The organism is Actinomadura rubrisoli (assembly GCF_004349215.1).
In the GTDB taxonomy this organism is placed as follows: Bacteria; Actinomycetota; Actinomycetes; order Streptosporangiales; family Streptosporangiaceae; genus Spirillospora; species Spirillospora rubrisoli.
Genome location: NZ_SMKU01000034.1, coordinates 1 through 43,511, shown reverse-complemented (window position 1 = coordinate 43,511; position 43,511 = coordinate 1). Strand labels below are relative to the sequence as shown.

At 71.6% G+C, this 43,511-nt stretch carries 44 protein-coding genes, 1 tRNA gene and 1 pseudogene; 19 read left to right on the top strand and 27 right to left on the bottom strand.

Annotation, left to right across the window (positions count from 1 at the left end; all coding sequences use genetic code 11):
• Positions 1–232: hypothetical protein (locus E1298_RS10135; protein ID WP_207944544.1), on the top strand; the 232-nt coding region annotated here is incomplete at its 5' end.
• Positions 233–435: 203 nt separating this feature from the next.
• Here the strand turns inward: E1298_RS10135 and E1298_RS10130 are convergent.
• Entirely contained in the window at positions 436–627 is a 192-nt protein-coding gene (locus E1298_RS10130; protein WP_131891609.1) for a hypothetical protein, read from the bottom strand.
• Between E1298_RS10130 and E1298_RS50265 the strand changes: the two are divergent.
• Both E1298_RS50265 and E1298_RS10125 read left to right on the top strand, forming a co-directional pair.
• Positions 608–832 (top strand): annotated as a pseudogene (locus E1298_RS50265) (ISKra4 family transposase); the annotation flags it as partial. The gene E1298_RS10130 and the pseudogene E1298_RS50265 overlap by 20 nt on opposite strands.
• A gap of 204 nt (positions 833–1,036) precedes the next feature.
• Entirely contained in the window at positions 1,037–2,032 is a 996-nt protein-coding gene (locus E1298_RS10125; RefSeq protein ID WP_207944543.1) for a pentapeptide repeat-containing protein, read from the top strand.
• 132 nt (positions 2,033–2,164) lie between these two features.
• Here the strand turns inward: E1298_RS10125 and E1298_RS10120 are convergent, their stop codons facing one another.
• The 4 genes from E1298_RS10120 to E1298_RS47985 all read right to left on the bottom strand — a co-directional run bounded on the left by E1298_RS10120 (position 2,165) and on the right by E1298_RS47985 (position 9,348).
• A complete protein-coding gene (locus tag E1298_RS10120; protein ID WP_131891603.1) occupies positions 2,165–2,377 on the bottom strand; it encodes a hypothetical protein in 213 nt (70 codons plus the stop codon).
• A 150-nt stretch (positions 2,378–2,527) separates the two neighbouring features.
• Complete coding sequence (locus E1298_RS10115) at positions 2,528–3,655, bottom strand: VOC family protein (RefSeq protein ID WP_131891600.1); 1,128 nt, start codon at positions 3,653–3,655, stop codon at positions 2,528–2,530.
• Positions 3,656–4,314: 659 nt separating this feature from the next.
• The gene (locus E1298_RS10110; protein ID WP_131891597.1) at positions 4,315–4,638 is read right to left on the bottom strand and encodes a hypothetical protein; all 324 of its coding nucleotides are present in this window, start codon (positions 4,636–4,638) and stop codon (positions 4,315–4,317) included.
• A gap of 672 nt (positions 4,639–5,310) precedes the next feature.
• Positions 5,311–9,348, bottom strand: coding sequence for a hypothetical protein (locus tag E1298_RS47985; RefSeq protein WP_165975390.1), 4,038 nt, complete (start codon positions 9,346–9,348; stop codon positions 5,311–5,313).
• On the opposite strand from E1298_RS47985, the gene E1298_RS47980 reads away from it, so the two are divergent.
• Positions 9,343–9,480, top strand: a complete 138-nt coding sequence (locus E1298_RS47980) for a hypothetical protein (protein ID WP_165975395.1) — start codon at positions 9,343–9,345, stop codon at positions 9,478–9,480. The two genes, E1298_RS47985 and E1298_RS47980, sit on opposite strands and share 6 nt — an antisense overlap.
• Positions 9,481–10,035: 555 nt before the next feature.
• Here E1298_RS47980 and E1298_RS10100 read toward each other — a convergent pair.
• The 3 genes from E1298_RS10100 to E1298_RS10090 form a co-directional block, all read right to left on the bottom strand.
• Complete coding sequence (locus tag E1298_RS10100; protein WP_131891595.1) at positions 10,036–10,221, bottom strand: hypothetical protein; 186 nt, start codon at positions 10,219–10,221, stop codon at positions 10,036–10,038.
• Positions 10,222–10,507: 286 nt separating this feature from the next.
• Positions 10,508–11,026 (bottom strand): hypothetical protein, encoded by a 519-nt coding sequence (locus tag E1298_RS10095; RefSeq protein ID WP_131891592.1) that lies wholly within the window; start codon positions 11,024–11,026, stop codon positions 10,508–10,510.
• A gap of 107 nt (positions 11,027–11,133) precedes the next feature.
• On the bottom strand, positions 11,134–11,427 hold the full coding sequence (locus E1298_RS10090) for an HNH endonuclease (RefSeq protein ID WP_131891589.1): 294 nt from the start codon (positions 11,425–11,427) through the stop codon (positions 11,134–11,136).
• A gap of 87 nt (positions 11,428–11,514) precedes the next feature.
• On the opposite strand from E1298_RS10090, the gene E1298_RS10085 reads away from it, so the two are divergent.
• Positions 11,515–12,372, top strand: a complete 858-nt coding sequence (locus tag E1298_RS10085; RefSeq protein ID WP_131891587.1) for a hypothetical protein — start codon at positions 11,515–11,517, stop codon at positions 12,370–12,372.
• A gap of 207 nt (positions 12,373–12,579) precedes the next feature.
• Positions 12,580–12,963 (top strand): hypothetical protein, encoded by a 384-nt coding sequence (locus E1298_RS10080; RefSeq protein WP_131891584.1) that lies wholly within the window; start codon positions 12,580–12,582, stop codon positions 12,961–12,963.
• A 4-nt stretch (positions 12,964–12,967) separates the two neighbouring features.
• Here E1298_RS10080 and E1298_RS47975 read toward each other — a convergent pair whose 3' ends face one another.
• The 9 genes from E1298_RS47975 to E1298_RS10045 form a co-directional block, all read right to left on the bottom strand.
• The gene (locus E1298_RS47975) at positions 12,968–13,105 is read right to left on the bottom strand and encodes a hypothetical protein (protein ID WP_165975394.1); all 138 of its coding nucleotides are present in this window, start codon (positions 13,103–13,105) and stop codon (positions 12,968–12,970) included.
• A 2-nt stretch (positions 13,106–13,107) separates the two neighbouring features.
• Positions 13,108–13,281 (bottom strand): hypothetical protein, encoded by a 174-nt coding sequence (locus E1298_RS47970; protein WP_165975393.1) that lies wholly within the window; start codon positions 13,279–13,281, stop codon positions 13,108–13,110.
• 113 nt (positions 13,282–13,394) lie between these two features.
• Positions 13,395–13,469: transfer RNA gene (locus E1298_RS10075), tRNA-Met, on the bottom strand.
• Between the two features lie 45 nt (positions 13,470–13,514).
• Positions 13,515–13,784: a hypothetical protein gene (locus tag E1298_RS10070; protein ID WP_131891581.1), complete on the bottom strand. Its 270-nt coding sequence runs from the start codon at positions 13,782–13,784 to the stop codon at positions 13,515–13,517.
• Between the two features lie 17 nt (positions 13,785–13,801).
• Entirely contained in the window at positions 13,802–14,941 is a 1,140-nt protein-coding gene (locus E1298_RS10065; protein ID WP_131891578.1) for a phosphatase domain-containing protein, read from the bottom strand.
• Positions 14,934–15,311: a DUF6221 family protein gene (locus tag E1298_RS10060; RefSeq protein WP_131891575.1), complete on the bottom strand. Its 378-nt coding sequence runs from the start codon at positions 15,309–15,311 to the stop codon at positions 14,934–14,936. The genes E1298_RS10065 and E1298_RS10060 overlap by 8 nt, the downstream gene beginning before the upstream one ends.
• Positions 15,312–15,355: 44 nt before the next feature.
• A complete protein-coding gene (locus E1298_RS10055; protein WP_131891572.1) occupies positions 15,356–15,838 on the bottom strand; it encodes a hypothetical protein in 483 nt (160 codons plus the stop codon).
• 334 nt (positions 15,839–16,172) lie between these two features.
• Positions 16,173–16,556: a hypothetical protein gene (locus E1298_RS10050; protein WP_131891569.1), complete on the bottom strand. Its 384-nt coding sequence runs from the start codon at positions 16,554–16,556 to the stop codon at positions 16,173–16,175.
• Positions 16,541–16,969, bottom strand: a complete 429-nt coding sequence (locus tag E1298_RS10045) for a hypothetical protein (protein ID WP_131891566.1) — start codon at positions 16,967–16,969, stop codon at positions 16,541–16,543. The genes E1298_RS10050 and E1298_RS10045 overlap by 16 nt, the downstream gene beginning before the upstream one ends.
• Positions 16,970–17,025: 56 nt before the next feature.
• Here E1298_RS10045 and E1298_RS10040 point away from each other — a divergent pair, with 56 nt between their 5' ends.
• Positions 17,026–17,247, top strand: a complete 222-nt coding sequence (locus tag E1298_RS10040; RefSeq protein WP_131891563.1) for a hypothetical protein — start codon at positions 17,026–17,028, stop codon at positions 17,245–17,247.
• A 393-nt stretch (positions 17,248–17,640) separates the two neighbouring features.
• On the opposite strand, the gene E1298_RS51545 is transcribed toward E1298_RS10040, so the two are convergent.
• Both E1298_RS51545 and E1298_RS10030 read right to left on the bottom strand, forming a co-directional pair.
• Positions 17,641–17,745 carry a VOC family protein gene (locus tag E1298_RS51545; protein WP_341770610.1) on the bottom strand — a complete coding sequence of 35 codons (105 nt, stop codon included), beginning with the start codon at positions 17,743–17,745 and terminating at the stop codon, positions 17,641–17,643.
• 403 nt (positions 17,746–18,148) lie between these two features.
• Entirely contained in the window at positions 18,149–19,291 is a 1,143-nt protein-coding gene (locus tag E1298_RS10030; RefSeq protein WP_131891560.1) for an acyl-CoA dehydrogenase family protein, read from the bottom strand.
• Between the two features lie 72 nt (positions 19,292–19,363).
• Between E1298_RS10030 and E1298_RS10025 the strand changes: the two genes are divergently transcribed.
• The gene (locus E1298_RS10025) at positions 19,364–19,963 is read left to right on the top strand and encodes a TetR/AcrR family transcriptional regulator (protein ID WP_131891558.1); all 600 of its coding nucleotides are present in this window, start codon (positions 19,364–19,366) and stop codon (positions 19,961–19,963) included.
• On the opposite strand, the gene E1298_RS10020 is transcribed toward E1298_RS10025, so the two are convergent.
• Genes E1298_RS10020 through E1298_RS10005 form a run of 4 tightly spaced genes read right to left on the bottom strand, consistent with a single transcriptional unit; the run spans position 19,920 to position 23,712 of the window.
• Positions 19,920–20,528, bottom strand: coding sequence for a GTP-binding protein (locus E1298_RS10020; RefSeq protein ID WP_131891555.1), 609 nt, complete (start codon positions 20,526–20,528; stop codon positions 19,920–19,922). The two genes, E1298_RS10025 and E1298_RS10020, sit on opposite strands and share 44 nt — an antisense overlap.
• The gene (locus E1298_RS10015) at positions 20,509–20,883 is read right to left on the bottom strand and encodes a DUF742 domain-containing protein (RefSeq protein ID WP_131891552.1); all 375 of its coding nucleotides are present in this window, start codon (positions 20,881–20,883) and stop codon (positions 20,509–20,511) included. The genes E1298_RS10020 and E1298_RS10015 overlap by 20 nt, the downstream gene beginning before the upstream one ends.
• Positions 20,884–20,890: 7 nt before the next feature.
• Positions 20,891–21,322 (bottom strand): roadblock/LC7 domain-containing protein, encoded by a 432-nt coding sequence (locus E1298_RS10010; protein ID WP_207944542.1) that lies wholly within the window; start codon positions 21,320–21,322, stop codon positions 20,891–20,893.
• On the bottom strand, positions 21,319–23,712 hold the full coding sequence (locus E1298_RS10005; protein WP_165975392.1) for a sensor histidine kinase: 2,394 nt from the start codon (positions 23,710–23,712) through the stop codon (positions 21,319–21,321). Before E1298_RS10005 ends, E1298_RS10010 begins: the two co-directional genes overlap by 4 nt.
• 368 nt (positions 23,713–24,080) lie before the next feature.
• Between E1298_RS10005 and E1298_RS10000 the strand changes: the two genes are divergently transcribed.
• Positions 24,081–25,592 carry a M20/M25/M40 family metallo-hydrolase gene (locus E1298_RS10000; RefSeq protein WP_131891543.1) on the top strand — a complete coding sequence of 504 codons (1,512 nt, stop codon included), beginning with the start codon at positions 24,081–24,083 and terminating at the stop codon, positions 25,590–25,592.
• A 60-nt stretch (positions 25,593–25,652) separates the two neighbouring features.
• On the opposite strand, the gene E1298_RS09995 is transcribed toward E1298_RS10000, so the two are convergent.
• Together E1298_RS09995 and E1298_RS09990 are read right to left on the bottom strand one after the other, a co-directional pair.
• On the bottom strand, positions 25,653–26,462 hold the full coding sequence (locus E1298_RS09995) for an SAM-dependent methyltransferase (RefSeq protein ID WP_131891540.1): 810 nt from the start codon (positions 26,460–26,462) through the stop codon (positions 25,653–25,655).
• A gap of 3 nt (positions 26,463–26,465) precedes the next feature.
• Complete coding sequence (locus E1298_RS09990; protein WP_165975391.1) at positions 26,466–27,788, bottom strand: PP2C family protein-serine/threonine phosphatase; 1,323 nt, start codon at positions 27,786–27,788, stop codon at positions 26,466–26,468.
• A gap of 130 nt (positions 27,789–27,918) precedes the next feature.
• On the opposite strand from E1298_RS09990, the gene polA reads away from it, so the two are divergent.
• A complete protein-coding gene (polA, locus tag E1298_RS09985; protein ID WP_207944541.1) occupies positions 27,919–30,552 on the top strand; it encodes a DNA polymerase I in 2,634 nt (877 codons plus the stop codon).
• 27 nt (positions 30,553–30,579) lie between these two features.
• On the opposite strand, the gene E1298_RS09980 is transcribed toward polA, so the two are convergent.
• The gene (locus E1298_RS09980; protein ID WP_131891532.1) at positions 30,580–31,269 is read right to left on the bottom strand and encodes a sulfotransferase family protein; all 690 of its coding nucleotides are present in this window, start codon (positions 31,267–31,269) and stop codon (positions 30,580–30,582) included.
• Between the two features lie 166 nt (positions 31,270–31,435).
• Between E1298_RS09980 and E1298_RS09975 the strand changes: the two genes are divergently transcribed.
• From E1298_RS09975 to E1298_RS09940, 8 genes are all read left to right on the top strand, one after another.
• Positions 31,436–32,980, top strand: coding sequence for a class I adenylate-forming enzyme family protein (locus E1298_RS09975; protein WP_243725493.1), 1,545 nt, complete (start codon positions 31,436–31,438; stop codon positions 32,978–32,980).
• A gap of 91 nt (positions 32,981–33,071) precedes the next feature.
• Complete coding sequence (locus tag E1298_RS09970; protein WP_207944540.1) at positions 33,072–34,700, top strand: NAD(P)-binding domain-containing protein; 1,629 nt, start codon at positions 33,072–33,074, stop codon at positions 34,698–34,700.
• A 5-nt stretch (positions 34,701–34,705) separates the two neighbouring features.
• Entirely contained in the window at positions 34,706–35,770 is a 1,065-nt protein-coding gene (locus E1298_RS09965) for an alpha-hydroxy acid oxidase (protein ID WP_131891529.1), read from the top strand.
• Positions 35,764–37,260: a cytochrome P450 gene (locus E1298_RS09960; protein WP_207944539.1), complete on the top strand. Its 1,497-nt coding sequence runs from the start codon at positions 35,764–35,766 to the stop codon at positions 37,258–37,260. The genes E1298_RS09965 and E1298_RS09960 overlap by 7 nt, the downstream gene beginning before the upstream one ends.
• Positions 37,223–38,584: a cation:proton antiporter gene (locus tag E1298_RS09955; RefSeq protein WP_131891526.1), complete on the top strand. Its 1,362-nt coding sequence runs from the start codon at positions 37,223–37,225 to the stop codon at positions 38,582–38,584. Before E1298_RS09960 ends, E1298_RS09955 begins: the two co-directional genes overlap by 38 nt.
• Before the next feature lie 72 nt (positions 38,585–38,656).
• Positions 38,657–39,340, top strand: coding sequence for a response regulator transcription factor (locus E1298_RS09950; protein ID WP_207944538.1), 684 nt, complete (start codon positions 38,657–38,659; stop codon positions 39,338–39,340).
• The gene (locus tag E1298_RS09945; protein WP_207944537.1) at positions 39,337–40,596 is read left to right on the top strand and encodes a sensor histidine kinase; all 1,260 of its coding nucleotides are present in this window, start codon (positions 39,337–39,339) and stop codon (positions 40,594–40,596) included. Before E1298_RS09950 ends, E1298_RS09945 begins: the two co-directional genes overlap by 4 nt.
• Before the next feature lie 96 nt (positions 40,597–40,692).
• Entirely contained in the window at positions 40,693–41,988 is a 1,296-nt protein-coding gene (locus E1298_RS09940) for a phosphodiester glycosidase family protein (RefSeq protein WP_131891523.1), read from the top strand.
• 30 nt (positions 41,989–42,018) lie between these two features.
• On the opposite strand, the gene E1298_RS09935 is transcribed toward E1298_RS09940, so the two are convergent.
• Positions 42,019–43,302: an MFS transporter gene (locus E1298_RS09935; RefSeq protein ID WP_131891520.1), complete on the bottom strand. Its 1,284-nt coding sequence runs from the start codon at positions 43,300–43,302 to the stop codon at positions 42,019–42,021.
• Positions 43,303–43,328: 26 nt separating this feature from the next.
• Between E1298_RS09935 and E1298_RS49385 the strand changes: the two genes are divergently transcribed.
• Positions 43,329–43,511, top strand: a 183-nt coding sequence (locus tag E1298_RS49385) for a hypothetical protein (protein WP_207944536.1), incomplete at its 3' end; no start/stop codon positions are given.

The window sequence follows — 43,511 nt, the reverse complement described above, 5'->3', positions numbered from 1 at the left end:
TGAGGCGGCCAAACGGGAGGGGCTGCGGTCCAAGCTCAAGCGGCTGGTCGAGCGCGGCTGGGTGCGTGAGGACGGGCCGGGGCTGTTCGCGGTGACCGATCAGGTGGCGCGCGAGATGGGCGGGCAGGGCGCGGGATGGGTGGAAGGGCGAAACCCGGGAAGGGGGCGGCATCGCCTCGTCACCGCGCGGGTGATTGTGGCCGGCCTCTTCTCCCGGCAGGTTCATAAGTAACCAACCAAAATCGAACCGCGCCGGGAAGAAGAGCCCTGCGATGGCACCGTATGACACAGCCGTCGCCGCTGACTGCTTTGCGGTCGCGGCCAGCATATTCAACTGTCTCGTCGGACAGCTCACCGATCCGGCGACCGCGTCACTCACTCATGACCCTCCTGGAGGAGATGCTCACCGAACACGGACGTGAGCTGCAACGCCAGCTACTTCAGGCGCACCTGGATCTGCGGGCGCTGCGCGAGCAGCAGGTCGTGCTGGAGGCCCGCCGCGATCGCGTCGGAGCAGGTCGTGCTGGAGCGGATCACGTCGGGGTGATCGGTGCCGACGGCGTGGTCCGGCGGTGGGTGGAGCCCGGGCACCAGCGCAGGCTGGTGGCCGATCGCCACCGGAGTCATCGAAGGAACAGTTCGTCGTATTGTCGGCGACCGCCTCGAAATCACCGGCGCGAGATGGGACCTGGCGGGCGCCGAGGCTATCCTCAAGCTCCGCGCCCTGATCGCCTCCGCAGATCTTCCTGCCTTCTGGGACTACCACCTCGCCCAGGAACGCCGCCGCGTTCACCACAACCGCTACCAGGACGGTTACGCCCTTACCGCCTGACAGCCACGATCTCCAGCCGGAGTTCGACCCGTTCACTTTCGGCGGCCGGAGCAATCCACCGATCGTTCAGGCATGCCTTGCCGATGCCCATGTCCTTCCCTAAGGTCACGTAAACGTGGGCGGGCGCGATCGGATTGAGCGACGTCGGGCGAATCGGATATCGCCAGTTCTGCAGAGTCGGCCGTTCCGGCTCACCTTGCTGTGGTGCTCGTCATCCTGCCGGGACTGCTGGTCGACCATGATCTTGCCGGTGCCAGGGTGGATCCCAAGGACCGGCTCAGCGCGGTGAACAACGTACGCGGCACGTTGCTCCAAGCGGTCGTCGGGATGGTCGTGCTATTCGGCGCCTATTCCACCTGGCGGCAGTTCCAGATCAACCGGGAAGGACTCGCCGCCACACGTGAAGGGCAGGTCACCGACCGGTTCAGCCGAGCGGTCGACCAACTGGGCAGTGACAAGCTGGACGTGCGCATCCGTGGCCTCTACGCCTTGTGGCGCATCGCCGATCATTCGCCGGGCGACCAAGAGGCCGTTATCTCGATCCTGACGGCGTTCATCCGGACGCACTTGCCCTGGCCCCCTCAGGACGATCAGCCGAGCCAGGACGCGCTGATCGATACCGTGCGTCCCGTCGAGACCAGAACCGCCGACGCGCAGGTGGCGCTGACCGGCCTCGGCGTGCTCAATCAGAATGCCCGACGCCCGGACTGGCTCAACCTCAGCCTCACCGACCTGCGGCGCGCCGACTGTGACGGACTGTGGCTCCACGCGATCAACTTCGACCATTCGTGTCTGGAGTCCGCCAGTTTCTACGAGGGCAATCTCAGCAGGGCATCGCTGGTCTCAGCGAACCTTCGCCGTGCCGTGCTCACGAGGGCGATCCTGCGGCAGTTCCGCTGCGTATCGTCCGACCTGCGGGAAGCGAATCTGGTCGAGGCCGACCTGACCGACGCCGACCTCAGTGCCTGCGACCTTCGCGGCGCCATCCTTCGTAAAGCACGGACCCACGGCACAACCTTGGTCGAGGCGGATCTACGTTCGGCAGACCTGCGAGGAACGGACCTGAGCACCGCCAACCTGGACCGAGCCCGCCTCGAAGGCGCCATGGCCAGCGACCTCACCCGCTGGCCACCCGGTTTCGAGATCCAGGCGCATCGCATCGTCGATCAACAAGACCCGGGCCGGAACCCCCACGCCTGACCTCACCTTCCGCCCTACTGCCCGGTGCCCCGCCTCACCCGTGATCAGGTCAACCGGTCCCTGAGAACGAGCCGCACCCGAGCCGGATGGCCTCATCAAGCCGGGGCTTGCGGATCGTTTCGGTCGGGATCTTCAGCGTACCGGTGCTGCAGGGGCCGTCGTCGACGCCGCATGTCTCACGGTGAGCGTGGCGGCGACCTCGCGGATCTTGGCCTGGCGTTCGCGCCAGGCGGCCGTGACCCGCTTGATCAGCTCAGGCAGCGGGCGTTCGGGGAGCTTCGCGTCAGGCATGCGCCACTGGGAGCCCAGCAGCCAGGTGGTCAGGTCGATGTGGGAGACGTCCATTGCAGGTGCGCGGCCGTACCTGCCAGCGTTCGAACGCGGCGGTGTCGGCGTGCACGGTCGTCTCCCCGGCGGCGCCTCCGGCGATGAAGTCCCACACCCTGGGCGGCCAGGTGCGTGGCTTGGCCGCGGCCTCGAAGTCGGGCGGTGAGGTCAGCTGGCCGGTGTGCTTGGCTGGTCGGTCGCCGTGCGGGGAGCGGGGCGGGAGGCGGCGGCCTCCTGGGCTTCGAGCAGGGCGCGGAAGGTGGCGCTGCCGAACCCGGTCGTGCCGGGGCCGCGCTGGATGAGCTCGTAGAACAGTGCGTCGCCGCGGTGCGGTGAGCGGGTGAAGATTTGGTAGAGCAGGCCGCTGTGGTCGTGGTCGACCAGCACGCCGGACTCGTGCAGGTTCGAAAGTTGGTCGCCGATCACCGGATGCGCGGCCAGACGTTCGGGCAGCGCGTCGTAGTAGGCGCCGGGCGGGTCCAGGAACCGCACGCCGCCGACGGTGAAGCGCCTGATGGCGGCGAGGAGGTCGTTGGTGGACCAGGCCACGTGCTGGATGCCGCCGCGGCCGTGCCGGGCGATGAAGGCTTCGATCTGGCCGCCACCGTGCGGTTGCAGGAATCGGTCGGTCTCGAGCATGACGTGGGTGACGCCGGCGGAGTCGCGCAGCACATGACTGTTGGCGGCGGTGGCGCCGGCGACGATCTGGTTGCTGCCGATGATCTCCATCTCGAACGTGCGCCGGTACTGGGAGACCACGGCCTCCAGCTCGCCTGCGGGCAGGCACCAGGTCAGGTGGTCGATGCCGCGTGGACGCGCAGCGCGGTCGGGTGCCGCCTCGTAAACGGTGTCGGTGTCCCAGCAGAACCCGGGCGGCATGCCGTCGAAGGAGGTGCCGGTGGGCTGGATGAGGGTGTGGTGGACCGAGCCGGCGCCGGCGATCCGCGCGAGCTGCACGTCCTGGAGGGTGGTCGCCGGTGCCGGGCCGGGCAGCACCCGCATTCCCGTCAGGTTCGCCCGGGCCAGGGTCGCGCCCAGGTCCTGCTGGTACAGCGCGATGTCGGCGACGCCGTCGCCGTGCCGGGCCAGGTAGTCCGCCACCGGCCCGCCGGCGCGGGCCGGGGTGGTGATGACGACCTGCGCGTCATGGCTGCGCAGCAGCACTGAGCGCTGCATCCGGTCGTAGGCGACCGCGACGCGTTCGAACAGCAGCCCGCGGACGTAGTACTTCACCACCGCGGGCCCGTCGTCGACGTACAACTCCAGATAGGCGATGCCTTTGTAAGGCTCGGACATAGCGAACGCCCCCTTTTTTTCTGTCTTGGGAACCGGACGGTGTCCGGTTCGGGAAGGTTACCGGCGGGTCACACGATAGGGGCGAACTCGTCAATTCGAATGTCAGTCGAAAGTCGACTTTCTGATTGAGCCGGCCTCCGCGCGATGGGTGAGGGCGCGGAATGTGGCGAGAAAGGTTCAATCTCGTGCTTTTGCTGACAGTTTTCCTGACAGAGCATTGTTTATGCTCGGCGAGCCGGTTGAGTGTGGGGAGGGAGTTTTTATGCTGAGGTACGCCGCGTGTGCCACCGCGGTCGTCGCTGTCCTGGTAGTGGGCGCCTGCCATGACGATGGCGGCGACCCGTTCGGCGAGGGAGTCGTCACAACGCCGTTCATCGACAGTCCGGTCCCGCCATCGCAGCCGCCCGTTCCGCCGAGCAGTCGGCCTTCTCCTCCCGACTGGGACGCAGACTCCACCTCCATTCCGCCGGAAGCCGCGAGGGCGGGTGACAAGTAGTCCGCGCGGGCATGCGGTGGCCGGTAAGCCGGTCGCGACAGTCCGGCTCCGAGGAGCCGGTTCGCGGATCCGTCCAGGAGCCCAGCAGCCCGTAGTCGATCTGCGCCTCGGGCCCCGGCTCCGGATCGGCCCGCAGTACCGTCGCCTCTCCCGCAACACCTTCTCAGCCAGGTTCGCCGCGACATACCGCTTGAGCCGCGACATACCGCTTGAGCGAGGCCACTGAGCCGGTCACGCCGTGCTCGTCACGCAGCCGCTGATGGATCGTCGCCTTGGTCGCCCCGGCCCGCAGCACCTGGGCGATGTACTCGCGGTGCTTGTCGAAGGCCGGCCAGGTCACCTGCCGCAGCCGGGTATCGGTCAGATGCGGGAACCACTCCCTGACCAGCGGCGCCCAGTCCGCCTCGGTCATCGGCGACGTCGCATCGGGCACGAACCCCGCCGCGATCGCCGGCTCGACGTAGCGCAGGATCGTCTTCCGGTCCACCTCGAGCGAACCGGCGACATCGTGTCGAGACCGTCCGGCCTACCAGTGCACCAGCCGGCGACGGGGAAGCCTCCAGGCGGGAGACACGGCGCACGACATGGAGGTGTTCCATGTACCGGCACGTCGTTATCGCAGGGACCGGGCCCGTCGACCCGCGACCTGCGGCACCGGCCTTGCCGACTTGCAACGGCCGTTCCCGCCTGCCCGTCGGCACGGCTGTCCAGGTCGACCGGATCGTGCAACGCGATGGCGTCGTCAATCTCGCCGGACGGACCTTCATCGTCTATCCCGACCTGGTCGGACAGCGCATTTGTGCTGCACCTGGAGGATCACCTCATGCGCGCCATCGCCGACGAGCGCCTGGCCAGGACCTGGCCTCTGCCGATCAGCCCAGACCAGCGAGCGACCCGGCGAGGTGCCCGCTCGGCCAGCAGCCCCTGCCCGCTCCACCAGCGAACTCGCCGCTGCAAGCACAAAGACGCGTCCCCGATGGCGGCGTCATCAGGGTCGCACGATCAACCTCCCTGGTCATCGGCGGACCAGCACCCCGGTGGCGAATATCCCGCCACCCGGTGCCTGCCCTCAATGCTTCGGCTTCTTCGGCTCTCCAGTCGCCACCGGCCGCTGAGATGGCCGGGTCGGTCGCGGCTGGCGCAGGCGCACCGGCTGCGACTACGGCCCGTCTCCGCCGTCCTTGCGGAACGGGCCCAGGTAGAGCCGCTCGAACTGGGCCTGGCTGACGCCTTTCGCCTTCGCCTTCGCCGCCACCTTGTCCTCACCGCCGAAGCTCTGCACGGCCTCCTGCCGAGTCGGCAGCAGGCCGGGCCCTGCAGAAACCGGCCGCAGGGTCTGGATCTGACCACCGCCTGCCCCGCCGCCGGGAACCACGCCGCTGGTCTTGGGCCCGGGCTTGGCGCCCGTCGCCGCGCTGGACGTCGAGCCTTGCGGGCCGCCGAGCTTGGACAGGCCTCCTTGGGCGTTGACCTGGCGTGCCAGCGACCGATCCTGCTGCGATCGGCCGGTCTCGCCGCCGCTCATGAGCATGCGCGAGCCGGTCTCGCCGGGGGACTCGGACTTGCCCGCAGGCAGCGCCTTGGCGTTGCCGTCGGCACCGGATGATCCGGTGCCGAGGGCGCCGTCTGGACCTCCGCCGCCCCGGCCCCTTGGGCCACCGGAGCCGCCGGTGTCGAGCCCGGCGGCGAAGCCGCCCGGACCGGCGGGCCCCTCGGGGCCGCCGCCCGGGCCGCCACCCGGACCGCCGCCGCCCGCAGGCAACCGGCCCTGGGGGCCGCGGCCGGACAGGCGCGCGAGGCCGTTGGTGCCACCGGCGTTGGCCGATCCGCCCTTCGGCGAGCCGCCGGGCCGGCCACCGGTGCCGCCGCCGGGCTTCGGCTTGGCGCCGCCGAACTTGTTCATCAGGCCGCTGCTCGCCGCCATCCCGGCACCGGCGCCCAGCCCACCGGCCACGGCCGGCAGGAGACCCCCGCCGTCGCTCTTGGGCGGCGTGGTCGTGTCGAGGAACTTGTCGACGAGCTCGGTCACCGCCTCATCGAGGGCCTGCAGGACCGACCGGCGCACACGCAGCAGAGCGAACGTGACACCGATGATCATCACCGTTGAGAAGACCGTCATGACGATCACGGCGGTCGACCCGAGCACCGGGTCGGCGAAGATGCTCGCGACACCGTTGATCTGATTGCCCTTGACCAGGTTCGAGATCGGCCCTTCGATGACTTGTGGCAGGGAGACCAGGAATTCCGAGATGAACTGGTAGAGGAACAGGGTGACGAAGATCTCCAGGATGAGCGCCACCGAATAGATGATCACCTTGGAGATCCCTGCCATCGCCCCGAGCGTCGCGAACGGCACCGCCGTGATGACACCGAAGGTCCGCTTGGTCGAGGCGACGAGCATGCCCACGCCGTAGAACAGGCCGACGGCGACGATCGACAACAGCAGGACCACGGCGTTGAACCAGTACATGAACGACGCCGGCCCCGAGCCGACCTGGCTCACCGAGTCGTGGTTCTCACGGGTGAAGCCCGAAGTCGCCTTGTTCGAGGAGTACATGGTCAGCGAGTCGGTGTCGAACCCGGTGTTCAGATAGTTGTAGGCGGCCAGCGGTGACAGGTTGCACGCGACCGGATCGCCGTTGGCATCGACGACCGCGTACCCGCAGTTCACCGTGGTACCGGCGCGCGAGGCGAACCTCTTCTGCGCCGCGCCCGGCGCGCTGGAGTCCAGGCCGACGCCGTCCTTGCCCGCACCCGTGGAGATCAGCGGGTGCTCGACCGGGGCGACAGGGTCACCGCCTTCGCCGAATCCGTCGGACTCGCCGTAGTCGCCGTCCTTGGTGAACCACTTCTTCTTCGTGTCCTGGTCCACCTGGTCGTCGGGGATCTGGGTGATGTTGCCCTTGATGCCCGACTCGAAGTCCGAAGCGCTCACCGACTGGCTCGCGATGTACCGGCCGAGCATTCCCATGGCGGTGAACACGGCGTTTGCGTCCCGATCGCCGTCCTCGGCTTTGAGCGAGGCCGTCCTCCACGCGTCCTCGGCGTTGCTCGACTTCGCGCCGACAGAGATGTTGCGGAACGCTCCGTTCTTTCCGCCGTGGGCCTGCACGTTGATCGCCAGCGCGGACGTCCGCGCCGAGAGCACCGACTCCGGCAGCGCATGGCCCTCCTGGGCATTCCACGAGATCGACGCTTGCTCGGGGACCGCCAGCCGGTTGCCGGTCATCCACTGGTTGAAGTCGATGTAGGTCGACAGCACCACTCGGGTCGGGCCCGAGTGCTGCCCGAGCATGGAGTCGTCGAACTGATTGAGGACCGCGGTGTACATGCTGCCGATGAGCGGCAGCCCGACACCGATGAAGACGACCCGCACGATGAGCTTCTTGATCGCCGAGCCGCGGTCCATCTTCTTGACGAAGACCAGGCCGATGAGCAGGAATCCGATGAACAGCGGCACACCGACGCTCCACGACAGGTCGACCAGAGGGCCGTACCACTGCGCGATGAAGCCCGACAGGCCCGACAGCCCGGTGTCGGGCGCTTGGCCGCCGCCGATCATCCCGTCGGCGAACTCCTTGTAGGCAGGCGACACCGAGGCCACGCCCTGGTGGAACCAGAAGAACGGGTTGAGCAGCTTGAGGATCTGGATGACAAGCCAGAAGACCCACGACACGCCCATCGCCAGGGCGTAGGCGAACCAGATGATCGAGCCGCCGACGGCGTGGAGCATGCCGCCGCCGATGCCCGAGGACATGCTGTCGAAGCCGAGGTCGTTGTTCGCCGCGCCGAAATGGGCATAATCCATCAGGCCTTTGTAGATGTCGAGATCCTGGCCATCGCCGTCCTTGGCCTGGAAGGTGTCGTAGCCCAGTGTCTGGGACGAGCCCGAAGCCTCGGAGAACAGCCACTTCAGGCTCCAGCTGAACTTCGGATCGGCGTACCCGAGCAAGGACCCCGCCTTGCCGGGCCACCTCGTCACCTCGTGCCATTCACCCGTCATCCGCTTATCGGCGTTGGCCTGCCCGTTGTCCGGGGAGCTCTCGTTGCTGAAGTACGAGCTCGCGTTCGACGCCAGCTGGTAGAGGCTGTAGTCGTCGGGGTCGTCATCGGCGCGAGCGGCCGGGGCGAGCACCGACAGCAGCACAGGGACCGCGAGCGCGACGAGCAGCAACGCCACGACGCCGCGGACCCATGCCCGTGACGCCACGCCGGTTCCCGCGCGTGCCATCGATCCGGTCATGGAGTTCATTCCTCGCTCCTGTTCCCGCTCCGCTGGCGCTTGGTCATCCCCGTCTTGTCCGGTGTCTGCGCCGTCGCGGCGGCCTGGGATTTCCGGCTGGATCTCCTCATCTTCTGAGAACGACGCGTGCGGCCATTCGAACGGTCTTCCCCATGAGTCCCGATGCTCGTCATGTTCGCGCCAGGGACCGGTTTCGCCCGCATGATCGGATCGAACTTGGCCGCCCTCTCCGCCTTCGCCGCCGCCAATCGCATCTGGCGGCGCTGCTTTTCCCGATGGGGGTTGATCCCCAGTGCGAGATCGAGGTGGAAGACCACGTTCGACACACCGCGGCGCAGGTAGCTGAGGTTCTCGCCCTTGCGCGTGATGAGCCGGGCCAGGTCCGGCGGGATCCGCTGGTGGAGCAGATCCTGGTACTTCGCCACGGTCCGATCGCGCATCGATCCGAAGATCGTGTAGTCGGCCGCGTCGAACTTGTTGAACGCGACATCGTCGAGCATCTTGTCGACGTCGTTGTAGCTGAGGGCGACCCGGCCGCCGCGCCGGTAGAGCTGCTCGAACCACCGACGTGCCGCGCCGGTCCCACACCCACGCGTCGCCGATGTAGCGTTTGGCGGCGCCCGCCATGGCCGCCGTGAGCGCCGGGTGCGGGCGGATGCGGATGCTGGGCTCCCAGTCGGGGGGTGCGTTGCGAGTCCGGACGATCGCGTCGTACAAGCCCCCGCACGCCGCGCCCGTGTCGCGGCCCTTCACCAGGCTCAGCGTGATCCGGTCGTCCTCGTCCAGGTCTTCTTGGGCCTCGGCGAGCGCGTCGTCCAGGTCCGGCTCCAGGCTGCCGGTCGGGCCGGCCGGAGCGATCGCCACGGCCAACGGCCGCCACTTGCGGACTCGCGCCTCGATCCACGGGGCGATCCACGCCGTGCCCGGCTCATAGGCGACGATCTCGCCGTGCAAGAGGCCGTCCTCGCGCATCCCGACCGCCGCGATCGATGCGGCCTGCCGGTCCGGGGCGACCTCGATCGCAAACGCGATCGGGTCGAGCGCGCGAGACTCGGCGTCCTCGACGTCCTCGTAGGCGGGCTGTGAGATGGCCTGCCAGCCGCCGCCGACCGCGGGGTAGTTCCCGACGCCGAGGATCTCCCGGTCGAAGCCCTTCATCGACATGGAGTCGTGCAGGTGCTGGATCATCTCCAGCGAGACACGGACGTACAGGCCGGGGTTGCTCTTCGCCCAGGTGGCGGAGTCGTCGCGGTCGTCGTGCTCGGCGCAACCAGTCTCGCAGTCGGAGGTGTGCACGTCCACCGACCACTCGAAGTAGGCCAGCTTGCGGGCTGTCTCCCCGCCCGCGATCGCCCGGTTGCGGACCCTGGTGATCTGCTCGCACGGGGCGATGTCTGTGTCCGGCGCACTCCCCCCGTACCAGAGCGGGGGGTTGTCGCGAGCCAGCATCGTGGGCATGAGCGCGTCCACGGGGGCATCGCCGAGGTGCTGGCTCTCGTCGCGGAACGTGATGGTGATCGTGACCATGCGTGGTGCATCACGATGTGTGAAGCGAAGTGGATCATGGGGGACGACGCCACGGGGAGTGACATCACAGTGGGTTACCAGACTCGCGAACCATGATCGTTGCCGTGGGTGGCATCACGCTGTGTGATGGGGGAGCTGGCGTGGTGGGACGTACCAGCGCAGGGCGGCGTCACGGGAGGCAGGCGGGCGCAGCAGCTCGCACCGCGCTAGGACCACGGCCTGACCTGGGTCGATGGTGACGACGTGGGCACCGTGGGCCTCGTACTCGGCCAGGGCTTCGGGCGAGGGGGCCGAGTGCACCACCCACACCTCATGCCCCCGGGACTGTGGAAGTCCCTCCCTGATCGCGGCGCGCCTGGCTCGATGGGCGACCTGCTGCACGGGGCGGGGGTGCCGGTGGGTGTCGCCTGCCCCGCCGTGAGCGCGGCGGCGAGGAGGTCCCAGTCGATGACCACGGCGCCCGGTGTGGCGCGCTCGCGCACGTAGGTGGTCTTGCCCGAGGCAGGGGGGCCGGTCACAACGTAGAGGGTCATGTTGGGGTTCTGCGGGGAATCCGTAACCCTCCTCGAAGCTGAGCAGCGCGACCTCAACTGCTGTCTTTGTGCGTTGGAGGACCCTCGACCCACCGAACGGTTCGGAGGGGGGCCCAGCGTTTACGGTAAGTCATGAGCAGTAGGGAGACGATGCAGAAGCTGCCGATGAACCCACCCACGATAGTGACGACGATGACCCAGAAAGGCACGTTGAAGGACGCATCAACTACCTCAATCATAAGTGCCGCTAGGCCAAGAGACGGCCCCAGCGCCATCGCGGGCCCGATCAGCCAGCAGAAGAGGTATGTTCGCACGATCTCGCCGATGCGCAGGTAGGACTGACCGTGTATGAGGTAATGCGTGGTCCACCCGACAGCGTCAGCCGTCATCTCCTTCTCGGTCACGTAGTAGCGCTCTAGTGGTAGGAGAGGAAGGAGGACCACCCACCAGCGCGTGGCAAAGCATCGCCCGCTGGGGTCGGTTCGTGTGAATCCCTTTAGCTCGTACCCGATGCCGTTAAAGGTGGAAAGGCTGCCGACCTCGCCCTGAACGGGCCACACATCGTCGCTCATTGGACCTTCTTCGCGATGACACCTCGGGACATGCATTCTCTGGCCACTGTCGCGGGACCGGTCCCGGTTGCGCCACGTAAGGGGACGAGAGCTGAACGCGGGCGCCCTCACCAGTCCCGTGAGCCCTGGACGGGCGACTGATACGGGCGGTCACCCTTGGACTCGTTGCAGCAGCGCCCGCAGTCCCGGCAGCGGCTATTCGCGCCGTGGGCGGGCGCCAAGTCCGCCGGGTCGTTCGGGTCGCCACCCATGGCCTTCCAGCGCTCGAGGAGGACCTTGTGGTCGGCGTAGCGGGCACCGCCGTGGCCGCAGATCCAGCAGATCCCGGCGCCCTCGGCGAGGGCCTGCTCGCGGGCGCGCCTCCAGGGGCGTCCCTTGCGGCCGGCAGTGCGGGCCGTCATGGAGTTGGGCGTCCGGATGAGGCCGCGATGGTCGACTCCGGGCTGACTCTGCGGCACGGGGCTACGGGGCAATGTCAGGATGGCCGCATGGACGACCTCGGCAAGCACTGGCTCTGGCTGGAGCCCGACCGCCGCCAAGGCGGGACGGCTATGACTGGCCCCGCCAACGATGAAGAGGACCGCAGGCTTCTGGACTCGGCGAAATGGGATATGCGCACGGCCCTCTGGTTCGCTGAGCGGGAGGGGAACCTTTCAGTTCTTCCCGGGTGTCCGCACCGGGAGGTGATCGGCTCTCACCTTTCCCTGCTGAAAGGCGAGGACGAAGGTCAGTTGGATCGCGCCGTCACCGCGCTTGCAGGCCACCCGGAGCCGATCTGCGTGGACCATTCCTATGTGGAGTACAACCTTTTGTCCCTGTGTGTGGCGTTGACCAGGTTCGTAGAGAATGGACCCAGCGCCGACACCCGTGCTCAGCTCTGGTTAGCCGAGTCTCGGATACGCCCACCACGACCGCGCGAACTCATCATGCGAAGGCCGACTTCAGGAGACGTTGTTCGTCAGGCCGTCGCAGCAGTGGTGGAAGTCGGCCCCTACCTCGGTGCCGCTGCAGTCGGGGGAGTCATCGGCAACCGCGCCGACGCCAGTGTGGTCGCTGCCACGACCCGGATACTCCGCGCCGTGCGCGAGCGGTGGCGGCAGCGCACCGGATCGGTAGAGAGCGCACCACTCAGCCAGGACGAAGCCGTGGACGCTGCCAGGGCAGTAGCCCTCACTCAAGGCTTCACGCTTGATCACTGCCACGTCGCCGTCGCCGAGTACAACTCTTCCTCCGGAGACTGGATCATTCTTTTGGACCGAGTTCCGCGTGACGGGAGGGTCCTGCGTGTACGCGTCCCCTCGGGAGATCCAGCCCAAGCAACCATTCTCATCGTGCCCCGTCCATGACGAGCACTCCACTCACACCGTCGCAGTAGGGCCCTGGTGCGGATAGCGAGGTGGCGGGCGGTGACGACGAAGTCGTGGCGGCCATACCAGCGGATCAGGTGCACGAAGGGACGTCCCTTGCGTCCGGCAGTGCAGGCGGTCACGGGCTGAGCGCCGAGCGTCCGGATGAGGCCGTCATGGTCACCTCCGGGCCGGGCTGGTGCGAGGATGCGGGGCCATGCCGACTTCGAAAAGTGCGGGCCCCAGACGATCAAGGCGTATCAGGCGACGGTGACCCTGCACGCCGAGCGCGTGGCAATCAGTCGGCGCGGCCTGGGACGCGTGGCGAGCGACGCCCACACCGTGATCCCGCTGGCCGAGATCGTCCAGGTGCAGTGGAAGGACCCCACGATGCTTGCCAACGGCTGCGTCTTCATGGCCACGGCCGAGGACGTCAAGACCGTGACGGCCCTGGGGACGTCCAAGGAGAAGGCCATCGGCGGGAACCCGCACGTCGTGCTGTTCACCAGCTATCAGCGCAAGCAGTACGCCGAGTTGAGGATGGCGCTCGCCGGGCTGCTGCCGGAGGTACCCACGGCACCGATCGGTTGATCGATCAGCCGCCGGTCGGACGCTGCATGACCACCGAGTCGCCGTTCTTGCGCGGCGGGCCGAGCGCGACGAAGCCGTGCCGCTCGTACCAGCGGACGAGCTCGCCCGGCTCGGTGCCCTCGTCGCCGGTGATCGGCTCCACGGTCAGCCGGAGCGGGACGCCCCAGCCGTGGCGATCACGTCGCGCAGGGCCGCCTCGGCCAGCCCGCGCCCGCGCAGGGTGGGCCGGGTACGGATCAGGTCGAGGGTCACCGGCTCGTCCGGGCCCGTCCAGACGAGATGGAGTTCGACGCCGGGGTGCGCTTCCTGCGCTCGCACGACGTCTTCCCGGAACCGGCCATAACACGGCACATGATCAGGATGCCGGATGCGTCTCGGGGAGCTTCCTTTGACCTGGCGTTATGTCCGCAAGCGCCGCACAGGGCGGGATGTGGCGGAGGCGGGATTTGAACCACGCGACCTCTGGGATATGAGCCCAGCGAGCTACTGAACTGCTCCACTCCGCGTCGACCGGCTAGAGATCACCGATCCTGAGAACAGCGTGGGACACGCTAGGTCAAGACGTCAAGCCGGGACAGTGTATCCGCGAAGGTGACCCGTGCTCCTGGACGGCCTGGATTGCGGGAGCTGCGGCGCTCGTGCTCGACCTCCAGCAGCTCGTCCTCGCGTACGTAGCGGCCGGTGAGCCCGTGGACTTCGTACACGCGAAGGCGCCGCGCGGCGATCCAGCGATCGAGGGTGCGGCGGGTCGCCTTCGCCAGGCGCGCGGCCTGGTCGAGGTCGAGCAGCTCCGACAACTCGTCGGCCGGGTCGAGTCTCACGTGTCTAGTGTGCGCGGTCAGAAGTCGCCCTCGGCGACCTGCAGGACGGTCAGGCCGAGGTCCTCACGCCACATCCGCACGACGGAGGCGCGGTCGTCCAGGACGGCGGTGACCGGGCCGACCGGCGCGACAAACCGCTCGTACAGCGCACGCTTCACCACGTGGTCGGGGCGGTTGTCGCCAGCGGGGCGCATCAGCAGCGCCTCGCCCGCGACGCCGACGTGCGCGGCGATCCACACTCCGGTCGCCGCGCGGCACTCATCCGAGCGGCCCGACAGATAGACGATCCGGTGCCCGGCGGTATCGAGCGCCCTGACGATGGTGACGATCGGTGCGTGCGGGACGTCCTCGCCGACACGTCCCCAGTCGTAGGGCGATCGGACGTCCTCGGTGCCCTGTCGGAGCGCGACGGTGCCGTCCAGGTCCACCAGGAACAGCCCGCGGCCCGCAGTCCGCTGCCCTGGCAGGTGCGCCGCGCGGACGGCGTGCAGCCACTCCTCCACACGAGGGCGGTCCGGCTCGTCCGGCAGCGGCGTGCGCGCGGCGGCGAAGTCGACCTCGGCCTCGGCCATGACATGCCGGGCCTCCTCCAGATCCCCTCCGGCGACACGCTCTCCGAAGTCGAGGTACCACTGCGGATCTGGCAGGCGGACGTCGAGCTCGCCCGTGCGGTAGAGCTGGAGGCCCTGGTGGACGAGGCGGGCGAGGTGCCTGGCATGCTTGGCCGTCCGCTTGCGGGTGTCTGCGGAGAACGAGCCGTCGCTGCGGCTCTCCAGGCGCTTGAACTGCTGGGTGGCGTAGCCCAGGTAGGCGTCGTGCACGCGATGGGCCGACAGGAACGCGGCCCGGATGCCGATGAGCTGGTCACCGAGGACGGTGCGCTTCTCGTACAGGGCGCCGGGCAGCCACATCAGCTCGGTGACGGTCGGGTTCGCCTGGAGGCAGAGGGCCGCGTACTTGCCCGCCTCATGGATTGTGACGTCCGGCTCGGTGGTGACGGTGGTCGCGTCGCGGCCGGCGGGCGGTGTGAGGCCGTGGAATGCGATCGTCGGTGCCGCGTACACCCCGAGCCGGTCGGTGTCGGAATCGGGACCGGCGAGGCCGTAGGCGGTCGAGCCCACTATCCCCGACAGCAGGACGCTCGCGGGTTCAACCATGACGCTCCTGGGCGAGGTAGGGCCGGGCCATCTCCCGGAGAGTCTGCTCCGCGAAGTGCACGAGGCGGGGGATGCCGGACAGCAGCTCCTCCTCGCAGCGTACGAGGATGTGTCGCTTGGCCTGTATGTCGCGCAGTACCTCGGCCGGACGGCAACGCGCCATGAACGCCAGTTCTGCCGGTCCGGACGCGTGCGGGTAGTGCGGGTACTCGTCCTGCTCGGCCGGGCCGGACCCATCGTCGTACATCTCGCCCTTGCGGACAGAGCCGACTTCGCGGAGGCACGCCTTCGCTCGCGCCTCGTCCTGGTCCAGACCGCGAGTGATGAGCGCGATCAGGTCGGCCGTGCTCAGGTCCGTTGGATCCGCCATGCGTCTCATCTTGACGGACCCCGGCTGGCGATACGTGCGGCAGATCAGACCTCTACCTCGAACTCGATAACCCGTGCGGGCCTGCCGATGACGCGCAACGGGACGAGCGCAGATGGGTTCAGTGTGCCATTGACCGCTGCAAAGGTGGCTCGGAGGTCGGCTGGGGCAGGACGGGCGATCAGGTCGAAGCCAGCGTCCAGCACCGCGCGGACTCCCGGCGCGGCGCAAGCAAAGTGCAGCTTGCTCGACTCGGTGGGGTGAAAAATGTGCAGCTCGACCGTTTCGGTGGTGTATGCGGATTGTAGGAACTCCTGGACGTTTCCCTCACCAAGGACCATGGCGGTGTCTAGATCGAATTCCATTGAGGGGAGCAGAAGCGACGCTCGCAGGAATCCTGGATGCGCGTCGAGGTACAGCGATGCGCCGTTGTCCAGTACCGCCCCACCCAAGGCTTGCGGGTCCGCACACAAGTCTGAGGCTAGGCTGACCAGGACAGATGCTCGACCGGCAAGTCCCATGTAGATCACTGAGGCGTCCTCGGCTAGCGTGTGGTGATCTACCAGGCACATCACGGGTCCAGCGCCAGGAGGCTGGCTCGCCCTGCATGTTCGGCATATCGGTCCGTAAAACTTGCGGTTGTGATCGGGGGCATTTGGTTGCCACCGACGGTTAACCCTGGCCGCTGGCACGGCTGCGGCTCGTTGGGATCAAACACTGCGAACGATATCTGACCGGGTTTCTCCGACCGCTTCCGCCACTTCATGTTCATGAGGCTATCGGCGCCCGCCGGGAACCGCTGCCGATATCAACGATTTGAAGGACAGTCCAGTAGCGATCACTTCGATCATGCGATTGGTGCGTTCACGACGCCTCGGCCTCCTCGACCGCCAGCTCGACCTCGCCCAGCTCGTTGTACTCGTCGTCTAGGAGGCGCCCGCACTTAGCGCACTCGGTGTACTCGTCGTCGCGGGTGCGCAGAGCACGTTGGTCGCAGCGCGGGCACGGGGCGGCCGGGCGGCGGCGCACCACCGGGTCGCTGCGCGTCGCCCCCCGCAGGCAGCGCTCCCACGCGACGACGGCCCGGCCGAACGCGGCGCTGCCGGGGTGGTAGAGGATCTGGTCGAGCTGGGAGAGCAGCCAGCCGATGCAGCGGGCGCGGGCCTCGACGGCGCCGCGGTGCGGGCGGGTCGGCAGCACGCGGAAAGCGCGCCAGTCGTCCTCCACCGCCGTCAGGGCCCAGTACAACTCGTCGAGGGTGTCACCGATCGGGGACGGCGAGGCCGAGCCGGCCCGCCGGCCCGAGGTGCGCTCCCCGGACGCGGCGCCGCGGTGCCCGTCCCCCAGGAGTCCAGCAGCGTGGCCAGGTCGTCGATCTCGGCCAGGGCGCGGCGGATCGCGGCACGGTCGCGGTCGCACCAGACCGGCTCGCCGGGCACCGGCTCGATCGCTACCGGGGCCGGTGGCTGCGGACGGGCACGGTCGAGCGCTGCGAGCAGCTCCACGTCCTCAGCGTCGAGCGCCTGGGCGCGGGCACCCTCCCAACGCTCGATGGCGGCCTCGTAGGCGCGGTTCGTCTCTTCGACCTCGCGAACGGCCTTGCGGTGACGGGCGTTGCAGCGTCCAGGGCAGGGTGGCTTCTCGGTGCTTACGCTGATCAACGTCGGATTCGCACACACATTCGACCTATCGCCGCAGGTCGGGGTAGAAACACCAGATGCCTGCGATCGCGCCCGTCGTCTTCTCGGCCACCGCCGGGGGAGCGGTCTACCTGCTGGAGTGGCAGCAGCTCGCCGAGGGCTCTTGGGGCGCGCTGGTCGCCTACATGGAGTGGAACGGGCTGAAGTGGCAGGGGCGTCGCCGCCAGGTGATGGCCGAGAACATCACGCCCATCGAGGGCCAGGACTACAGCAGGGTGCCGCGGAAGCTGAAGGGGTGATTGAAATCAGTGCTCCAACTGCATGGCTTAGACCTTGCTGCGCTGGACTCGGCGGAAGATGCGTGCAAGATCAAGGCTGCTCCTTGGCTGAAGCTTCAGGAGCGCATGCCACAGCGGAGCATCCGGGGGTAGACGCAGAGTAATAGAGTCAATCATCTTTGAGACGTCAGCAGGGGCGATATCGGCAGGGTGGTTACCTGCGTTCCGCCATTGCTCGTGAATCACACGAGCGATCTTCAGAATGGCTGCGCGACGGGTCATGGCTATTCCTCCGGAGACTGGATTGCGGCTGGCCCATCCTGGCATGCAACCAGCCCTCGCGCTCCTCACTGGCCAGGTGGGGCCTCACGAGAGGTCGAATCACGCGTCGTCCCGAAGGTCGGCTGTCGCCTGTCAGTGATGGGGAGTCCTCGACCAGGTCGAACCCAGCGCGTCGGTGAAGAACTCGATGGCTCGGTCGTAGTCGTCTACGACGATCGTGATCAGGTCGAGTTGCACCGTCGTGAGCGTACCGAGCCTGCCGACGGTGACGGGCCCTCATCGCAAGCTTGGGTGATCGTGTGCGGTCAGTATTGATCCGGATAGTTGGCGTTCGCGGGGGCGGGGACGGGTCCGCCGGTGGGCCGACGAGGTCGCCGTCCTCGTCGGTGAACCAGACCAGGAGCGCTGGCCGCCCGAGTGGCCGGTTGATGAGCCATTCGAGCGCGCGGAGCTGGTTGGCGGCGCGTTCGATCTCCTGGATGGCGGTCACCGCCGACCCCCTCGTGGGGACGGTTGGGAGCCGTCTGGGAGAGCGGAGGGAGACGATCAAGCGAACGAAGGCGTATCGGACGCGGGTGAGACCGTGCCCAAAACGGGGATGGCCCTGTGGGGGCTAAGAAACCCCAGGTAGACGGAACGGTCAGCGGGCCAGGTGGCGGGAGATGACCAGCCGCTGGATCTGGTTCGTGCCCTCGAAGATCTGCATGACCTTCGCTTCGCGCATGAAGCGCTCCACCGGGAAGTCGCGGGTGTAGCCGGCGCCGCCGAGCACCTGCACGGCGTCGGTGGTGACCTTCATGGCGTTGTCGGTGGCGATCAGCTTGGCGATGGACGCCTCGCGGCCGTAGGGCCGTCCGGCGTCCCTGAGGCGGGCGGCCGACAGGTAGGTGGCCCGCGCCGACTCGACCGCAGCGGCCATGTCGGCCAGGACGAACGCCAGCCCCTGGTGGTCGATGATGGCCTTGCCGAACGCCTCGCGCTCCTTGGCGTAGGCGACGGCGGTGTCGAGCGCCCCCTGGGCGAGGCCGGTGGCCACCGCGGAGATGCCGAGACGCCCCGCGTCGAGGCCCGCCAGGGCGATCGACAGGCCCTGCCCCTCCTGCCCGATGAGATGGCCGGCCGGGATCCGCGCGCCCTCGAAGCGGACGGTCGCGGTCGTGGAGCCCATCAGGCCCATCTTGTCCTCGGGCTCGTCGAACTCCAAGCCGGGCGTGCCCGCCGGGACGTGGAAGCACGAGATGCCGCGCGAGCCCTCGTCGGACGTGCGGGCCATCACGGTGTAGAAGTCGGCCTTGCCGCCGTGGGTCGTCCACGCCTTGGCGCCGTTCAGGACGTAGGAGTCGCCGTCGCGGACGGCCTTGGCGCGCATCGCCGCCGGGTCGGAGCCCGCGTGCGCCTCCGACAGGCAGTACGCGCCCAGCCGCTCGCCCGACAGCAGGTCCGGGAGCCACTCCGCGCGCTGCTCCTGCGTGCCGTAGGCGAACAGCGGGAAGCAGGACAGGGCGTGCACGCTGACCCCGACGCCCACGCTCGCCCACACCGCGCCGATCTCCTCCAGCGCCTGGAGGTAGATCTCGTACGGCTGCTCGCCGCCGCCGTACCGCTCGGGGTACGGCAGCGTCAGGAGCCCCGCCCGCCCCAGGGTGGCGAAGACCTCGCGGGGGAACGTGCCGGTGCGCTCGGCCTCGGCCACGCGCGGCGCCAGCTCCTTGGCCGCGATCTCGCGCGTGAGGGCGATCAGGTCCTCGGACTCCGGGGTGGGCAGGTGGCGCGTGGCGGGCATGCGGGGCTCCTTTCGCCGCTTCGACAGTACCAGAGCGAGTACCAGCGAACCGGCTTTGGTACTGTCGGCGGCATGACCTCGACGGACGGGACGCGACCGGCGCGCACGCGGGTCGAGCGGCGGCGCGAGGACCTCGTCGAGCGGCTCATCGAGGTGTTCCTGGACCGCGGGTTCGCCGAGCTGAGCGTGGCGGAGCTGGCGGCCGTGCTGCGCTGCTCGAAGAGCACGCTCTACACCGTCGCCGCGAGCCGCGAGCAGATCATCGTCACGGTCGTCCGCGCGTTCTTCCGCCGCGCGACCTCCCGGGTCGAGGCGGCGCTGGACGGCAGCGCCGACCCCCGCGAGCGCGTCGGCGCGTACCTGCGCGCGATCTCCGGCGCGCTCGCGCCCGCCTCGCCCGCGTTCTTCGCCGACCTCGACGCGTTCGCCCCGGCCCGCGAGATCTACAAGCGCAACACCCGGTTCGCCGTCGAGCGCGTGCGCGGGCTCGTGCGCGAGGCGTCCCCCGGCGCGGACGCCGCGTTCGTCGGCGCCGTCGCGGGCCAGGTGATGGAGTCGATCCACCGGGGCGAGATCAAGGCGCAGACGGGCCTGGACGACTCGGCCGCCTACGCCGCGCTCGCGTCCCTCATCGTGGCGCGGATGACCGCAGGGCGTGCTCGACCAGCGTGACGAGGGCGTGCTTGGTGGTCTCCGGGCGGCGCACGTCGCACAGCATGACCGGCACGTCCGGATCGACGTCCAGCGCGCCCCGGATCTCCTCCTCGGTGTAGCGGCGCGCGCCGTCGAAGCAGTTCGCCGCGACCACGAACGGGATCTCCCGCTGCTCGAAGAAGTCGATGGACGCGAAGCTCGTGGTCAGCCGCCGGGTGTCGACCAGGACGATCGCGCCCACGGCCCCGTAGGCGATCTGGTCCCACATGAACCAGAACCGCTCCTGGCCGGGCGTCCCGAACAGGTACAGCCGGACGCCGCCGGAGAAGGTGAGCCGGCCGAAGTCCATGGCCACGGTCGTGGTGGTCTTGCCCTCCACGCCGCTCAGGTCGTCCACGCCGGTGGAGGCGTCGGTCAGCGTCTCCTCGGTGCGCAGCGGGCGGACCTCGCTGACCGCGCCGACGAAGGTCGTCTTGCCGACGCCGAAGCCGCCGGCCACAAGGATCTTCAACGTGTGCTGGGGGACGTCGTCCGCGTCGTGCGGCGGGACGGCGCCGAAGGCGTCAGAGACGGCGGAGTTCATCGAGCACTCTCATCAGTATCCGTGGGTCGGGACGTTCGGGGTCCTCGGACTGCCGCATCTCCTCGATCAGGCCGTACTGGTGCAGGTCGGCCAGCAGGATCTGGACGACCTGGAACGGCAGATCGGTCTCCGAGGCCAGGTCCGCGGGGGTGGACGGCCGCCGGCACAGCTCCAGCAGCCGCCGGTGCTCGCGCGACAGCCACACCCGGTCGCCGGGCGGCCGCCCGGTGGCGACCAGGATGGTGACGAGGTCGATGGCCGTCCCGCGGGGCCGGGTGCGGCCGCGGGTCACCGCGTACGGCCGCACGATCGGCCCGGCCTCGCGGCCGACCCAGCGCTCCTTGGGCGCGTCCACGGCGGGGTCAGGCCCGCGCGGGCGGGTCCGACGGCTCGCCGGACGAGCGGGGGCCCGCGCCGAGCTGGCGCCGGACCCGCTTGATCAGCATCGTGGTCTCGTAGGCGACGAGGCCGGCGTTGCCGCCCGCGTCGCTCAGCACCGCGAGGCAGCTCCCGTCGCCGGCCGGCATGACGAAGAACAGCAGGCCGTCCAGCTCGACGACGGTCTGCCGCACCTGCTTGGCCTTGAAGTGGTCCCGCGCGCCGTTGGCCAGGCTGTGGAAGCCGGACGACAGCGCCGCGAGGAACTCGGCCTCCTTGCGGGTCACGCCGCCCGAGGCGCCCATGACCAGGCCGTCGCGGGACAGCAGGACCGCCTGGCGGACCTCCCCGACCCGCTTCACCAGGTCGTCGAGCAGCCAGTCCAGCTCGCCCGTGGCATGCGCCTGCTGCGTCATGATTCCCCCCATTCGTCGCGTGCGGCGGGATCGCCGGTCTCGTCGCCCTCGTCCCGGCCGCGGAGCCAGCCCGACTGGAGCGAGGCCATCAGGTCGCGGCTGAGCTCCGGGCTGGGCTCCTCGAACTCGGCCTCCGGCTCCTTGGCTTGCCCGCGCTCGGAGCGCTTGCGCAGCTGAGGCGCCAGATGCCGTTGCCGCACCCGTCGGGGGAGCTTACCGGTGACCTCGCTCGACTCCTCCTCGGACGGCTCCGAATCGCTGACGGGCGGCCGGGTGTGGCCATCGGAACGTTCGGGCCGGCCGGGGGGCGGCCCGCCTGCTTCGGGGGACGGCTCGGCCGCCGCGTGGTCGGGCGGGCCGGCCAGCGCGGGCAGGGCGACGCGGCCGGGCGGCAGCGCCGCCGCGGGCTCCGGCACCCTGGCCTCGGCGCCGCCGCGCGACGGCCGCCACTGCTCGTCCAGGACGACCAGCGTGTGCGGGACGAGGACGATCGCGGTCGTCCCCCCGTACGCCGAGGGCTGCAGCGAGACCTTGACGCCGTGCCGGGCGGCCAGCCGCGCGACGACGAACAGCCCGAGCCGCTCGGTGTCGACCAGGTCGAACTCCAGGTCGGCGGCGAGCCGCCGGTTCAGCTCGGCCAGCTCGTCGGGGTGCAGCCCGACGCCGCGGTCCACCACCTCGACCGCCAGGCCGTTGGCGACGGTCTCGACCTTCACGGTGACCTCGGTGGTCGGCGGGGAGAACGACGCGGCGTTCTCGATGAGCTCGGCCAGCAGGTGGATGACGTCGGCGACGACGGCGCCGGTGACCGCGGCCGACGAGGAGCCGGTCACCTCGATCCGCCGGTAGTCCTCCACCTCGGCGATGGCGGCGCGGATCACGTCCTCGGCGGCGACGGGATGGTCCCAGGCGCGGACGGTCGGCGACCCGGACAGGATGACCAGGCCCTCGGCGTGCCGCCGCATGCGGGTGGTGAGGTGGTCGAGCCGGAACAGGTCGTCCAGCTCCTCGGGGCTCTGCGCCCGCCGCTCCATCGCGTCCAGCAGCCTGAGCTGCCGGTGCAGCAGCGACTGGCTCCGCCACGACAGGTTGATGAAGACGCGGTTGATGCTCGCGCGCAGCTCGGCCTCGCCGACCGCGGTGCTGACCGCCGTCCGCTGGACGGCGTGGAAGGCGTCGCTGACCAGCGCGATCTCCCGCGTCCTGCCGGTCTCGGGCGGGGGCGCCTCGGCGTCGACGTCCACCTTCTCGCCGCGCCGCAGCCGCGCCACGACCCGGGGCAGCCGCTCGTGCGCCAGGACCTGCGCCGTCCGCTGCAAAGTGCGCAGCTCCGCGGTGAGCCGGCGCGCGAACACCACCGACAGCACCACCGAGGCGATGAAGCCGAGCAGGCCGAGCCCGCCCACCAGGTAGAAGCCGGCCAGGATCCTCTGGCCCGCCGGCTTCACGTCCTTGCGGTCCACCACGTCGGCGGCCTGGGTGTCGGCGCGCAGCCACAGCGGGGACACGTCCGTGATCGCGGCCCGCCACCGGCGCGGCTCCGGGGTGTACCCGGTGGTGACGACCATCACCTCCAGCGCCGTGTAGACGACGAAGGCGGGCGTGTTCGCGAATTCGTCCAGGATCTTGCCGACCTCGCCGTCCGCCCCGGCCCGGCCGAGCTCGAACATCTGCGCGCGGCTGCCCGCCCACGAGGAGAAGGCGGAGCGGTCCTCGACGCTCATCCGGCCGGCTCGCTGGCCCGACAGCAGCGCGTTCTCCCGCAGCATGAACTCGCGGCCCCAGCGGTCGTACAGGACGGCGTTGGTGCGCTGGTAGACGGTGACCTCGTCGACGCTCACCAGCGTGGTCAGCACCCGGAGCGTGGTGTCGGCGATCGTGCTGTACCCGTTGATGGCCCCGAGCCGCGTGGTCCCCCCGGTGGTGACCTGCGACCGCAGCGGCGCCAGCCCGTCGTAGGTGTCGCTGAGCTGCCGCACGCGCAGCTGGACCGCCCCGGTCATCGCGTCCTTGGTGTCGCCCGCGAAGGCCTTCTTGCGGAACGCCGCCACCGCCGCGTCCGTCCTGGCCGCCTGGGCCTGGAAGCGCTGCTCGTTCGCCGACCGCGTGGCCCCGCTCGCCGACAGGACGGCCACCGCCGCGGTGCGCTCCTCCTGGACCGCCTCGGTGACGGCCGAGGCGGGCCGGCCGACGTTGTCGTAGACGGTCGAGAAGTCGAACCGCTGGAGCGCGCTGGCCAGCGTGACGGCGGTCGGCACCCCCCACTGGATCATCAGCGAGATCAGCGGGATCGACAGCAGCAGCGCGATCCGGCGCGTGATGGACCGGGTCCGCGGACGCGACGGTGAACGTGGCGGGGCTGGGGCGGGGACCTGGTCGTCTCGCGTCACTGGCTCACTCCGTGTGGTCATCCGTAAACCGCCATTAAACGGTGAGGAAGCATACTTAGTTTGATTTAGCGAACGCCAGCGTTCTTCCGTTAAACGATTGAGCGTCTTCTGGCGGCCCTCCGAGCATGATCCGCGTGTTGGCGGTGTCCCGGTACGCCCGCTGTGATAAGGCACTACGGGTACTCGGGCCGGATCGGGTCACCCGCCCACGGGTTGCCCGGGTGATTTGTACGGTGATTCACCTGGATGACCGATTTTCTTGGGACGGCCGTTATCGGCCGAGGTGAAGGGTGACTCCTGTCTTGTGGCGATAAATGACGCATGTCAGGATTCGGGAGCTTTGTCCCCCCATCATCGGAGACCGAGTCATGCGCAAAGCCGCGCTAGCGTCGCTCCTCGGCCTGTCGCTCGCCGCCACCACCCTGACGGCGGCCGGCGCGCAGGCGGCCCCGGCCCCATCGAGGCTGGCCGCCCTCGTCACGCTCAAGGCCGTCCGCCACCACCAGGAGAACCTGCAGAAGATCGCCGATGCCAACGGTGGCAACCGGGCCGCCGGGCTCCCGGGCAACACCATCACCGTCAAGTACATCGCGGACCAGCTCAAGCGGGCCGGGTACGCGCCGAGGGTCCAGAAGTTCCCGTTCGACTTCTGGCAGGAGACCGCGGAGCCGGTGTTCGCCGAGACCGCGCCGACCCCGCGGACGTTCGCGCCGCGCACCGACTTCGGGACGCTCCAGTACTCCGGGTCGGGCGATGTCACCGCCGCCGCGACGGCCGTCGACCCCGGCTCGGCCGGGACGGGCAGCGGGTGCGAGGCCGCCGACTTCGCCGGCTTCCCGAAGGGAGGCATCGCGCTGATCCAGCGCGGCGGCTGCCTCTACGCCGACAAGGCCGGCAACGCCGTCGCCGCGGGCGCGTCGGCCGTGGTGATCTATCAGCGGCCCGACGTGGAGGGCCCGGTCGCGGGGACGCTGACCAAGCCGTTCGCGATTCCGGTGGTCGGACCCACCAACGCCATCGGCGTGGACCTCGTCCGGCAGGCCCAGAAGGGCGGCCTGACCCTGCGTGTCAAGACCGCCACGCTGAACCAGAAGAAGGAGACGGCCAACGTCGTCGCCGACACCCCGCGCGGCCGCGCCGACAACGTGGTGGTGATCGGCGCGCACAACGACAGCGTCACCGCCGGTCCCGGCATCAACGACGACGGCTCGGGCACCGCGACGCTGCTGGCGATGGCGCAGCAGATCGGCAAGCTCGGCGGCAAGGTCCGCAACCAGGTGCGGTTCGCGTTCTGGGGCGCCGAGGAGGAGGGCCTGCTGGGCTCGCAGTACTACGTCGACCACCTGCCGAAGGCCGACCTCGACAAGATCGCGCTGAACCTCAACTTCGACATGCTCGCCTCGCCGAACTTCGTCCGGTTCGTCTACGACGGGGACAACAGCACCGGCGGCAACAACGTCGAGGCGCCCGACGGGTCCGGGGCGATCGAGAAGGAGTTCAACGACTACTTCACCGGACGCGGGCTGGCGACCGACCCGACCAACTTCGATGGGCGGTCGGACTACAACGCCTTCATCACCGCGGGCATCCCCGCCGGCGGCATCTTCGCCGGCGCCGAGGGGGTCAAGACCGCGGCGCAGGCCGCCCGGTACGGCGGCACCGCGGGCAAGCCGTACGACCCGTGCTACCACCAGGCGTGCGACCGCTACGACAACGTGAGCCTCACCGGCTTCGACGAGATGATCGACGGGACCGCCGCGGCCACCGAGGCATTCGCCTACAGCACGCTGACGGTCAACGGCAACGAGTTCGCCCGGAAGCGCGCGCAGAACAAGGGCGCCGCCAAGCCCGGACAGTACGGCCTTTACACGACGAGCTGACCGCTCGCCGGAGGGGCGCGCCCGGACGGGCGCGCCCCTTTCCGCATTGACCGGCGGGCCTCAGGGCTTGCGGCCCACGCCGGCCAGGAACCAGAACCGCGACGGGTCCTCGGGCACGTCGTCGGGGGAGTCGGGGCGCCACAGCGGGCCGCGGACGAGGCCGGGCTCGACGACCTCGAACCCGGTGAAGAACCGCATGATCTCCTCCTCGCCGCGGAGCGTGGCCTGCGCCCCCTGCGAGACCGCGCGGTGGTAGACCTTCGCGACGGCCTCGGCGGTCTGCGTCCGGTGCGTCCCGTGGCTGATGACCAGGTGGCTGCCCGGCCGCAGCCGCTCGGTGAGCGCGGCGAGGATCGCGCCCGGGTCCAGCGTGTCCGGGACGAAGTGCAGGACGGCGACCAGCAGCAGCCCGACCGGCTCCTTGAAGTCGATCATCTCGCGGGTGACGGGATGGTCCAGGATCGCCGCCGGATCGGTCAGGTCGGCCTGGACCACGCCCGCGTTCGCGTTGCCGGCCAGGATCGCGCCGCTGTGCGCGACCGCGACCGGGTCGTGGTCGACGTAGACGACGCGGGCCCGCGGGTCCACCCCCTGGACGATCTCGTGGACGTTGCCCTGGGTCGGGATGCCCGAGCCGATGTCCAGGAACTGGCGGACGCCGGCCTCGGCCGCCAGGTACCGCGTGGCCCGGGCCAGGAACGCCCGGTTGGCGGCGGCGAGGACGCGCGCCTGCGGCTCGATGGCCTCCACGGTCCGGGCGACGTCCCGGTCGGCGGAGAAGTTGTGGGCGCCCCCGAGCAGGTAGTCGTAGACGCGCGCCACGCTCGCCTGGCTCGGGTCGATGCCGGATGTCCAGTCGGTGTTGACCACGGGCTACCTCTTCCTCGGTGGTTTCCTGGGGCGGACGAGCATCACCGTGACGTCGTCCTCGTTCGGCCCGGTGACGAGCTTGTCGATGATCGCGGCGCACGCCTCGTCGAGCCCGGCGGCGGAGTCGGCGAGCGCGGCCCGCAGCGCGGTGAGGCCGGCCTCCAGGTCCCGGCTGCGGGACTCGATCAGGCCGTCGGTGTACAGGACGAGCGTCGTCCCGTCCGGGACGGCGATCCGCACGTCCTCGTAGACGGTGTCGCCGAGGCCGAGCGGCAGCCCGGGCGGGGTGTCGACGACCTCGCAGCCGCCGCCGGGGCGCAGCAGGATCGGCGGGGGATGGCCCGCCCGGCCGATGACGCCCGTCCGGGTCCCGGTGTCCAGGACGGCGCACGCGCAGGTGGCGAACTGCACGGGGCCGAGGCCGGGCGCGATGCGGTCCAGCCAGCCGAGGATCCGCGCCGGGCCCATGCCGAGCATCGCCAGCGTCCGCGCGGCGGCGCGCAGCTGCACCATCGCCGCGGCCGCCGCCGAGCCGTGCCCCATGGCGTCGCCGATGACGAGCGCGACCCGCCCGGCGCCCAGCGGGATGATGTCGCACCAGTCGCCGCCGACGAGGTTGGTGTGCCCGGCGGGCACCGACCGGTGCGCGACCTCGATGCCGGGGACGGTGGCGGGCGAGGCCGGCAGCAGCCCGGCCTGCAGGGCCCGCGCGGCCGCGCGCTCGCGCTCGTACCGGCGGGCGTTGTCCAGGCAGCCGGCGGCGAGCGCGGTCAGCTCCTCGGCGACGCGGATCTGCGCGGCGGTGAACGGCCCGGAGGCGGAGTCGCGGGCGAACGCCACGAACCCCAGGACGGACCCGCCGGTCCGCAGCGGGACGAGGAGGAAGTCGGCCAGCGTGTCCAGCCGGTCCCGGGCGCTCGGGTGGGCGGCGGCGCGCTGGTCGGGCGGCAGCTCGGCGAACCGCTGGACGGCCCCCTCGCGGACGCACGCGGCGTAGACGGTGTCGGGCGGGAAGACCAGGACCTCGCCCGAGGGGAAGCAGTCCTCCAGGTTGAAGTCCGAGGCGCCGACCGCGATCCGCCGCGCCTCGACCGACCTGGACCGGGACGGACGGACGAGCTCGTCGCCGACGATGAGGTGCTCGGCCACGTACACGCCGACCGTGTCGGCGAGGCCGGTCAGCACCACCTCGACCAGGTGCCGGGCGACCTCCTCCAGGTCCAGGGTGCTCGCCATCCGGGCGCCGGCCGTGGTCAGCAGGCTCAGCCGCGCGATCACGTCCCGGCCGGTGCCGCACCGTCCCTCGGCCCCGACATCAGCGTCCACGCCTCGTGCCTCCCGCTGGAAGGTCAGGTGAACCGCAAGCGTAGCGATCGTCCGGGTCTGCTCTGATTTGTACGTGTTGACGGCCCCTTCGCGGTCCGTCCGAAAGCCGCCGGATGGCAGGATGGGACCCATGACCGACCGGCCCCGGCTGCTGCTCCTGGACGGCCACTCGCTGGCCTACCGGGCGTTCTACGCGCTGCCGGTCGAGAACTTCAGCACCACGGGCGGCCAGCCCACCAACGTGCTGTACGGATTCGCCGGCATGCTGGCCAACGCGCTGCGCGACGAGCGGCCCACGCACGTCGCCGTCGCCTTCGACGTGTCGCGGCGGACGTTCCGCACCGAGGCGTTCCCCGAGTACAAGGCGGGCCGCGCGCGGTCGCCGGCGGAGTTCGGGAGCCAGCTCGCGATCCTGGACGAGCTGCTCGCGGCGATGAGCGTGCCGGCGGTCCGGGTGCCCGGGTACGAGGCCGACGACGTCATCGCGACCCTCGCCACGCAGGCGGAGGGCGACGGCTTCCAGGTGCTGATCATCACGGGCGACCGGGACGCGCTCCAGCTCGTCGGCGAGAACGTCACCGTCCTGTACTTCTACCGGACGGCCTCGGAGATGATCCGCTACACGCCCGCGCTCGTCCAGGAGAAGTACGGCCTGACCCCGCGCCAGTACCCGGACTTCGCGGCGCTGCGCGGCGACCCGTCCGACAACCTGCCGGGCATCCCGGGCATCGGGGAGAAGACGGCCGCGAAGTGGGTGCGCGAGTTCGGCTCGCTGGCCGCGCTGGTGGAGCGGGCCGGGGAGGTGAAGGGCAAGGCGGGCGAGCGGCTGCGCGCCGCGCTGGACACGGTGACGCTGAACCGGCGGCTGACCGAGCTCGTCCGCGACCTGGAGCTCCCGGTCACGCTGGGCGACCTGCGGCGCCGCCCCTACGACCTGGCCGCCTTCACCGCGCTGCTGGACGAGCTGGAGTTCCGCAACGCCAGCCTCCGGCAGCGGCTCTTCGCCGCCGACCCGGGCGGCGGGCGGCCCCCGGACGCGGACGCCCCCGCGCGGCTGAAGGGCCGCGAGCCGGCCCCGGACGAGCTGGCCGGCTGGCTCGCCGCGAGTGCGACCGGCCTCGTCGGGCTGGCCGCCGACTGGACCTGGGAGCGCGGGACGGGCCGGATCGACCGGATCGCGCTCGCCGCCCCGGACGGCCGCGCCGCGTCGTTCGAGCCGTCCGCGCTGACCGGGGGCGACGAGCGGGCCTTCGCGGCCTGGCTGGCCGACCCGGGCCGCCCGAAGGCGCTGCACGACGCGAAGGCGCTGCTGCGCGTTCTGCCCGAGCACGGCTGGCGCCTCGGGGGCGTCGCCGCGGACACGGCGATGGCCGCCTACCTCCTGCTCCCCGGCCTGGCCGCCTACGGGATCGCCGACCTGGCGGCCCGCCACCTCGGCCGCCGCCCGGCCGCCGACGGCGCCGCCGGGACGATGCTGCGCGCCGGGGCCGTCCTCGACCTGGCCGGCAGGTTCGGCGCCGAGCTGGCCGACACGGGCATGGACGCGGTGCTGGCCGAGGTGGAACTGCCGCTGTCGGCGCTGCTGGCCCGCGCCGAGCGCGCCGGGATCCACGTGGACGAGGCGCTGCTGCGCGAGCTGGAGGAGGAGTTCGCCGCCGGGATGGAGCGCGCCGCCGACCAGGCCGCCGGCATCGCCGGGCGCCGGTTCAACCCCGGCTCGACCAAGCAGCTCCAGGAGGTCCTGTTCGGCGAGCTGGGGCTGCCGAGGACGAAGAAGATCAAGTCCGGGTACTCCACCGACCTGGACGCGCTGACCTGGCTGGCCACCAAGACCGGCAACGGGCTCCCGCAAGTGCTGCTGCGCCACCGCGACCTGGCCCGGCTCCGCACCACGGTGGCCGGCCTCATCCGGGAGATCGGCGCGGACGGCCGCGTCCACACCGCCTTCCAGCAGACCGTCGCCGCGACCGGCCGGCTCACCTCCACCGAGCCGAACCTCCAGGTCATCCCGATCCGCACGGCGGAGGGTCGGCGGATCAGGCGGGCGTTCGTGCCGGGCGCCGGCTTCGCGTCGCTGATGACCGCCGACTACGGCCAGCTCGAACTGCGGGTCATGGCGCACCTGTCCCAGGACCCGACGCTGCTGGCGGCGTTCGCGTCCGGGGAGGACCTGCACACCACGATGGCCGCGCGCGTCTTCGGCGTCGCACCGGACGCGGTCACCCCCGACCGGCGCCGCAAGATCAAGGCGATGTCGTACGGCCTGGCCTACGGCCTGTCGGCGTTCGGCCTGGCCAAGCAGCTCGGCATCGCCGTGGCGGAGGCGCGCCCGCTGATGGACGCCTACTTCGAGCGCCTCGGCGGCGTCCGCGACTACCTCGACCACGTCGTGGCCGAGGCCCGGGCGACCGGCTACACCCGCACGCTCCTCGGCCGCCGCCGCTACCTGCCCCACCTGTCCAGCGACAACAGGCAGCGCCGCGAGACCGCCGAGCGGATGGCGCTGAACGCCCCCGTCCAGGGCTCGGCCGCCGACATCGTCAAGATCGCGATGCTGCGGGTGGACGAGGCGCTCGCCGCCGGCGGGCTCCGCAGCCGCCTGCTCCTCCAGGTGCACGACGAGATCGTCCTGGAGGTCGCGCCGGGCGAGCGGGACCGGGTGGCCGAGCTGGTCCGCGAGCGGATGACGACGGCGTACCCGCTCAGCGTTGGCCTGGAGGCCGCGATCGGCTCCGGCCCCGACTGGGACGCCGCCGCCCATTAGCGGGCGGCGCGGGCGGGGGAGGGCGGCTCAGCGGCCGAGGACGATCAGCCGCAGGAGCCGGCCGGGGCGCTTGCGCTGGAACGCCTCGCGCTCGTTGACCCTCGGGAAGGGCTCGTCCGGGACGGGGACTCCGAGGAACGCGCACAGCGGCTCCCAGCCCTCCCGCACGTCGAACACCAGCAGCCGTTCGGGCGGGACCACCGCCTTCACCTCGGCGACATGCCGCTCGAACACCTTGAGGGCGTGCGCGCGGTCGTCGATGCGGCCGTCGAAGAGGCGGTCCACGACGGTCGCCCTCATCATCTGCGGGAAGAGGGCGAAGTCGGGGACGCGGCGCGCGACGAGCCACCGGATGACGCGGCGGCGCGCCGGCAGCGGCCCCCGTTCGGCCATCGCGCTCGCGAAGATGGTCGAGGTGACGCTGTCGTACCACCGCTCCGGGTCGCGGACGGTGAGGACCACCTTCGCGGCGGGGTAGCGGTCGGCCAGCTCCCGCCAGTAGGCGGCGGCAGGCCAGTCCACCGCCGAGGGGAACCCGGCGAACACCGCGTCCCAGTCGGCGTCAAGGCCCTGCCCGATGTCCCTCCACTGCCGGACCCGGAAGGGCTCCGCGATAACGGTCCGCATGTGGTAGCACGGGCCGAGGCCGAGCATGTCCAGGGCCTCCCTCAGCGACGCCGTCCCCGTCCGGCCGAATCCGGCTCCGATCACCTTCATGCCGTGCTCCTTCCCCGTGGTCCCGGATGCGGCCCCGGCACCGCTCTGATCTCGTTCTGATCTCGTTCTGATCTGCGCCGCCTAAGGTCGCGGTGGACGACGAGCCGGTCGCGCGACGACTCCGCGCCACGCGACCGGCTCTCCGGCGACGCAGAGGAGTCGAACGTTGCGCGACACAATCGGGCCGCCCTTCCCGCAGGCCCTGCTCGGCGCGCTGCGGGAGGCGCCGGGGAGCCCCGCCTTCGAGCAGGGGTCCCGGACGGTCTCGCGCGGCGAGCTGCTGGAGCTCGTCCGCCGTCTCGCGGGCGCGATGCGCGCGGCCGGGCTCGGCCCGGGCCGGGCCGTCGCGATCCGCACCGCCGTCTCGCCGGAGGCGTTCGCCGCCCATATCGCCGCGCACACGCTCGGCTGCCGCGTCGTGGGGGTCCGGCCCGGGTACACCGCCGGGCAGCTCGCTCATGTCCTCAGCATGGACGTGGACGCCGTCCTGGTCGACCCGTCGACCGCGGCCCCGGAGCTGTCGCGGGCCTCCGGACGGCCGGTGCCGCTGCTGTCGCTGGGGCCGTGCCCCGGCGCCGACGACCTGCTGACCCGCCCCGGCGACGGGGGGTCGCTCGACGTCGCCGCCCAGCCGGACGCCGTCGCCGCCCTGATGTTCACCAGCGGCAGCACGGGACGGCCCAAGGGCTGCGCGATCACCTACCGGGCGCTGAGCGAGCACTGGGCGTGGCAGCCGCGCGCCTGGTCCCCGGTCGCGGCCGAGATGGCCGCCCGCTTCGAGCGCTACCTGCTGTTCGGCACCCTGGCCAGCATGGTCGTCTTCGAGTTCCTGGGGCTGTGCCTGCTCGGCGGCGGCACCGCCGTGATCCCCGAGGACGACGGGCGGCCCCTGTTCCCGCACGCGATCGAGCGGTACGGGATCACCGGCTCGATCGTGACCGTCCCGAAGCTGTGCCGGATGCTCGACCTGCTCCGGGACGAGCCGTCCCGGGCGCAGGACGGCGTCGGCCGGCTGCGCGCGCTGATGGTCTCCGGTTCGCCCATCGGCCCCACCCGGCTCGCGGAGGCCGCGGACCGGCTCGGCCCCGTCGTCTACCAGGGGTACGGGCAGACCGAGGCCGGGTCGATCTCGATGCTCACGCCCGACGACATCGCGGGCGGCTCGCCCCGCGTCCTCGCCTCGGTCGGCCGCCCGCACCCCGGCATCGAGATCACCGTCCGGGACGAGCGGGACCGCGAGGTCGCCCCGGGCGGCACGGGCGAGATCCACGTGCGCGCCCCGTCGCTGATGTCGGGCTACTGGGGGATGCCGGAGGAGACGCGCGACACCCTCCGCGACGGCCGGCTGCGCACCCGCGACCTCGGCCGCCTCGACGCGGACGGCCTGCTGCACCTCACCGGCCGCACCCGCGACGTGATCATGGTGAACGCGATGGTGGTGTACGCCGGGCCGATCGAGCGGGTGCTCGCCGCCCACCCGGGCGTCGCCGAGGCGTACGTGGCCGGGGCGCCGGACGAGGCGACGGGCGAGGCCGTCCACGCGTTCGTCGTCCCGGCGGCCGGAGCCGTCCCGGACCGGGGGGCGCTGGCCGCGCTGGTCCGCGCCGAACTGGGCGACGACAGCGTCCCGAGCACGTTCACGGTGGTGCCCGGCGTCCCGGTGGCGGCGGGCGGGAAGCCCGACAAGCGCGCGCTCCTGCGCCTGCTCTGATCCGCTCCGGTCCCGTTCTGATCATTCTCTGAGATTCCTCCGCCAGCCTTGATGTTGTCCGTTCAATCACTTAGCCGTACGGAGGGGTGCCGTGCCGGACAACGCCCTGGACTACCTGGTGATCGGCGCAGGCCCGGCGGGCCTGCAACTGGGCCACTTCCTGGAGAGGACGGGACGGAGGTATCTGATCCTGGAGGCGGGGCCCGCTCCCGGCACGTTCTTCCGGACCTTCCCCCGCCACCGGCAGCTGATCTCGATCAACAAGAAGCACACCGGGACGGCCGACCCGGAGCTCAACCTCCGGATGGACTGGAACTCGCTGCTGTCGGACGACCCGTCCCTGCTCTTCACCCGCTACAGCGACCGCTACTTCCCGTCCGCCGACGACATGGTCCGCTACCTCGCCGACTTCGCCGCCGCCACCGACCTCAAGATCGCCTACGGGACCCGCGCGGTCCACGTCACCCGCGCCGCGGCCTCCGCCGCCGACGGCCGGAGCGACCGGGACCGGACGGGCGCCTCCGGCGAGGGCCCGTTCCTGGTGACCGACGAGCACGGCCGGGTCCACGAAGCGGACCGGCTCGTCGTCGCGACCGGGGTCGGCATGCGGGCCAACATGCCGCCGATCCCGGGGATCGAGACGGCCGACCCCTACAGCACCGCCTCCACCGATCCGGCCGACTACCTGAACCAGCGGGTGCTGATCATCGGCAAGGGCAACTCGGCCTTCGAGACGGCGGACAACCTCGTCGAGACGGCCGCGGTCGTCCACGTCGCCGGGCCGCGCTCGGTCCGGATGGCCTGGCGCACCCACTTCGTCGGGCACCTGCGCGCGGTCAACAACAACTTCCTCGACACCTACCAGCTCAAGTCCCAGAACGCGGTGCTGGACGGGGAGGTCAGGCGGATCGAGCGGGAGCCCGGCGGCGGGTACCGGGTGACGGTCGCCTTCGTCCGCGCGAACGAGGTCACCAAGGACATCCCCTACGACCGGGTCATCGTCTGCACCGGGTTCCGCTTCGACGCCTCCGCCTTCGCAGATGAGCGGTGCCGGCCGGAGCTGACGATCGGCGACCGCTTCCCGGCGCTCACCCCGGCCTTCGAGTCGGTCAACGTCCCCGGCCTGTTCTTCGCCGGGACGCTGACGCAGTCCCGCGACTTCAAGCGCGGGACGAGCGGGTTCATCCACGGCTTCCGGTACGGGGTCCGGGCGCTGCACAACATCCTGGAGACCAGGTACCACGGCGCCGCCTGGCCCGGCCGCGACCTCCCGGCCGATCCCGGGGCGCTCGCCTCGGCGGTCATCGAGCGGGTCAACCGGACGTCCGCGCTGTGGCAGCAGTTCGGCGTGCTCGCCGACGCCATCGTCCTGGACGGCCGGGGCGGAGCGCGCTACCTGGAGGAACTGCCGGCCGACCTGGACGAGCCGCCGCTCGGCCCGAGCGCCGGCGGGCATTTCAGGATCACGCTGGAGTACGGGCCCGACCACGACAAGACCGACCCCTTCGACGTCACGGTCGGCCGCATCGCGCAGAGCGACGCCGAGCGCGCGGACGAGGGCCACTACCTGCATCCGGTGGTCCGTTACCACCGGCCCGGCGCGCCCCCGGCCGTCCACCACATCACCGAGAACCTTGAGAACGAGTGGACGTCCGAGGAGGTCCACGTCGAGCCGCTCCGGGCGTTCCTCGCCCGCCACGCCGTCCCGGCCGGGGTGTAGCGGCCATGACCGCGACGACGGGCACGCGGCCGCCGTCCACCCTGCGGGGGTTCGAGGCGGCGGCCCGCGCGCGCCTCGAACCGGCGCACTACGACTACTTCGCGGGCGGGGCGGGCGACGAGGTCACGCTGCGGGCCAACGAGGCCGCGTTCGGGCGGCTCACCCTGCTGCCGCGCGTCCTGCGCGGTGCGGGCGTCCCCCGGACGGACGTCACCCTGCTCGGCAGCCGCGCCGCCATGCCCGTCCTGATCGCCCCGACCGCGTTCCACCGCCTGGCCGACCCCGAGGGCGAGCGCGCGACCGCGCGGGCGGCGGCCACCACCGGGACGATCATGATCGTGAGCATGGCCGCCACGGTCGGCATCGAGGCCGTGGCGGCCGCCGCGCCCGGCGCCGCCCTGTGGTTCCAGCTCTACCCGCAGCCGGACCTGGCCTTCACCGAGCGGGTCGTCCGGCGCGCGGAGGCGGCCGGGTGCGAGGCGCTCGTCGTCACGGTGGACTCCCCGGCCCGGGGCGTGCGGGAGCGCGAGGTGGAGCACGGCTTCCACGACCTGCCGGACGGCCTGTGCTGCGAGAACCTGCGCGACGGCGGGCGCGTGCGCCCCCTCGTCATGTCACCGGACATCTCCTGGCGGGACATCGCCTGGCTCAGGGGGATCACGACGCTCCCGATCGTCCTCAAGGGCGTCCTGAACCCGCTGGACGTGCCGCCCGCGCTCGACCACGGCGTCGCGGCGCTGCTGGTCTCCAACCACGGCGGGCGGCAGCTCGACACGCTCCCGGCCACGGTGGACGCGCTGCCCGCGATCGTGGCCGCCGCCGGGGACGTTCCGGTGCTGCTGGACGGCGGCGTCCGGCGCGGCACCGACGCGGTGAAGGCGATGGCGCTGGGCGCCCGCGCCGTCGCGGTCGGGCGCCCGGTGCTCTGGGGCTTGGCGGCGGACGGCGAGCGGGGGGCCGCCCGCGTGCTGGAGCTGCTCCGCGCGGAGGTCGAGCTGGCGCTCGCGCTGTGCGGCTGCGCGTCCGCCGACGACCTCGGGCCGGCCCTGGTGGGGAGGGCGCCGTGCTGACCGCGGCGGCCGTGGCGGTGGCGCTCTGCGCGGTGGCGGCGAGCCTGCCCTGGTGGCTGCCCGGCCGGGTCGTGGCGCTGCGGGCCCGCCTCTTCGCCCGGATCAACGGGGACGAGGGCATCCCCGTCCCCGGCGACCTGATCGGCGTCGACCGGTTCAGGGAGGTCTACTCCCACCCGGCGGCGAACGGGCGGAGCGAGGGCGCCGTCCTGTCCGACCTGTTCTGGTACTGGCTCGCCCCCGGCCCGGAGATCCACCAGGAGCATTTGGAGGCGGGGGAGCGCTACGACGCGGTCGCCCGCGCCACGCGCGGCTTCCTCGCCGTGTCGCGCGCGGAGACCGAGGAGCTCGCCCGCCGCTGCGCCGCCGGGGCGCTGGACGAGCTGGAGCGGCGCGGGCCCCGGCTCGTCCGGCTGCGGGACCTGATGATGCCGGTCTGGGCCGAGTTCTCCTACGAGCTCGTGTTCGGCGAGCCGTGCCCGCGCGCCGCGCGCGACCTGATCGTGGGCAACGCGAACGACGTCGTCACCGCGCTCAAGTGCAGCGGCCTGCGGCACATGGAGCGCCGCCACCGGCTCACCCGCTACCTCGCCGGACGGCTGCCCGACGTCCGGCAGCCGCTCCCGGACGGGCTGACGGACGAGGAGAGCGCGCTGTACCTCCAGGGCGCCTTCTTCAACACGGCGGTCGTCCAGATGTCGGAGGCCATGGCCCACCTGCTGATGGTCCTGGCGCAGCACCCGGACGCGCAGCAGGCCGCGCTCACCGGCGACGACCGCCACCTCGACCGGGTGATCTCCGAGACGCTGCGGCTCTACCCGCTGTTCGGCATCGCCCACCGCGTCACCACCGGCGACATCGAGCTGGACGCGGGCACCACGATCCCGGCGGGCTCGGTGCTGTGCTTCAACTACCCCGAGTTCCACCGCGCGGGCTTCGCCGACCCCGGCCGCTTCGACCCGGACCGCTTCGATCCCGCCCGCCGGGGGGACGGGCGGGCCGTCCGGGAGCTGAACCACATCCCGTTCGGCGTCGCCGCCAACCGGCCGTGCCCGGCCTGGCGGCTGGCGCCGATCGCGATGCGGGCCGCCGCGCGGGAGGTCGTGCGCCGGCACGTCCTCGCCACGTCCGCCTCGCACACCCGGTCCCTGCCCAACCGGGGGCCGTGCCTGCTCGTCCCGCGCGACGCCCCGCACGACGGCCCGCACGACGCCCCGCACGACACCTCGTGCGACCTGCCGCGCGGGGGAGCGCACCGCCCGGTGCTGCTGTTCATGCGGGTCCGCGACCGCTGGGAGGACGTGTGGCGCAGCCTCGTCCAGCTCGTCCTCGGCACCTACATGGTCTGGGACGCGCGGCGGCGGCGCATGTGCGAGCGGTACTTCGCAGCCGCGGGGGCGGACGGCCCCGCGACATCGCGTCCCCTCGTCCGATCACGAGCGGAGGAGCACCATGGCCACCCTGGCCCACGTCGCGGCCGCGGCGACTGACCCGAACCTCAAGCTGACCCTGAAGGTGCTGCCCGCCCTGGTCGTCATCCTGCTGGCCGCCTGGGTCTGCGGGCGGGTCGCGCTGATGGTGATGCAGCCGCGCGTCCTCGGCGAGATGGTCGCCGGCGTCCTGCTCGGCCCGACGCTGTTCGGCGAGCTGCTGCCGGACGCGCAGGCGCACGTGTTCCCCTCCGAGGTCAGGCCCGTCCTGTACGTGATGAGCACCATCGGGCTGACGCTCTACATGTTCCTCGTCGGCGCCGGGCTGGACCACAGCGCGCGGACGCCGGGCGAGGTGCCCCGGGCGGGGGTGCTCGCGATGTCGGGCGTGATCCCCTCGCTGCTGCTGGGCTGCTTCGCCGGTGCCGTGCTGTGGGGGACGCTCTCGCGCCCCGACGTCAGCCGCCTGCAGTTCGCCCTGTTCGTGGGCGGCGCCCTGTCGCTGACCGCGTTCCCGATGCTGGCCAGGATCCTGTACGAGCGGGGCCTGGAGAACTCCCCCCTCGGGCGGCTCTCCCTCATGGCGGCGTCCGTCGACGACGCCCTGGCGTGGTGCCTGCTCGCCCTCCTGTCGGCGCTGCACCTCGGCTCGGGCGTGGGCGGCGCGATGCGCACCATCGCCCTGTCGGCGGTGTTCGCGGTGGTCATGATCGTTGTGGTCGCCCGGCTGCTCCGCCCCCTGGGACGGGACTTCGCCCGGACCGGGGAGATCGGCCCCACGGCGATGTACGTGATCGTCCTCGTCCCGCTCACGGCGGGCTGGCTGACGGACTGGATCGGCATCTACTCGGTCTTCGGCGGCTTCGTGGCGGGGCTGACCATGCCGCGCGACCCGGCGTTCCGGAAGGCGCTGCACGAGCGGATGATGAGCGTCGTCTCGACGCTGCTGCTGCCCATCTTCTTCACCTTCTCCGGCCTGAACACCCACCTCGACGGCATCACCGGCGGCACCATGCTGCTCGCCTTCCTCCTGATCATGGCGGCGGGCTTCTGCGGCAAGTACTTCGGCTGCGCGCTGGCGATGCGGGGGCTCGGGTTCGGGTGGCGCGAGTCCTATGCGGTGGGCGCGCTCATGAACGCCCGGGGGCTGATGATCCTGATCTTCATCAACATCGGGCTGGCGCAGGGCATGATCACCCAGGAGCTGTTCGCGATGCTCGTCCTGGTGGCCGTGATCACCACGGCGTCCGCCGTGCCGCTCTACAAGCTCGCCCTGCCCGAACGGCTTGAGCGCGCGGCCGTCGCGCCCGAACCGGTGCCGCGGGAGGAGGTCGTGGGCGGGGGCGCCGGGCCGCACGTACCGTCCGGGGGAGCGGTTCAATGACCCCGGTGATTGTCCGCAATTGCCCGAACTCTGGAGCTTTGTCGGTGGCGGTGCGACTGTAGCGTCGTGGCCGTGCTCCCCACCACAGCCGACCGTCCCGCCCGCCGGCTGCTCATCGTCGAGGACGACCGCGAGCTCGCGGTGATGCTGGCCGGTCTGTTCGGCGAGCAGGGCTACGCGGTCGACCTGGCCTTCGACGGCCAGCGCGGCCTGCACCTGGCCCTCGGCCGCGGCCACGACGCGCTGATCGTCGACCGCGGCCTGCCGGACGGCGACGGCGCCGAGCTGGTCCTGCGGCTGCGCCGGCGGGCCGTCACCGCCCCGGTCCTGCTGCTCACCGCCTTCGGCGCCGTCGCCGACCGGGTCGCCGGGCTGGACGCGGGCGCCGAGGACTACCTCGTCAAGCCGTTCGAGATCGACGAGCTGCTGGCGCGGGTGCGGGCCCTGCACCGCCGCCACCTCGACCAGGCGCGGATGCTGCCGCTCGGCGCGGGCTGGTTCGACCCCGAGGCCCGGATCGTCCAGCTGCCGGACGGCGAGCGGGTGACGCTGTCGGGGCGGGAGTGCCGGCTGCTGCGCGCGCTGGCGACCCGCCCGCGGCACGTGCACACGCGCGCCTCGCTGCGGCAGTGCGTCTTCGACGGAGCCCGGACGGAGTCGATCGTCGACACCTACGTCTACTACCTGCGGAACAAGCTGGGCCAGGGCGTCGTCCGGACGGTCCGCGGCGTCGGCTACCGCGTGGGGGAGCTGTGAGGCGCGCCGACCCGGACGGGCGCCTGCTGGTCCGGACCCGCCGCGTGGTCACGGCCGAGATCGCGGGCGCGATCTCCCTGCTGCTCGTGCTGACCGGCGCGATGGTGTACGGCGTCACCGTCAGCAGCCAGGAGGGGGCCGCGCGGCGGGAGCTGGCCGCCGCGACGCACGGCGCGTCCGTCGCCCACCCCCCGCCCTGCGTCTGGCTGTTCGAGCTGCGCGGCGACATGGTCCAGAGCTCTCCCGGCGCGCCGACCGCCCTGCCGGTGCGCGCGGCGCTGGCGGAGGGCGCCGCCTCCCGCGAGCCGAAGGTCGTCCGCGCCGAGCTCGGGGGGCACGCCTACCTCGTCCGCACCCAGCGGCGGGGGGACCGGGTCGTCCAGGCGGCGATGGACCTGCGCTACCAGGCCGAGGAGCGGCACCGGCTGCTGCGCACCCTCGCCGCCGCCGAGGTCGCCGGCCTGCTCTGCGCGCTGCTGGTCGGCCAGGTGCTCGCCCGCCGGGCCATCGCCCCGCTCGGCGACGCGCTCGCCCGGCAGCGCCGGTTCGCCGCCGACGTGAGCCACGAGCTGCGCACCCCGCTGACCCGGCTGCACACCCGCGCCCAGCTCGCCGCCCGCCGGCTGCGGCACGGCGCCGACCCCGCGCGCGACCTCGACCAGCTGGTCACCGGCACCCGGCAGCTCGGCGAGGTCGTCGAGGACCTGCTGCTGTCGGCCCAGTTCCGGCAGCTGCGCGGGCTGTTCGGCCCGGTGGACCTTGCCGCCCTGGCCGAGGAGGCCGCCGCCGCCGAGACGGCCCGCGCCGAGGCGGGCGGCGTGCGGATCGAGGTGCTGCGGCAGGGCTCCGCCCATGTCGTCCTCGGCGCCGAGTCCGCGCTCCGACGGGTGCTCTCGGCGCTGCTGGACAACGCCCTCGCGCACACCGAGAGCCACATTTGGGTGGTCGTTTCGGACGGCCCGTCCGGCGTGGTGGAGCTGACCGTCCGGGACGACGGCGTGGGCCTCGACCCGGGGGACGCCGAGGGGCTCTTCACCCGGTTCGCGGGCGGGTCCCGCCGGGGGTTCGGCCTCGGCCTCGCCCTCGTCCGCGAGGTGGTGGACGGCCACGGCGGCACGATCACCGTGGACGGGCGGCCGGGCGGGGGAGCGGCGTTCACCGTCCGCCTGCCCGCCGGCCGGGCCGCCCCGGCCGAGGCGCGCGAGGCCCCGCGCCGGGCGGCCCCCGGGAGCGGCGCGCACCCCATCGCGCCCTGATCGCCCTCGGCCGTTCGCGCGGAACCCGCCACGCCGTCACCCCGGACGCGACATGATCAGCAGGCTCTGGAACTGCTCACGAAGGCGGTGCTCGCGATGAGAGGATGGACGGCCGCGCTGGTGGCGGCGGGTTCGACGGTCGCGCTCTGCGGCGCGGTCCCCGCGAGGGCCGACGGCCCCGGCCCCCCGGACGTCGACGGCGCGGGCTCGGGCGAGCGGCCCGACGCGCGATCGGTGTCTCCCGCGCCCACCCGGCCGGGTGGGCGCGGAGAGCTCCGCTACACCTCCGAGACGCGGCTGTCGTCCGGCGTGGTGTTCAAGACCTACGAGACGTCCGGGATCGGCGGCCGGGTGGTCGGCGACCTGCTCGACGTGGACCTGCGCGACCCGCACGTCCGCGTGGGGCTGCTGCATCCGCCCGCCATCGCCGCCCGCCAGACCGTGTCGCGGATGGCCAATGCGCGGGGCGCCCTCGCCGGGATCAACGGCGACTTCTTCAACATCAGCGAGACCCACCCGGGCGTCACCCCGACCGGGTCCTCGTCCGGCCCGGAGGTGGACGGCGGGCGCGCCCTCAAGGCCGCCGTGCCCGACGGCCAGCGGTTCGGCCCCGCGCTGCCGCCCACCACGTCCGCCGAGGACGTCATCGGGGTCGGCGCCGACCGCCGCGGGCACGTCGCCCGCCTGCACCTGTCCGGGACGATCCGCTCCGGCGGGACCAGCCTGGCGCTGCGCGGCCTCAACCAGTACGCGCTGCCGGTCGGGACCGCCGGGGCCTTCACCGGCGAGTGGGGCACCGTGTCGCGGCTGCGCGCGGTCTGCGGCACCGACACCCGCCGCAACGACCCGTGCGACACCGACGCGGCCGAGGTGACGGTCCGGCGCGGCGTCGTCACCGAGGTCGCGGACGAGGTGGGCGGCGGCGCCATCCCCGGCGACACCACCGTCCTGGTCGGCCGCGGGAAGGCCGCCGGCACCCTGCGCGGGCTGCGCCCGGGGGACCGCGTGCGCGTCCGCTACCGGCTCACCGGGACCGAGCGGTTCCGTTTCGCCATCGGCGGCTTCCCGATCCTGCGCGACGGCGAGCCGCTGGCCGGGCTCGACCCCAAGGGCCCCGCCCCGCGCACCGCCGCCGGCGTGGGCCGCGGCGGCCGCCACCTCTACCTGGTGGTCGCCGACGGCAGGTCGGCGCGCAGCGGCGGGCTGACCGTCGCCGAGCTCGCCGGGCTGCTGGACGAGGCGGGCGCCGACGACGGCATCAACCTGGACGGCGGCGGCTCGTCCGCCTTCGTCGCCCGCGGGCCAGGCGAGCCGTCCGCGACCGTCCGCAACGTCCCCTCGGACGGCGCCGAGCGGGCCGTCGCCAACGGCATCGGCGTCTTCGCCCGCTGACCCGGGCCGGCCCGCCGATGCCGTCCGCGGTCAGGCTTCGGCGGCTCCGGTCACCCGCTTCGAGGCGGCGGCGCCCGGGGTGCTCGGCGCGCCCGGGGACGGGACGGACGAGCGGGCGCCGGACCGGCTGAACAGGCACGCCCCGACGGTGATCGCGCTGACCGCGGCGAGGAACGTCCAGGCCGCGCCGTACCCGGGCCCGTCCACGATCTGCCCGAACGCCCACGGCAGGACGAACCCGCCGACCGCCGAGATCGTGAGCATGAGCCCGACGGCGGTGCCGATGTTCTCCGGGGCGATGCCGCGCATGCCGCCGGGGACGGTCTGCCAGACCGCGAAGACGAAGTTGAACATGAACCCGATGCCGAAGGCCGGGATCCAGAAGGTGTGCGGGCCGGTGAGCGGGACGCAGGCCAGCGCGGCGGCCTCCAGGACGGCCCCGGCGGCGAACAGGGTGCGCGGCGACAGGTAGCGGTCGGCGAGCCATCCCGCGGCGATGCTGCCGGGCACGCCCGCGATCCCGATGAGGAACGCGGCCGCGCCGACCTGGCCGCCCGGCAGGCCGCGGTCCTCCCCGTAGCCGGAGATCAGCTGCGAGGCGGCGAGGTAGGAGCCGTAGGCGCCGAAGAACGCCAGCCCGTACAGCCAGATGTGCTTGTTGAAGAGCGTCTGCCTCAGCCCCTCGCGGGTGAGGTGGGCCCCGGCGAGCGCCCCGGCGCCGCGCGGGACGCGGAAGCACAGCGCGCTGAGCGCGGCGACCGCGAGGCAGAGGACGCCGGCGACGACGGTCGACGTCCGCCAGGTGGTGGCGTCGGTGATGTCGGCGAAGGTGTACAGGCCGAGGGCGGTGCCGACGCTGAAGGCCGCCGACGAGACGCCCAGCGCCAGCGCGTGCCGGTGGTCGCGGAACCAGACGCTGACCGCGGCGATCCCGACCGCGGCGAAGACCGACGCGCCCGCCCCCGCCACCGCGCGCCACACCACCAGCTGCGCGAACGACGTGGAGGTGGCCGACAGCAGCGACCCCGCCGCCTCGATCGCGAGGCCGAGGGCGAGCGTGCGGCGCAGCCCCCACCTGGTGGCGAGCATGCCGCCGGGGATGTGCAGGACCCCGTACGCCGCCACGAAGATCGAGATGAGGAACGCCACGTCCGGGATCGCCTTGCCGAACTCCTCCCCGATCGCGTCGAAGCCGGTGGAGATCGTGAACCAGTTGACCGTCATGGCGACGAAGCCGGCGGAGACGATCGCGAGCATGACCCACTTGGCGTACGGCGGGTCGTTTCCGGGTACGGCGGGGTTCTGGTCGCGCATGGGGAACTCCTTGCGGGGACGGTGCGATGGGTGAACGGACCGGGCGCCCGGAACCGGGATGCGTCAGGCCGCCCGCGCGGTGGGAGCGCGAAATCCAGGAACACCTCGCCGTGGTCCCGGTCGGGGACCACGGTCAGCACACTGGTGGGGTGGTGTCCGCCATGCGGTGGGTGTTCAGCGGTTGGGGTGGGTTCTGGCAGGGGCTGCGG

What these genes read in the sequence shown, in the direction of transcription:
- E1298_RS10130 (WP_131891609.1), bottom strand. Translation starts at nt 627, where the DNA reads ATGACTCCGGTGGCGATCGGCCACCAGCCTGCGCTGGTGCCCGGGCTC.
- E1298_RS10120 (WP_131891603.1), bottom strand. Translation starts at nt 2,377, where the DNA reads ATGGACGTCTCCCACATCGACCTGACCACCTGGCTGCTGGGCTCCCAG.
- E1298_RS10115 (WP_131891600.1), bottom strand. Translation starts at nt 3,655, where the DNA reads ATGTCCGAGCCTTACAAAGGCATCGCCTATCTGGAGTTGTACGTCGAC.
- E1298_RS10095 (WP_131891592.1), bottom strand. Translation starts at nt 11,026, where the DNA reads ATGAGCGACGATGTGTGGCCCGTTCAGGGCGAGGTCGGCAGCCTTTCC.
- E1298_RS10090 (WP_131891589.1), bottom strand. Translation starts at nt 11,427, where the DNA reads ATGACGGCCCGCACTGCCGGCCGCAAGGGACGCCCCTGGAGGCGCGCC.
- E1298_RS10085 (WP_131891587.1), top strand. Translation starts at nt 11,515, where the DNA reads ATGGACGACCTCGGCAAGCACTGGCTCTGGCTGGAGCCCGACCGCCGC.
- E1298_RS10080 (WP_131891584.1), top strand. Translation starts at nt 12,580, where the DNA reads ATGCGGGGCCATGCCGACTTCGAAAAGTGCGGGCCCCAGACGATCAAG.
- E1298_RS10065 (WP_131891578.1), bottom strand. Translation starts at nt 14,941, where the DNA reads ATGGTTGAACCCGCGAGCGTCCTGCTGTCGGGGATAGTGGGCTCGACC.
- E1298_RS10060 (WP_131891575.1), bottom strand. Translation starts at nt 15,311, where the DNA reads ATGGCGGATCCAACGGACCTGAGCACGGCCGACCTGATCGCGCTCATC.
- E1298_RS10040 (WP_131891563.1), top strand. Translation starts at nt 17,026, where the DNA reads ATGCCTGCGATCGCGCCCGTCGTCTTCTCGGCCACCGCCGGGGGAGCG.
- E1298_RS10030 (WP_131891560.1), bottom strand. Translation starts at nt 19,291, where the DNA reads ATGCCCGCCACGCGCCACCTGCCCACCCCGGAGTCCGAGGACCTGATC.
- E1298_RS10025 (WP_131891558.1), top strand. Translation starts at nt 19,364, where the DNA reads ATGACCTCGACGGACGGGACGCGACCGGCGCGCACGCGGGTCGAGCGG.
- E1298_RS10020 (WP_131891555.1), bottom strand. Translation starts at nt 20,528, where the DNA reads ATGAACTCCGCCGTCTCTGACGCCTTCGGCGCCGTCCCGCCGCACGAC.
- E1298_RS10010 (WP_207944542.1), bottom strand. Translation starts at nt 21,322, where the DNA reads ATGACGCAGCAGGCGCATGCCACGGGCGAGCTGGACTGGCTGCTCGAC.
- E1298_RS10000 (WP_131891543.1), top strand. Translation starts at nt 24,081, where the DNA reads ATGCGCAAAGCCGCGCTAGCGTCGCTCCTCGGCCTGTCGCTCGCCGCC.
- polA (WP_207944541.1), top strand. Translation starts at nt 27,919, where the DNA reads ATGACCGACCGGCCCCGGCTGCTGCTCCTGGACGGCCACTCGCTGGCC.
- E1298_RS09980 (WP_131891532.1), bottom strand. Translation starts at nt 31,269, where the DNA reads ATGAAGGTGATCGGAGCCGGATTCGGCCGGACGGGGACGGCGTCGCTG.
- E1298_RS09965 (WP_131891529.1), top strand. Translation starts at nt 34,706, where the DNA reads ATGACCGCGACGACGGGCACGCGGCCGCCGTCCACCCTGCGGGGGTTC.
- E1298_RS09955 (WP_131891526.1), top strand. Translation starts at nt 37,223, where the DNA reads ATGGCCACCCTGGCCCACGTCGCGGCCGCGGCGACTGACCCGAACCTC.
- E1298_RS09940 (WP_131891523.1), top strand. Translation starts at nt 40,693, where the DNA reads ATGAGAGGATGGACGGCCGCGCTGGTGGCGGCGGGTTCGACGGTCGCG.
- E1298_RS09935 (WP_131891520.1), bottom strand. Translation starts at nt 43,302, where the DNA reads ATGCGCGACCAGAACCCCGCCGTACCCGGAAACGACCCGCCGTACGCC.